62 protein-coding genes (1 of these 62 only partly in view) are annotated in these 53841 nt (G+C 69.2%); 38 read left to right on the forward strand and 24 right to left on the reverse strand.

Annotation, left to right across the window (positions count from 1 at the left end; all coding sequences use genetic code 11):
• Nucleotides 1–140: 140 nt before the first annotated feature.
• The 31 genes from rpsJ (at nt 141) to ACFSCV_RS18010 (ending at nt 19573) form a co-directional block, all read left to right on the forward strand.
• The gene (gene rpsJ, locus ACFSCV_RS17860; protein ID WP_020178162.1) at nt 141–449 is read left to right on the forward strand and encodes a 30S ribosomal protein S10; all 309 of its coding nucleotides are present in this window, start codon (nt 141–143) and stop codon (nt 447–449) included.
• 25 nt (nt 450–474) lie between these two features.
• The gene (gene rplC / locus ACFSCV_RS17865; RefSeq protein WP_378800938.1) at nt 475–1203 is read left to right on the forward strand and encodes a 50S ribosomal protein L3; all 729 of its coding nucleotides are present in this window, start codon (nt 475–477) and stop codon (nt 1201–1203) included.
• Nucleotides 1203–1826 (forward strand): 50S ribosomal protein L4, encoded by a 624-nt coding sequence (rplD, locus tag ACFSCV_RS17870; protein ID WP_378800939.1) that lies wholly within the window; start codon nt 1203–1205, stop codon nt 1824–1826. The genes rplC and rplD overlap by 1 nt, the downstream gene beginning before the upstream one ends.
• Nucleotides 1823–2116, forward strand: a complete 294-nt coding sequence (locus ACFSCV_RS17875; protein WP_271200982.1) for a 50S ribosomal protein L23 — start codon at nt 1823–1825, stop codon at nt 2114–2116. The genes rplD and ACFSCV_RS17875 overlap by 4 nt, the downstream gene beginning before the upstream one ends.
• A gap of 26 nt (nt 2117–2142) precedes the next feature.
• Nucleotides 2143–2979 (forward strand): 50S ribosomal protein L2, encoded by an 837-nt coding sequence (rplB, locus tag ACFSCV_RS17880; protein WP_378800940.1) that lies wholly within the window; start codon nt 2143–2145, stop codon nt 2977–2979.
• A gap of 14 nt (nt 2980–2993) precedes the next feature.
• Nucleotides 2994–3272 carry a 30S ribosomal protein S19 gene (gene rpsS / locus ACFSCV_RS17885; protein WP_271200984.1) on the forward strand — a complete coding sequence of 93 codons (279 nt, stop codon included), beginning with the start codon at nt 2994–2996 and terminating at the stop codon, nt 3270–3272.
• Nucleotides 3273–3274: 2 nt separating this feature from the next.
• Nucleotides 3275–3664, forward strand: coding sequence for a 50S ribosomal protein L22 (gene rplV, locus ACFSCV_RS17890; RefSeq protein WP_378800941.1), 390 nt, complete (start codon nt 3275–3277; stop codon nt 3662–3664).
• Between the two features lie 10 nt (nt 3665–3674).
• On the forward strand, nt 3675–4382 hold the full coding sequence (rpsC, locus tag ACFSCV_RS17895) for a 30S ribosomal protein S3 (protein ID WP_271200986.1): 708 nt from the start codon (nt 3675–3677) through the stop codon (nt 4380–4382).
• Between the two features lie 23 nt (nt 4383–4405).
• On the forward strand, nt 4406–4819 hold the full coding sequence (gene rplP, locus ACFSCV_RS17900; protein WP_378800942.1) for a 50S ribosomal protein L16: 414 nt from the start codon (nt 4406–4408) through the stop codon (nt 4817–4819).
• An 11-nt stretch (nt 4820–4830) separates the two neighbouring features.
• The gene (gene rpmC / locus ACFSCV_RS17905) at nt 4831–5040 is read left to right on the forward strand and encodes a 50S ribosomal protein L29 (RefSeq protein ID WP_271200988.1); all 210 of its coding nucleotides are present in this window, start codon (nt 4831–4833) and stop codon (nt 5038–5040) included.
• Between the two features lie 10 nt (nt 5041–5050).
• A complete protein-coding gene (rpsQ, locus tag ACFSCV_RS17910; protein ID WP_271200989.1) occupies nt 5051–5323 on the forward strand; it encodes a 30S ribosomal protein S17 in 273 nt (90 codons plus the stop codon).
• Between the two features lie 87 nt (nt 5324–5410).
• Nucleotides 5411–5779 (forward strand): 50S ribosomal protein L14, encoded by a 369-nt coding sequence (rplN, locus tag ACFSCV_RS17915; RefSeq protein WP_378800943.1) that lies wholly within the window; start codon nt 5411–5413, stop codon nt 5777–5779.
• Nucleotides 5779–6096 carry a 50S ribosomal protein L24 gene (gene rplX / locus ACFSCV_RS17920; protein ID WP_271200991.1) on the forward strand — a complete coding sequence of 106 codons (318 nt, stop codon included), beginning with the start codon at nt 5779–5781 and terminating at the stop codon, nt 6094–6096. Before rplN ends, rplX begins: the two co-directional genes overlap by 1 nt.
• On the forward strand, nt 6089–6646 hold the full coding sequence (gene rplE / locus ACFSCV_RS17925) for a 50S ribosomal protein L5 (protein WP_378800945.1): 558 nt from the start codon (nt 6089–6091) through the stop codon (nt 6644–6646). Before rplX ends, rplE begins: the two co-directional genes overlap by 8 nt.
• A 12-nt stretch (nt 6647–6658) precedes the next feature.
• The gene (rpsN, locus tag ACFSCV_RS17930; protein WP_271200993.1) at nt 6659–6964 is read left to right on the forward strand and encodes a 30S ribosomal protein S14; all 306 of its coding nucleotides are present in this window, start codon (nt 6659–6661) and stop codon (nt 6962–6964) included.
• A gap of 13 nt (nt 6965–6977) precedes the next feature.
• Nucleotides 6978–7376, forward strand: a complete 399-nt coding sequence (gene rpsH, locus ACFSCV_RS17935) for a 30S ribosomal protein S8 (protein WP_271200994.1) — start codon at nt 6978–6980, stop codon at nt 7374–7376.
• A gap of 42 nt (nt 7377–7418) precedes the next feature.
• On the forward strand, nt 7419–7952 hold the full coding sequence (gene rplF / locus ACFSCV_RS17940; RefSeq protein WP_378800946.1) for a 50S ribosomal protein L6: 534 nt from the start codon (nt 7419–7421) through the stop codon (nt 7950–7952).
• 12 nt (nt 7953–7964) lie between these two features.
• Entirely contained in the window at nt 7965–8327 is a 363-nt protein-coding gene (gene rplR / locus ACFSCV_RS17945; protein ID WP_378800947.1) for a 50S ribosomal protein L18, read from the forward strand.
• Nucleotides 8328–8354: 27 nt separating this feature from the next.
• Entirely contained in the window at nt 8355–8924 is a 570-nt protein-coding gene (gene rpsE, locus ACFSCV_RS17950; protein WP_378800948.1) for a 30S ribosomal protein S5, read from the forward strand.
• Nucleotides 8925–8949: 25 nt separating this feature from the next.
• A complete protein-coding gene (gene rpmD / locus ACFSCV_RS17955) occupies nt 8950–9183 on the forward strand; it encodes a 50S ribosomal protein L30 (RefSeq protein WP_271200998.1) in 234 nt (77 codons plus the stop codon).
• Between the two features lie 16 nt (nt 9184–9199).
• Nucleotides 9200–9682, forward strand: coding sequence for a 50S ribosomal protein L15 (rplO, locus tag ACFSCV_RS17960; protein WP_378800949.1), 483 nt, complete (start codon nt 9200–9202; stop codon nt 9680–9682).
• A 52-nt stretch (nt 9683–9734) separates the two neighbouring features.
• Nucleotides 9735–11072 (forward strand): preprotein translocase subunit SecY, encoded by a 1338-nt coding sequence (secY, locus tag ACFSCV_RS17965; RefSeq protein WP_378800950.1) that lies wholly within the window; start codon nt 9735–9737, stop codon nt 11070–11072.
• A complete protein-coding gene (locus ACFSCV_RS17970) occupies nt 11069–11668 on the forward strand; it encodes an adenylate kinase (protein WP_378800951.1) in 600 nt (199 codons plus the stop codon). The genes secY and ACFSCV_RS17970 overlap by 4 nt, the downstream gene beginning before the upstream one ends.
• Before the next feature lie 192 nt (nt 11669–11860).
• Complete coding sequence (gene rpsM / locus ACFSCV_RS17975) at nt 11861–12229, forward strand: 30S ribosomal protein S13 (protein ID WP_271201002.1); 369 nt, start codon at nt 11861–11863, stop codon at nt 12227–12229.
• 83 nt (nt 12230–12312) lie between these two features.
• Nucleotides 12313–12702, forward strand: coding sequence for a 30S ribosomal protein S11 (gene rpsK, locus ACFSCV_RS17980; protein WP_020178186.1), 390 nt, complete (start codon nt 12313–12315; stop codon nt 12700–12702).
• Nucleotides 12703–12804: 102 nt separating this feature from the next.
• Complete coding sequence (locus tag ACFSCV_RS17985) at nt 12805–13839, forward strand: DNA-directed RNA polymerase subunit alpha (protein WP_378801085.1); 1035 nt, start codon at nt 12805–12807, stop codon at nt 13837–13839.
• A 51-nt stretch (nt 13840–13890) separates the two neighbouring features.
• Nucleotides 13891–14313 carry a 50S ribosomal protein L17 gene (gene rplQ, locus ACFSCV_RS17990; protein WP_378800952.1) on the forward strand — a complete coding sequence of 141 codons (423 nt, stop codon included), beginning with the start codon at nt 13891–13893 and terminating at the stop codon, nt 14311–14313.
• 200 nt (nt 14314–14513) lie between these two features.
• Nucleotides 14514–15248 carry an acyltransferase gene (locus ACFSCV_RS17995; protein ID WP_378800953.1) on the forward strand — a complete coding sequence of 245 codons (735 nt, stop codon included), beginning with the start codon at nt 14514–14516 and terminating at the stop codon, nt 15246–15248.
• A gap of 118 nt (nt 15249–15366) precedes the next feature.
• A complete protein-coding gene (locus ACFSCV_RS18000) occupies nt 15367–16773 on the forward strand; it encodes a DegQ family serine endoprotease (RefSeq protein WP_378800954.1) in 1407 nt (468 codons plus the stop codon).
• A 3-nt stretch (nt 16774–16776) separates the two neighbouring features.
• The gene (locus tag ACFSCV_RS18005) at nt 16777–18081 is read left to right on the forward strand and encodes a replication-associated recombination protein A (protein ID WP_378800955.1); all 1305 of its coding nucleotides are present in this window, start codon (nt 16777–16779) and stop codon (nt 18079–18081) included.
• Nucleotides 18082–18292: 211 nt separating this feature from the next.
• Nucleotides 18293–19573, forward strand: a complete 1281-nt coding sequence (locus tag ACFSCV_RS18010; protein WP_378800956.1) for an RluA family pseudouridine synthase — start codon at nt 18293–18295, stop codon at nt 19571–19573.
• 77 nt (nt 19574–19650) lie between these two features.
• On the opposite strand, the gene glf is transcribed toward ACFSCV_RS18010, so the two are convergent.
• Nucleotides 19651–20838, reverse strand: a complete 1188-nt coding sequence (glf, locus tag ACFSCV_RS18015; RefSeq protein ID WP_378800957.1) for a UDP-galactopyranose mutase — start codon at nt 20836–20838, stop codon at nt 19651–19653.
• Nucleotides 20831–21799, reverse strand: a complete 969-nt coding sequence (locus ACFSCV_RS18020; protein WP_378800958.1) for a glycosyltransferase — start codon at nt 21797–21799, stop codon at nt 20831–20833. The genes glf and ACFSCV_RS18020 overlap by 8 nt, the downstream gene beginning before the upstream one ends.
• Nucleotides 21800–22363: 564 nt before the next feature.
• On the opposite strand from ACFSCV_RS18020, the gene ACFSCV_RS18025 reads away from it, so the two are divergent.
• Both ACFSCV_RS18025 and ACFSCV_RS18030 read left to right on the forward strand, forming a co-directional pair.
• On the forward strand, nt 22364–23539 hold the full coding sequence (locus ACFSCV_RS18025; protein WP_378800960.1) for a beta-glucosidase: 1176 nt from the start codon (nt 22364–22366) through the stop codon (nt 23537–23539).
• Nucleotides 23540–25363, forward strand: a complete 1824-nt coding sequence (locus tag ACFSCV_RS18030) for an ABC transporter ATP-binding protein (RefSeq protein ID WP_378800961.1) — start codon at nt 23540–23542, stop codon at nt 25361–25363.
• On the opposite strand, the gene ACFSCV_RS18035 is transcribed toward ACFSCV_RS18030, so the two are convergent.
• From ACFSCV_RS18035 to ACFSCV_RS18070, 8 genes are all read right to left on the reverse strand, one after another.
• A complete protein-coding gene (locus ACFSCV_RS18035) occupies nt 25351–26079 on the reverse strand; it encodes a Crp/Fnr family transcriptional regulator (RefSeq protein ID WP_378800962.1) in 729 nt (242 codons plus the stop codon). The two genes, ACFSCV_RS18030 and ACFSCV_RS18035, sit on opposite strands and share 13 nt — an antisense overlap.
• Nucleotides 26080–26139: 60 nt before the next feature.
• Nucleotides 26140–26589, reverse strand: coding sequence for an RrF2 family transcriptional regulator (locus ACFSCV_RS18040; protein ID WP_271201013.1), 450 nt, complete (start codon nt 26587–26589; stop codon nt 26140–26142).
• Nucleotides 26590–26684: 95 nt separating this feature from the next.
• Entirely contained in the window at nt 26685–27596 is a 912-nt protein-coding gene (locus tag ACFSCV_RS18045) for a TauD/TfdA dioxygenase family protein (RefSeq protein ID WP_378800963.1), read from the reverse strand.
• 101 nt (nt 27597–27697) lie between these two features.
• Nucleotides 27698–28123 carry a PaaI family thioesterase gene (locus ACFSCV_RS18050; protein WP_378800964.1) on the reverse strand — a complete coding sequence of 142 codons (426 nt, stop codon included), beginning with the start codon at nt 28121–28123 and terminating at the stop codon, nt 27698–27700.
• A 3-nt stretch (nt 28124–28126) separates the two neighbouring features.
• Complete coding sequence (locus tag ACFSCV_RS18055; RefSeq protein WP_378800965.1) at nt 28127–29647, reverse strand: fumarate hydratase; 1521 nt, start codon at nt 29645–29647, stop codon at nt 28127–28129.
• Nucleotides 29644–30795 carry a CaiB/BaiF CoA transferase family protein gene (locus ACFSCV_RS18060; RefSeq protein ID WP_378800966.1) on the reverse strand — a complete coding sequence of 384 codons (1152 nt, stop codon included), beginning with the start codon at nt 30793–30795 and terminating at the stop codon, nt 29644–29646. The genes ACFSCV_RS18055 and ACFSCV_RS18060 overlap by 4 nt, the downstream gene beginning before the upstream one ends.
• 85 nt (nt 30796–30880) lie before the next feature.
• The gene (locus ACFSCV_RS18065; protein ID WP_378800967.1) at nt 30881–32200 is read right to left on the reverse strand and encodes an aspartate aminotransferase family protein; all 1320 of its coding nucleotides are present in this window, start codon (nt 32198–32200) and stop codon (nt 30881–30883) included.
• A 28-nt stretch (nt 32201–32228) separates the two neighbouring features.
• Complete coding sequence (locus tag ACFSCV_RS18070; RefSeq protein WP_378800968.1) at nt 32229–33212, reverse strand: phosphotransferase enzyme family protein; 984 nt, start codon at nt 33210–33212, stop codon at nt 32229–32231.
• 45 nt (nt 33213–33257) lie between these two features.
• Here ACFSCV_RS18070 and ACFSCV_RS18075 point away from each other — a divergent pair, with 45 nt between their 5' ends.
• Nucleotides 33258–33932 carry an adenosylcobinamide amidohydrolase gene (locus tag ACFSCV_RS18075; RefSeq protein ID WP_378800969.1) on the forward strand — a complete coding sequence of 225 codons (675 nt, stop codon included), beginning with the start codon at nt 33258–33260 and terminating at the stop codon, nt 33930–33932.
• Nucleotides 33933–34159: 227 nt separating this feature from the next.
• Here the strand turns inward: ACFSCV_RS18075 and ggt are convergent, their stop codons facing one another.
• The 8 genes from ggt to ACFSCV_RS18115 form a co-directional block, all read right to left on the reverse strand.
• Entirely contained in the window at nt 34160–35749 is a 1590-nt protein-coding gene (gene ggt / locus ACFSCV_RS18080; RefSeq protein ID WP_378800970.1) for a gamma-glutamyltransferase, read from the reverse strand.
• Nucleotides 35750–35857: 108 nt separating this feature from the next.
• Nucleotides 35858–36856: an ABC transporter ATP-binding protein gene (locus tag ACFSCV_RS18085; RefSeq protein WP_378800971.1), complete on the reverse strand. Its 999-nt coding sequence runs from the start codon at nt 36854–36856 to the stop codon at nt 35858–35860.
• On the reverse strand, nt 36853–37860 hold the full coding sequence (locus ACFSCV_RS18090; protein ID WP_378800972.1) for an ABC transporter ATP-binding protein: 1008 nt from the start codon (nt 37858–37860) through the stop codon (nt 36853–36855). The genes ACFSCV_RS18085 and ACFSCV_RS18090 overlap by 4 nt, the downstream gene beginning before the upstream one ends.
• Nucleotides 37861–37863: 3 nt before the next feature.
• Nucleotides 37864–38754 carry an ABC transporter permease gene (locus ACFSCV_RS18095; protein ID WP_378800973.1) on the reverse strand — a complete coding sequence of 297 codons (891 nt, stop codon included), beginning with the start codon at nt 38752–38754 and terminating at the stop codon, nt 37864–37866.
• Nucleotides 38754–39701 (reverse strand): ABC transporter permease, encoded by a 948-nt coding sequence (locus ACFSCV_RS18100; protein WP_378800974.1) that lies wholly within the window; start codon nt 39699–39701, stop codon nt 38754–38756. Before ACFSCV_RS18100 ends, ACFSCV_RS18095 begins: the two co-directional genes overlap by 1 nt.
• On the reverse strand, nt 39701–41296 hold the full coding sequence (locus ACFSCV_RS18105; RefSeq protein ID WP_378800975.1) for an ABC transporter substrate-binding protein: 1596 nt from the start codon (nt 41294–41296) through the stop codon (nt 39701–39703). The genes ACFSCV_RS18100 and ACFSCV_RS18105 overlap by 1 nt, the downstream gene beginning before the upstream one ends.
• A gap of 363 nt (nt 41297–41659) precedes the next feature.
• Nucleotides 41660–42883 carry a M20/M25/M40 family metallo-hydrolase gene (locus tag ACFSCV_RS18110; protein ID WP_378800976.1) on the reverse strand — a complete coding sequence of 408 codons (1224 nt, stop codon included), beginning with the start codon at nt 42881–42883 and terminating at the stop codon, nt 41660–41662.
• A complete protein-coding gene (locus tag ACFSCV_RS18115) occupies nt 42870–44141 on the reverse strand; it encodes an allantoate amidohydrolase (protein WP_378800977.1) in 1272 nt (423 codons plus the stop codon). Before ACFSCV_RS18115 ends, ACFSCV_RS18110 begins: the two co-directional genes overlap by 14 nt.
• A 22-nt stretch (nt 44142–44163) precedes the next feature.
• Here ACFSCV_RS18115 and ACFSCV_RS18120 point away from each other — a divergent pair, with 22 nt between their 5' ends.
• The gene (locus tag ACFSCV_RS18120; RefSeq protein WP_378800978.1) at nt 44164–44823 is read left to right on the forward strand and encodes an aspartate/glutamate racemase family protein; all 660 of its coding nucleotides are present in this window, start codon (nt 44164–44166) and stop codon (nt 44821–44823) included.
• Nucleotides 44824–44834: 11 nt separating this feature from the next.
• On the opposite strand, the gene ACFSCV_RS18125 is transcribed toward ACFSCV_RS18120, so the two are convergent.
• From ACFSCV_RS18125 to ACFSCV_RS18145, 5 genes are all read right to left on the reverse strand, one after another.
• Nucleotides 44835–45839 carry an ABC transporter ATP-binding protein gene (locus tag ACFSCV_RS18125; protein WP_378800979.1) on the reverse strand — a complete coding sequence of 335 codons (1005 nt, stop codon included), beginning with the start codon at nt 45837–45839 and terminating at the stop codon, nt 44835–44837.
• Entirely contained in the window at nt 45836–46888 is a 1053-nt protein-coding gene (locus tag ACFSCV_RS18130; RefSeq protein ID WP_378800980.1) for an ABC transporter ATP-binding protein, read from the reverse strand. Before ACFSCV_RS18130 ends, ACFSCV_RS18125 begins: the two co-directional genes overlap by 4 nt.
• Complete coding sequence (locus ACFSCV_RS18135; protein WP_378800981.1) at nt 46885–47784, reverse strand: ABC transporter permease; 900 nt, start codon at nt 47782–47784, stop codon at nt 46885–46887. Before ACFSCV_RS18135 ends, ACFSCV_RS18130 begins: the two co-directional genes overlap by 4 nt.
• A gap of 2 nt (nt 47785–47786) precedes the next feature.
• A complete protein-coding gene (locus tag ACFSCV_RS18140; protein WP_103119931.1) occupies nt 47787–48740 on the reverse strand; it encodes an ABC transporter permease in 954 nt (317 codons plus the stop codon).
• An 87-nt stretch (nt 48741–48827) separates the two neighbouring features.
• Complete coding sequence (locus tag ACFSCV_RS18145; protein ID WP_378800982.1) at nt 48828–50438, reverse strand: ABC transporter substrate-binding protein; 1611 nt, start codon at nt 50436–50438, stop codon at nt 48828–48830.
• Between the two features lie 195 nt (nt 50439–50633).
• Here ACFSCV_RS18145 and ACFSCV_RS18150 point away from each other — a divergent pair, with 195 nt between their 5' ends.
• Nucleotides 50634–51140 (forward strand): ureidoglycolate lyase, encoded by a 507-nt coding sequence (locus tag ACFSCV_RS18150; protein ID WP_378800983.1) that lies wholly within the window; start codon nt 50634–50636, stop codon nt 51138–51140.
• Between the two features lie 4 nt (nt 51141–51144).
• Here the strand turns inward: ACFSCV_RS18150 and hydA are convergent, their stop codons facing one another.
• Nucleotides 51145–52560 carry a dihydropyrimidinase gene (gene hydA / locus ACFSCV_RS18155; RefSeq protein WP_378800984.1) on the reverse strand — a complete coding sequence of 472 codons (1416 nt, stop codon included), beginning with the start codon at nt 52558–52560 and terminating at the stop codon, nt 51145–51147.
• Between the two features lie 259 nt (nt 52561–52819).
• On the opposite strand from hydA, the gene ACFSCV_RS18160 reads away from it, so the two are divergent.
• Complete coding sequence (locus ACFSCV_RS18160; protein ID WP_378800985.1) at nt 52820–53254, forward strand: Ros/MucR family transcriptional regulator; 435 nt, start codon at nt 52820–52822, stop codon at nt 53252–53254.
• On the forward strand, nt 53251–53841 hold the 5' portion of the coding sequence (locus tag ACFSCV_RS18165; RefSeq protein WP_378800986.1) for a DUF808 domain-containing protein. It continues 399 nt past the right edge of the window; 591 of the gene's 990 nt are visible here — the first part of the coding sequence; the start codon lies at nt 53251–53253; the stop codon falls past the right edge of the window. Before ACFSCV_RS18160 ends, ACFSCV_RS18165 begins: the two co-directional genes overlap by 4 nt.

Below are 53841 nucleotides of genomic sequence, written 5' to 3' on the forward strand. Positions count from 1 at the left end.
ATCCGCGAAGGCGGCCGCACCGTCGGCGCTGGCGTCGTCGCGTCCATCATCGAGTGATCCGAACTCTTTTTGAAGCTGCCGGGGCGGGCGCGCCCTGAACTCAACAGGGCGCCGCCCTTCCTCCGTGGAGACCGAGTAAAATGAACGGTCAGAACATCCGGATCCGCCTCAAGGCGTTCGATCACCGCATTCTGGACACGTCGACCCGCGAAATCGTGTCGACGGCCAAGCGGACCGGCGCCCAGGTGCGTGGTCCGATCCCCCTGCCGACGCGCATCGAGAAGTTCACCGTGAACCGCTCGCCGCACGTCGACAAGAAGAGCCGCGAGCAGTTCGAGATTCGGACGCACAAGCGCCTTCTCGACATCGTCGACCCGACGCCGCAGACCGTGGACGCGCTGATGAAGCTCGACCTCGCCGCCGGCGTCGACGTCGAGATCAAGCTCTGATCGGCGAAAGGGAAGGACGACGCAGATGCGGTCCGGAGTAATCGCACAGAAGCTGGGCATGACCCGCATCTTCACGGATGCAGGTGAGCATGTGCCGGTCACCGTTCTCAAGCTCGAGCAGTGCCAGGTCGTCGCGCACCGCACGCTCGAGGGCAACGGCTACGTCGCGCTGCAGCTCGGCGCCGGCGCCCGTAAGGCCAAGAACGCCACCCGCGCCGAGCGCGGCCACTTCGCCAAGGCGGAAGTGGAGCCGAAGCGTAAGGTCGTCGAGTTCCGGGTGTCCCCGGACGCGGTGATCCCGGTCGGCGCCGAAATCACGGCGGACCACTTCGTCGCGGGACAGCGGGTCGACGTGACCGGCACCTCGACGGGCAAGGGCTTCGCCGGCGCCATGAAGCGCTGGAACTTCGGCGGTCTGCGCGCCACGCACGGCGTGTCGATCTCGCACCGTTCGCACGGCTCCACCGGCGGTCGCCAGGATCCGGGCAAGGTGTTCAAGAACAAGAAGATGGCCGGTCATCTCGGCGACGAGCGGGTCACGACGCAGAACCTCAAGGTGGTCTCCACCGACGTGGAGCGCGGCCTGATCCTGGTCGAGGGTTCGGTTCCGGGCGTCAAGGGCGGCTGGATCCTGGTCCGCGACGCGGTCAAGACCAAGCTGCCGGACGGCCTGCCGCTGCCGGGCTCGTTCCGCGAACGCGGCGCGGCCGAGGTGCCGGCCGATACCGCGGCCGTTGAGACGGAGAACGCGTGATGGTCGACATCGCAATCACCACCGCCGACGGCCAGGCCGGCGAGAAGATCTCGCTTTCGGACGAGATTTTCGGCCTGGAGCCGCGCGCGGACATCCTGCACCGCGTCGTGCGCTGGCAGCTCGCCAAGCGCCAGGCCGGCACGCACCAGACGCTCGGCCGCTCGGACATCGCCCGCACGGGCAAAAAGATGTACAAGCAGAAGGGCACGGGCCGCGCCCGTCACGCCCAGGCTTCCGCGCCGCAGTTCCGTGGCGGCGGCCGGGCCTTCGGGCCGGTCGTGCGCAGCCACGAGCATGACCTGACGAAGAAGTTCCGCGCCCTCGGCCTGAAGCACGCGCTTTCGGCCAAGGCCAAGGAGCAGCAGATCGTCGTGGTCGACACGTTCTCGCTCACCGAGGCGAAGACCAAGGCGCTCAAGGAGCAGATCGAGAAGCTCGGCTTCGCGAACGCCCTGATCGTCGACGGTGCCGAGGTCGAGAACAATGTGAGGCTCGCGGTCCGGAGCGTGCCTTACGTGGACGTGCTGCCGGTCCAGGGCATCAACGTCTATGACATCCTCCGTCGCGACACGCTCGTGCTGACGAAGGCCGCCATCGATGCGCTGGAGGCGCGCTTCAAATGACCGACGTGCGCCACTACGACGTCATCCGTTCGCCGGTGATCACCGAGAAGGCGACGTATGCGTCCGAGCAGAACAAGGTCGTCTTCCGCGTCGCGGACACGGCGACCAAGCCGCAGATCAAGGCGGCGGTCGAGAAGCTCTTCGACGTCAAAGTCGTGAGCGTCAACACGCTTGTCCGCAAGGGCAAGACCAAGCGTTTTCGCGGCCGCCTCGGCCAGCAGAGCGACGTCAAGCGCGCGATCGTGACCCTCGAAGAGGGCCATTCGATCGACGTGACGACGGGCCTCTGAGGCGCGCGGGATAGGGAGCCGAACAGATGGCGCTCAAGACATTCAACCCGATCACGCCGAGCCTTCGCCAGCTCGTGATCGTCGACCGCTCGGCCCTGTACAAGGGCAAGCCGGTGAAGCAGCTGACCGAAGGACTGACGTCCGCCGGCGGCCGCAACAACACCGGCCGCGTCACCGTTCGGTTCCGTGGCGGCGGCCACAAGCGGACGTACCGCCTGATCGACTTCAAGCGGCGCAAGCTCGACGTGCCGGCCAAGGTGGAGCGGATCGAATATGATCCGAACCGTTCGGCCTTCATCGCGCTGATCCGCTATGAGGATGGCGAGCTGAGCTACATCCTGGCGCCGCAGCGCCTGGGCGTGGGCGACACGGTCGTCGCCGGCGCGCAGGTCGACGTGAAGCCCGGCAACGCGATGCCGCTCGGCGCCGCGCCGGTCGGCACGATCGTCCACAATGTGGAGCTCAAGATCGGCCGCGGCGGCCAGATCGCGCGCTCGGCGGGCGCCTACGCGCAGATCGTCGGCCGCGACCAGGGCTACGTGACCCTGCGTCTGAATTCGGGCGAGCAGCGGCTCGTGCACGGCCAGTGCTTCGGCACGGTCGGCGCGGTGTCGAACCCGGACCACGCGAACATCAGCCTCGGCAAGGCCGGGCGTTCGCGCTGGCTGGGCCGCAAGCCCCACAATCGCGGCGTGACCATGAACCCGGTCGACCATCCGCACGGCGGCGGCGAAGGCCGCACCTCGGGCGGCCGTCATCCGGTGACCCCGTGGGGCAAGCCGACCAAGGGCAAGCGGACCCGTTCCAACAAGGCGACCGACAAGTTCATCCTGTCGAGCCGCCACGCCCGTAAGAAGAAGTAAGCGGAGAGCCGACAATGGCGCGTTCAGTTTGGAAGGGCCCGTTCGTCGACGGCTATCTGCTCAAGAAGGCGGACGCTGCTCGGTCGTCGACCCGGAATGAAATCATCAAGATCTGGAGCCGTCGCTCCACGATCCTGCCTCAGTTCGTGGGCCTCACCTTCGGGGTCTATAACGGGCAGAAGCATATCCCGGTCGCGGTCTCGGAAGAGATGATCGGCCACAAGTTCGGCGAGTTCGCTCCGACCCGCACCTTCTACGGGCACGCGGCGGACAAGAAGTCGAAGAGGAAGTAATCATGGGCAAGCAGGCAGCTCCCCGCGCGCTTCCCGAGAACGAGGCCAAGGCCGTGCTCCGCATGGTCCGGATCTCGCCGCAGAAGCTGAACCTCGTCGCGCAGATGATCCGCGGCAAGAAGGTCGAGACGGCGCTCGCCGACCTGACCTTCTCGCGCAAGCGGATCGCCGGCCAGGTGAAGAAGACGCTCGAGAGCGCGATCGCCAACGCCGAGAACAACCACGATCTCGACGTGGACGATCTCGTCGTGAGCCAGGCGTTCGTCGGCAAGTCGATCGTGATGAAGCGGTTTTCGCCCCGCGCTCGCGGTCGCGTCGGCCAGATCCAGAAGCCGTTCTCGCATCTGACGATCATCGTGCGTCAGGTCGAGCGCGACGCGGCCAAGGCCTGAGGAGAAGACGATGGGTCACAAGGTCAACCCGATCGGGCTTCGGCTCGGCATCAACCGCACGTGGGACTCGCGCTGGTTCGCCGGCAAGGGCGAGTACGGCAAGCTGCTGCACGAGGACATCAAGATCCGCGACGCCCTGCTGAAGGATCTGAAGCAGGCCGCGGTCTCGAAGATCGTCATCGAGCGCCCGCACAAGAAGTGCCGCGTGTCGATCTACTCCGCCCGCCCGGGCATCGTGATCGGCAAGAAGGGCGCGGACATCGACAAGCTGCGCAAGAAGGTCAGCTCGATGACGGCCTCGGAAGTGCACATCAACATCGTTGAGGTGCGCAAGCCGGAGATCGACTCGACGCTGGTCGCGGAGTCGATCGCCCAGCAGCTCGAGCGCCGCGTCGCGTTCCGTCGCGCCATGAAGCGCGCGGTCCAGTCGGCGATGCGCCTCGGCGCCGAGGGCATCCGCATCAACTGCGCCGGCCGTCTCGGCGGCGCGGAGATCGCCCGCACCGAATGGTACCGCGAGGGCCGCGTTCCGCTGCACACGCTGCGCGCCGACGTCGACTACGGCGTCGCCACAGCGAAGACGGCGATGGGCACCTGCGGCGTCAAGGTGTGGATTTTCAAGGGCGAGGTCATGGAGCACGACCCCATGGCCCAGGATCGTCGCCTCACCGAAGATTCGAGCGGCGGTGGCCGTCCGAACCGTCGCGACGCGGCGTGATCGGGAGCCTCGGAGTCTAAGTCATGCTGCAACCGAAGCGCACTAAGTTCCGCAAGCAGTTCAAGGGCCGCATCAGCGGCGCCGCGAAGGGCGGATTCGACCTGAACTTCGGCGCCTACGGCCTCAAGGCCCTGGAGCCGGAGCGTGTCACGGCCCGCCAGATCGAGGCGGCCCGCCGCGCGATGACGCGTCATATGAAGCGCGCCGGCCGCGTCTGGATCCGCGTGTTCCCTGACGTCCCCGTCTCGAAGAAGCCGACCGAAGTCCGCATGGGCAAGGGCAAGGGCGCGAACGAGTTCTGGGCCGCGAAGGTGAAGCCGGGCCGCATCATGTTCGAGCTCGACGGCGTGCCCGTCGAGCTCGCCCGGGAAGCTCTTGCGCTCGCGGCCGCCAAGCTGCCGATCCGCACGCGCTTCGTCCAGCGCATCGCCGAGTGAGGGAGGACGTCATGGCGAAGGCTCAAGACCTGCGGACGATGTCCGTGGACCAGCTCGACGAAGAGCTCGTGAAGCTGAAGAAGCAGCAGTTCAACATGCGCTTCCAGAAGGCCACGGGCCAGCTCGACAACACCGCGCAGGTGCGGCAGGTGCGTCGCGACATCGCGCGCATCCGCACCGTCGCGACCGCCAAGCGCGCGGAAGCGCCGACGAAGGCCTGAGGAGGACATCATGCCCAAACGCGTCCTTCTGGGGACTGTCATTTCCGACAAGAACGCCAAGACCGTCGTGGTCAAGGTGGAGCGTCGCTTCACGCACCCGCTGCTGAAGAAGACCGTGCGTCGGACCAAGCACTACCACGCCCATGACGAGCAGGGCGTGTTCAAGGTCGGCGACCTCGTGTGGATCGAGGAGAGCCGTCCGATCTCGAAGCTGAAGCGTTGGGTCGTTCGTCCCGACGCGTCGGTCGATCCGGACGCCTCGGCGCCCGCTCCGACCGAGTGACGATCATCTGAAATCCAAGGCCCGCCGGGCGAGGTCCGCTCCCGTTAGCGGATACCGGTCCGGGCGAACGAGAAAGGCTTCAAGGCCATGATTCAGATGCAGAGCAACCTCGACGTCGCCGACAACTCCGGCGCCAAGCGAGTGATGTGCATCAAGGTTCTCGGCGGCGCCGGCCGTCGTTACGCCTCCGTGGGCGACATCATCGTGGTGTCGGTCAAGGAAGCGATTCCGCGCGGCCGCGTGAAGAAGGGCGACGTCATGAAGGCGGTCGTCGTTCGCACGGCCAAGGACATCCGTCGTCTGGACGGCTCGGTGATCCGTTTCGACCGCAACGCGGCCGTGCTGATCAACAATCAGAAAGAGCCGGTCGGGACCCGCATCTTCGGCCCGGTTCCGCGCGAGCTGCGCGCCAAGAACCACATGAAGATCATCTCGCTCGCGCCGGAGGTGCTGTGATGGCCGCGAAGATCAAGAAGGGCGACAAGGTCGTCGTTCTCGCCGGCCGCGACAAGGGCAAGACCGGCGAAGTGCTGCAGGTGCTCCCCAAGGACGAGCGCGCCCTGGTGCGCGGCGTCAACGTGGTGAAGCGCCATACGCGCCAGACCCAGACGACGGAAGGCGGCATCATCTCGAAGGAAGCCGCCATCCACCTGTCCAACATCGCGCTCGCCGACCCGAAGGACGGCAAGGCGACGCGCGTCAGCTTCAAGGTCCTGGACGACGGCCGCAAGGTTCGCGTCGCGGCGCGTTCGGGAGAGCAGATCGATGGCTGAGACCGCTTACGAACCGCGCCTCAAGAAGCACTACGCCGACGTCGTTCGGCCGAAGCTGATCGAGGAGTTCGGGTACAAGAACCCGTTCGAGGTTCCGACGATCGAGAAGATCGTCATCAACATGGGTGTCGGCGAAGGCGTCGCGGACTCCAAGAAGGTGACGAACGCGGTCGGCGAGCTGACCAAGATCGCCGGCCAGAAGCCGGTCGTCACCAAGGCCCGCACCTCGATCGCGACCTTCAAGCTGCGCGAGGGCCAGTCGGTCGGCGCCAAGGTCACGCTCCGGCGCGCCCGCATGTACGAGTTCATCGACCGTCTGGTCACGATCGCGCTGCCGCGCGTCCGCGACTTCCGCGGCCTGAACCCGAAGAGCTTCGACGGCCGTGGCAACTTCGCCATGGGCATTAAGGAGCACATCGTGTTCCCCGAGATCGAGTACGACAAGATCGATCAGGTGTGGGGCATGGACGTCATCGTCTGCACGACGGCGAAGTCTGACGACGAGGCGCGCGCCCTGCTGCGCGCCTTCAACTTCCCCTTCAGGCAGTGACGGGAGGATCGCATGGCTAAGAAGAGCGCGATCGAGAAGAACAACCGCCGCCGGCAGCTCGTCGACCGCTTCGCCGCGAAGCGCGCCGAACTGAAGGCGATCGCCAACAACGAGAGCCTCGACCTCGAGGAGCGCTTCGCGGCGCGCCTCAAGCTCGCCCAGCTCCCGCGCAACGGCTCGAAGACCCGCATCCGTAACCGCTGCGAAGTCACGGGCCGCCCGCGTGCGTATTATCGCAAGCTTGGCATCTCCCGCATCGCGATCCGGGATCTTGGCTCGAAGGGCCTGGTTCCGGGTCTCCTGAAGTCGAGCTGGTGAGGAGGAGGGGTCCATGTCACTGATCGATCCCCTCGGCGATATGCTGACGCGCATCCGCAACGCGCACATGCGGAACAAGACCTCGTGCTCGACGCCTGGCTCGCGCCTGCGCCAGCACGTGCTGGACGTGCTGCAGGCGGAAGGCTACATCCGCGGCTACACGCAGACGGAGCTCGCCAACGGCCGCACCGAGTTCGAGATCGAGCTCAAGTACTACGACGGCGCGCCCGTCATCCGCGAGATCCAGCGGGTGTCGAAGCCGGGCCGGCGCGTGTACGCCTCGGTCAAGAACCTGCCGCGTGTGGCCAACGGCCTCGGCATCTCGATCCTCTCCACGCCGAAGGGCGTGATGGCGGATCACGACGCCCGCGACAACAATGTGGGCGGGGAGATCCTCTGCCGCGTCTTCTGACGCTGGGCAGGGGATTTCTCGGACGGATTTAGGAGAGCGATCATGTCGCGCATCGGCAAGAAGCCGGTCGACGTGCCGTCGGGCGTGACCGCGGCCGTCGACGGCCAGGACGTCAAGATGAAGGGACCGAAGGGCGAACTCGCCTTCCGCGTCCATGACGATGTCGTCGTCGAGTTCAAGGACGGGAAGGTCTCCGTCCAGCCGCGGAACGAGACCAAGGGCGCGCGGGCCAAGTGGGGCATGTCGCGCACGATGGTGTCGAACCTCGTCGAGGGCGTCACCAAGGGCTTCGAGAAGAAGCTCGAGATCAGCGGCGTCGGCTACCGCGCGGCGGTGCAGGGCAAGGAGCTCGTGCTCGCGCTCGGCTACAGCCACGACGTGAAGTACCCGATCCCGGACGGGATCGAGATCAAGTGCGCCAAGCCGACGGAGATCTCGGTCTCCGGCATCGACAAGCAGCGTGTCGGCCAGGTCGCGGCGGAGATTCGCGAGTTCCGCGGTCCCGAGCCCTACAAGGGCAAGGGCGTCAAGTACGCGGGCGAGTTCATCTTCCGCAAGGAAGGCAAGAAGAAGTAAGGGCCCGGAACCATGGCGAAGAATCTCGTTACCGAGGCGCGCCGCAAGGCGCGCGTCCGCCGGGCGCTCCGTTCGAACGCGAACGGCCGTCCGCGCCTGTCCGTCTTCCGCTCGTCGAAGCAGATCTACGCTCAGATCATCGACGACGCGAAGGGCGTGACGCTCGCGTCGGCCTCGACGCTCGACAAGGATTTCCGCGCGGCCAAGAAGACCGGCGCGGACATCGCGGCCGCCCAGGCCGTCGGCAAGCTGGTGGCGGAGCGCGCCGCCGCGGCCGGCGTCAAGGACGTGGTCTTCGACCGCGGCTCGTACATCTATCACGGCCGGGTCAAGGCCCTGGCCGAGGCCGCCCGCGAGGGCGGGCTCAATTTCTGACGCCCGCTCGGCTGGAGGATTTACATTATGGCTCGTGAGCCCAGAGAGAACCGCCGGAACGAGCGCGAAGAGCGCGACAGCGAGTTCGTCGACAAGCTCGTGCACATCAACCGCGTCGCCAAGGTGGTGAAGGGCGGCCGTCGCTTCGGCTTCGCCGCTCTCGTCGTCGTCGGCGACCAGAAGGGTCGCGTCGGCTACGGCCACGGCAAGGCCCGCGAGGTGCCGGAGGCGATCCGCAAGGCGACCGAGGCCGCCAAGCGCGGTCTGATCCGGGTGCCGCTGCGCGAAGGCCGCACGCTGCATCACGACGTCGACGGCCGCCACGGCGCCGGCAAGGTCGTGCTGCGCGCGGCACCGGCCGGCACCGGCATCATCGCCGGCGGCCCGATGCGCGCCGTGTTCGAGACGCTCGGCGTCCATGACGTCGTCGCGAAGTCGCTCGGCTCGTCCAACCCGTACAACATGGTGCGGGCGACGTTCGACGCCCTGAAGCACGAGGATAGCCCGCGCTCCGTCGCGGCCCGTCGCGGCCTCAAGGTTTCGACCCTGCAGTCCCGCCGCCGCGACGTCGACGCCGACGCCGTGGCCGAAGGCTGACGCCCGTTTCTGAAGGAGGCTGACCATGGCCGACGTTGAGAACAAGAAGGGCAAGGCCGCCCGCGCCGTGAAGGGCGAGAAGGTCACGGTCGTGCAGATCGGCTCTTCGACCCGCCGCCCGGCGGACCAGCATGCGACCCTCGTCGGCCTCGGCCTGGGCCGCATCGGCAAGCGCCGCGAACTCGCCGACACCCCGGCGGTGCGCGGCATGATCGACAAGGTGGCTCACCTTGTGCGCGTCGAAGACGACGCCCGCTGAGCGCTGGAGAGACGTGATGAAACTGACTGATCTCCGGGACAACCCCGGCGCCACCAAGGAGCGGATCCGCGTCGGACGCGGCATCGGCTCCGGCAAGGGCAAGACCGGCGGCCGCGGCGTCAAGGGTCAGAAGTCCCGCACGGGCGTCCGCATCAAGGCGTTCGAGGGCGGCCAGATGCCGCTCTATCGGCGTCTGCCGAAGCGCGGCTTCAACAACCTGTTCGCGACCGACCTGAATGAGGTCAACCTCGCCCGTCTCCAGCAGGCGGTCGACGCGGGCAAGCTCGACGCCGGCAAGCCGGTGACCGAGGCCGCCCTCATCGAGGCCGGCGTGCTGTCCAAGAAGAAGGACGGCGTGAAGGTGCTGGGTCGCGGCGAGCTCAAGACCAAGCTCGACCTCGAGGTCTACGCTGTCTCCAAGGCTGTCGCGGACGTGATCGAGAAGCTCGGCGGCAAGGTGACGCTGCTCGCCCCGAAGAAGGATGCGGACGCCGCCTGAACCCCTTATCTAGGGGCGCGGATTCCGAACTTCCTGCAATACGAGGCGATCGATGGCGTCGGCGGCTGAGCAGCTTGCTGCGAACCTCAACTTCTCCGCTTTCTCGAAAGCGGGCGAACTCAAGAAGCGCATCTGGTTCACGCTCGGCGCGCTGCTGATCTACCGCCTCGGGACCTACATCCCGCTGCCGGGCATCAACCCGGCGGCGCTGGCGGAGGTCTTCCGCCAGCAGTCCACGGGCATCATCGGCCTGTTCAACATGTTCTCGGGCGGGGCGGTCGGCCGTATGGCGATCTTCGCGCTCGCGATCATGCCGTACATCTCGGCCTCGATCATCGTCCAGCTGATGACGACGGTCTCGCCGCACCTGGAGGCCCTCAAGAAGGAGGGCGAGCAGGGCCGCAAGATCATCAACCAGTACACCCGCTACGGAACCGTGCTGCTCGCGGTCGTGCAGGCGTATGGCATCGCGGTCGGGCTCGAGGGCCAGGCCAACGTGGTGGTCGATCCTGGCCTGTTCTTCCGGATCGCGACGGTGATCACGCTCACCGGCGGAACCATGTTCCTGATGTGGCTCGGCGAGCAGATCACCGCGCGCGGCATCGGCAACGGCATCTCGCTGATCATCTTCGCGGGCATCGTGGCCGAGCTTCCGGCCGCGATCGCGGGCACGCTCGAACTCAGCCGCCAGGGCGCGCTGTCGACGACGATCATCCTCGCGATCGCCGTGATGGCGATCGCCGTGATCGCCTTCATCGTCTACATGGAGCGCGCCCAGCGCCGCCTGCTGATCCAGTATCCGAAGCGACAGGTGTCGCAGAACCGGATGACCGGCGGCGAGAGCTCGCATCTGCCGCTGAAGCTGAACACCGCCGGCGTGATTCCGCCGATCTTCGCGTCGTCGCTGCTTCTGCTGCCGACCACGATCGCGAATTTCTCGGCGCAGGGCGCCGGGGCCGGCTGGCTGTCGACGATCACGACCCATCTCGCGCACGGCCGCCCGCTGTACATGCTGCTGTACGTGGCGTTGATCGTGTTCTTCTGCTTTTTCTACACCGCGATCGTCTTCAACCCGAACGAGACGGCCGACAACCTCAAGAAGTACGGCGGCTTCATCCCGGGCATCCGGCCGGGCGAGCGCACGGCGGAGTACATCGACTACGTCCTCACGCGCATCACCGTGGTCGGCGCGGCCTACATGGCTCTGGTCTGCCTACTGCCCGAAATACTGATCTCCTACGCCGCCGTTCCGTTCTATTTTGGCGGCACCTCTCTGCTGATCGTCGTGTCGGTGACGATGGACACGGTCGCGCAGGTCCAGGGGCATCTGTATGCCGCGCAGTATGAGGGCCTCATCAAGAAGGCCCGTCTGAAGGGGAAGAGGCGATGAGATTGATCCTGCTCGGGCCGCCCGGCGCCGGCAAAGGCACGCAGTCGGAGCGCCTCGTGAAGGCGCACGGGATCGTGCAGCTCTCCACCGGCGACATGCTGCGCGCGGCGGTCGCGGCGGGCACGCCGGTCGGCCTTCAGGCCAAGGACCTGATGGCGCGCGGCGAGCTCGTGCCGGACGAGGTCGTGGTCAAGATCGTCGCTGACCGGGTCGAAGAGCCGGACGCCAGGAACGGCTTCATTCTGGACGGTTTCCCGCGCACGCTGCGGCAGGCCGAGGCGCTGGAGGCGATGCTGGCCGAGAAGGGCATCAAGCTCGATTCGGTCATCGAGCTGTCGGTCGACGAGGACGCCCTGCTTGAACGTGTCGAGCGGCGCGCGCGCGAGGCCGCGGCCGCCGGCAAGGCGGTTCGTTCGGACGACGCGCCCGAGGTCGTGAAGAAGCGGATCGCCGATTACAAGTCGGTCACCGCTCAGCTCAAGCCGTTCTATTCCGAGCGCGGCCTGTTTTCGGTCGTGGACGGCATGGCTCCGATCGAGAGCGTGACCTCGGCGATCGACGGCATTCTCGCCGACACCCGCGCGTCCGCGTCCTGACGCGGACGCGGAATCGTTAAAAAGGCTTGACGCGGGCGCTTCGAGGCGCTACGCGCAACCCCTCACCGAAAGCGCCGCGACGAGCGGGGCGTTCTCGCCTCGCGGTTTCGTTGTGGTTTTGTCAGCGCGCAAGGGCCGGCCTCCACCGGACGCGCGTCTATCCGGCTTCGAGCCGACATATGGAGACTGAACGTGGCACGTATCGCCGGCGTAAACATTCCGACGAACAAGCGCGTGATCATCGCGCTGCAGTATATTCACGGCATCGGGGCCCAGAAGGCGACGGAGATCTGCGAGAAGGTCTCGATCCCGGCCGAGCGCCGCGTCAACCAGTTGACGGACGCCGAAGTCATCCAGATCCGCGAGACGATCGACCGCGACTATCTGGTCGAGGGCGATCTGCGCCGCGAAGTGGCGATGAACATCAAGCGTCTGATGGACCTGGGCTGCTACCGCGGCCTGCGCCATCGTCGCGGTCTGCCGGTCCACGGCCAGCGCACGCACACCAACGCGCGCACCCGCAAGGGCAAGCCGAAGCCGATCGCCGGCAAGAAGAAGTAATCCGTTTTTCGAACGCGCCGCGTGAGCGGCGCTTCATCCCGAGCGCCTGGCGATACGGGCGCGCCTGAAGGATAGAGAGCCATATGGCCAAGGAAGCCCAGCGCATTCGCCGTCGCGAGCGCAAAAACATCGCCTCGGGCGTCGCGCATGTGAATGCGACGTTCAACAACACCATGATCACGATCACCGACGCGCAGGGCAACACCGTGTCGTGGTCGTCGGCCGGCGCCCAGGGCTTCAAGGGCTCGCGCAAGTCGACCCCGTACGCGGCCCAGGTCGCGGCCGAGGACGCGGCCAAGAAGGCGGCGGAGCACGGCATGCGCACCCTCGAGGTCGAGGTTCGCGGCCCAGGTTCCGGCCGTGAGTCGGCGCTGCGCGCTCTGCAGGCCGCGGGCTTCATGGTGACGTCGATCCGCGACGTGACCCCGATCCCGCACAACGGCTGCCGTCCGCGGAAGCGTCGTCGCGTCTGACGCGCGTTCGTCGCCTGCGCCCCGTCCGCGGGGCGCATGTTCGTTTCGAGGCTGGTCCATCGGGGCCGGCCGACGCGGAGAGAAGCGGACCTCCGCGTTTGACTGACGAAGGGTGCAGTCGTGATCCAGAAGAATTGGCAAGACCTGATCAAGCCGAACAAGCTTGAGGTCGCTCCGTCCGGCGACGGCAAGCGCACCGCCACGATGGTGGCCGAGCCGCTCGAGCGCGGCTTCGGTCTGACGCTCGGCAACGCGCTGCGTCGCATCCTGCTGTCGTCGCTTCAGGGCGCGGCCGTGACCTCGGTGCACATCGACGGCGTGCTCCACGAGTTCTCGTCGATCCCGGGCGTCCGCGAGGACGTGACGGACATCGTCCTGAACATCAAGGACGTCGCCATCAAGATGCAGGGCGAAGGCCCGAAGCGCATGGTGCTGCGCAAGCAGGGCCCCGGTCAGGTCGTGGCGGGCGACATCCAGGTCGTCGGCGACGTCCAGATCCTGAACCCGGACCTCGTGCTCTGCACCCTCGACGAGGGCGCCGAGATCCGCATGGAGTTCACCGTCGACACCGGCAAGGGCTACGTCCCGGCGGACCGCAACCGCCCCGAGGACGCGCCGATCGGGCTTATCCCGGTCGACAGCCTGTACTCGCCGGTGAAGAAGGTCTCCTACCGCGTTGAAAACACGCGCGAAGGCCAGATCCTCGACTACGACAAGCTGACGCTGACCGTCGAGACCAACGGCTCGATCACCCCGGACGACGCCGTGGCCTACGCCGCGCGCATCCTCCAGGACCAGCTCGAGGTGTTCGTCAACTTCGAGGAGCCGAAGAAGGAAAGCGTCCAGTCCGCGATCCCGGAGCTCGCCTTCAACCCGGCGCTGCTCAAGAAGGTGGACGAGCTGGAGCTGTCGGTACGTTCGGCGAACTGCCTGAAGAACGACAACATCGTCTACATTGGCGACCTGATCCAGAAGACGGAGGCCGAGATGCTGCGCACTCCGAACTTCGGCCGCAAGTCGCTGAACGAGATCAAGGAAGTGCTGGCGCAGATGGGTCTGCATCTCGGCATGGAAGTCGGCGGCTGGCCGCCGGACAACATCGACGAGCTCGCCAAGCGTTTCGAAGAACACTACTGAGGGTTCGGCCTCGTCAGCCTCTAGAGGCGCGGGCCTGAAGGAGAAGACACCATGTCCATGCACGGCAAGCGGGGCCGCCGCTTCAACCGTCTGCAAAGCCATCGCAAGGCGATGTTCGCGAACCTCGCGATCTCGCTGATCGAGCACGAGCAGATCGTCACCACCCTGCCGAAGGCGAAGGACCTGCGTCCGGTCGTCGAGAAGCTCGTGACGCTCGCCAAGCGCGGCGACCTGCACGCGCGCCGTCAGGCGATCGCCGAGCTGCGGCACGTGCCGACGGTCCAGAAGCTGTTCGGCGCCATCGGCCCGCGTTACGCTGAGCGCAACGGCGGCTACCTGCGCATCCTCAAGGCCGGCTTCCGGCACGGCGACAACGCGCCGGTCGCGGTCATCGAGTTCGTCGACCGTGACGTCAGCGCCAAGGGCGCCGGCGATCGGGCGCGCGCCGAGGCCGAGGAGAGCGCCGCCGCCTGAGGCGGAGCGGCGCGTTCCAACCTGATTGAAAGGCGGCCTCGGGCCGCCTTTTGTCGTTTCCCGTCCGGCTCCGTCCGGCGCCGGAGTCCGGACCGTCGCGCCGCCGCTGTTTTCGCGGTGCGCATCCGTAGAACTGCAGTGCAGCGACGGGGCGTCGTCGTGCTATCCTGCGCGCGGAACGAGGGAGCGCGCGGGGGAACGTGACGCCTCAGGCTGTCGAAGCGGCGCAGGACGCCGATGTGTCCGAGATCGTGACTGCGCTCGCGGGGGCGGCCGAAGCACCGGTTCGGCGCGGCCGGGGCGGTTACCGCCTGCCGTTTCGTCCGTCGGGATTGGCGCCGCCGTTGCCGTTCCTGCTGCGCCGCGGCTCGGTGTCGTTCCGGGCCGGAGACTGGCGCGGAGCGCTCGCCGCGAGCCGCGTCTTCGCCCACCGCAACGCCGCCGGCAACAGCGTCGCGATCGGGCGCAACTTTCGGTTCGACCGCCTCGAGGTCGTGTTCTGCGGCGTGGGCAACAGCCTTGTCATCGGCGACGACGTCAACTGGAGCGGCGCGATCCGCATTCGCGGCCATGGCGTGTCGGTTTCGATCGGCAGCAGGTGCGATTCGAAGGAGGGCCGCATTGTTGCGGCAGGCGCCTCGATCTCGCTCGGGACGGACTGCCTGATCGCCGAGGACGTCGAGCTGCGCTCGTCCGACATCCACCGCATCTATGATCGCGAGAGCGGCGAACTGCTCAACGCGCCCGCGCCGATCGTGATCGGCCGGCGGACCTGGCTCTGCGGCGGAGCGATGGTGCTGAAGGGCGTGGAGCTCGCGGAAGGCACGATCTTGGGGTCGCGCGCGGTGGTGGCGGCCTCGGTCGAGGAGCCGCGATGCGTGGTCGCCGGCAACCCGGCCAGGATCGTGCGGCGCGGCGTGATCTGGAAGCGATAGCGCGCTAGAACGCCTCGTCATTCGCTGCGAGGCGGACGGGCCCGCCGTGGGCTTCGCCCTGTCGCGCGGCGATCGATCGCCTATCTGTCACGGCGAAAGCCCCTTCGGACCGACGCCCATGCTCAATCCCCGCCAGCTCTTCGCCATCGCGGCGCTCGCCGTGTTCGCGGCCGCGCCGTCCGCCCATGCGCAGGAGCGCCGCCCGCCGGAAAGCGCCGCGCAGGTGAAGCTTTCGTTCGCGCCGGTGGTCAGCCATGTCCGGCCGGCGGTCGTGAACATCTACGCCACCCGTACCGAGCGTCGGCGCAGCGCCTTTCTGGATGATCCGTTCTTCCGCCAGTTCTTCGGCGACGGCCGCGGCCTGCCGCGCGAGCGCGTGCAGCGCTCCCTCGGCTCGGGCGCGATCGTCGGCGAGGACGGTCTGGTGGTGACGAACAACCACGTCATCGAGGGCATGACGGAAGTCCGGGTCGCGCTCTCGGACAAGCGCGAGTTCGAAGCCAAGATCCTGCTCAAAGACCCGCGCACCGACCTCGCGGTGCTCAGGATCGGGGACGGCTCCGAGCGGTTCCCGACCCTGCAGTTCGCGGATTCCGACGCCCTGCAGGTCGGCGATCTCGTGCTCGCGGTGGGCAATCCCTTCGGTGTCGGCCAGACGGTCACATCCGGCATCGTGTCCGCCGTGGCGCGCACCCAGGTCGGGGTCGGCGACTTCCAGTCGTTCATCCAGACGGACGCGGCGATCAACCCCGGCAATTCCGGCGGCGCGCTAGTGGATCTCGACGGCCGCCTGGTCGGCATCAACACGGCGATCTTCTCGCAGTCCGGCGGCTCGGTCGGGATCGGCTTCGCGATCCCCGCGAACATGGTCCAGGTCGTGCTCTCCTCGGCGCGGAGCGGCGCCAAGGCGGTGGCGCGGCCCTGGTTCGGCGCCTCGCTGCAGGCGGTGACGCCGGAGATCGCGGAGAGCCTGGGCCTCAAACATCCGTCCGGCGCGCTGGTGGCGAATGTCGCGCCGAACTCGCCGGCGGCGAAAGCGGGCGTCATCGCCGGCGACCTCGTCACAGCGGTGGACGGGCGCGAGGTCGACGACGTCGAAGGCTTCACCTACCGCTTCGCCACGCGCCCGCTCGGCGGCCACGCCGCCGTCACCCTTAGCCGCGACGGCAAGGCGCGAACCGTGCAGGTGGCGCTGTCGCCCGCTCCGGAGACGCCGGCGCGGGACGTCCGGGCCATTCGCGGCTACTCGCCCTTCTCGGGCGCGACGGTCGCCAATCTGTCGCCCGCGCTGGCGGAGGAGCTTTCGCTGGTGGGGCCGAGCGCGGGCGTGGTGGTGATGGAGACGGAGGACGGCTCGCCCGCGCAGCAGCTCGGCTTCCAGAAGGGCGACGTCGTGCGCGAGATCAACGGCTCGAAGGTCGCCTCGACCGCCGACCTCGCGCGCACGGCGGGCCAGAACCCGCGCTACTGGAAGGTGACGATCGAACGCGGCGGCCGCACCTTCACCAGCGTGTTCGGGGGCTGACGCGTGGCCAATCTGTTCGAGGCGGCGGGTCTTGAGCGCGAGGCGCCGCGACCGCTCGCAGACAGGCTGCGGCCCAAGTCGCTCGACGAGGTCATCGGGCAGGATCATCTGCTCGGACCCGACGGCGCGCTCGGCCGCCTCGTCGCGGCGGGCTCGCTCGGCAGCCTCATCTTCTGGGGGCCGCCTGGAACGGGCAAGACCACCGTCGGCCGCCTGCTCGCGGACGCCACCAGCCTCGCCTTCGAGCCGATCTCGGCGATCTTCACCGGCGTCGCGGATCTCAAGAAGGTGTTCGAGGCCGCGCGCGGACGGCGGGCGATGGGGCAGGGCACGCTGCTGTTCGTCGACGAGATCCATCGGTTCAACAAGGCGCAGCAGGACTCGTTCCTGCCGGTGATGGAGGACGGCACGGTCACGCTCGTCGGCGCGACCACCGAGAACCCGTCTTTCGAGCTCAACGCGGCCTTGCTGTCGCGCGCGCGGGTGCTGGTGTTCCGTTCGCTCGAACCGGAGGCCATCGAGCGGCTGCTTGCCCGCGCGGAGGCGATCGAAGGCCGTCCGCTGCCGCTCGACGCCGAGGCCCGCGCCGTGCTGATCCGGATGGCGGACGGCGACGGCCGCGCCTCTCTGACGCTGGCTGAGGAGCTGTGGCGCGCCGCCCGACCGGGCGAAATCTTCGATGCGAACCGCGTTCAGGACGTGGTTCAGCGCCGCGCGCCGATCTACGACAAGTCGGCGGACGGCCACTACAACCTCATCTCCGCGCTGCACAAGTCGGTGCGGGGCTCCGACCCGGACGCGGCGCTCTACTGGTTCGCGCGCATGCTCGACGCCGGCGAGGACCCGCTCTATCTGGCGCGTCGCCTGATCCGCATGGCGTCGGAGGACATCGGGCTCGCCGATCCGCAGGCGCTGGTCGTGGCGATCGCGGCGCGCGACGCCTTCGAACAGCTCGGGACGCCGGAGGGCGAGTTGGCGCTCGCCGAATGCGTCGTCCATCTCGCGACAGCGCCCAAATCCAACGCGGTCTATGTCGCCTACAAGCAGGCGCGGGCGGCGGCCCGCGAGCACGGCTCGCTGCTCCCGCCGCGCCACATCCTGAACGCTCCGACCAAGCTGATGAAGGCGGAAGGCTACGGCGCGGGCTACGCCTACGACCATGACGCGCCGGACGCGTTCTCGGGGCAGGACTACTTCCCCGAGACGATGGGGCGGCGGACGTTCTACGATCCGCCCGACCGCGGTTTCGAGCGCGAACTCAGGAAGCGGCTCGACTACTGGGCGAAGCTCAGGGCGGATCGCTCATGATCCCGGGCTTCCCTTCTTCCTCGACGCGGTGACCCTTCGGGAGCGGGGCGAGGGCGGCGCGGCCGTGGCTTACGTGCTCGCGTCGGCCGTGGTTTCGATCGGCGCCCTCGTCTGGGGTCTCGCGCTCGGGCGCGCGCTGGGTTAATCCAGGCGCAACGCTGGGTTAATCCGGGCGCGAAGTCCGGTTAATCCGCAGTCGAAAGCAACTTCCATGGCGCAACGCACCCCCCGCGGGCCGAAATCCACCACCGGCAGCCGGCGCCCCGCCACGCCGGGCAAGCGCCCCGACGGCAAGCCGACCCGCGCCGCCCAGCGCAGCGCCGCGAGCGCGGCCTTCCGCAAGCCGGGATCGGCGTCCGCCGCCAAACCGGGGCCGAAGGCCGCGGCGAAGCCGGCCGGGCATCGCACTCTGGTCGAAAAGAGCGTCGAGCTCGCCTCCCGGGTCCTGCCGGCGCTGCCGGGCAAGGCGGCGGGCGTTCAGGCGATCCCGGTGCGCGACGCCGAGGAGGGCCTCAGGCTCGATCGCTGGTTCAAGGAGCGCTTTCCAGCGCTCGCCTTCGGCCATCTGCAGAAGCTCTGCCGCACCGGTCAGATCCGCGTCGACGGCGCCCGCGCCAAGACCGCGACGCGGCTCTCCGCCGGCATGGTGGTCCGGGTGCCGCCGCTGAAGGATGAGAGCGACGGCGCGGTCGACGACGAGGGCGTCGCGGCGCCGGCCGTCCGCCGGCCGAGCGCCAGCGACAAGGACGCCGAGTTCCTGCGGTCGATCACGATCTACGAGGACAGGGACGTCCTCGTGCTGAACAAGCCGTTCGGCCTCGCGGTCCAGGGCGGCTCCGGCACTGTGCGGCATGTGGACGGCATGCTGGCGGCGCTGACCGACCGCTCCGGTCAGAAGCCGCGCCTCGTGCACCGCATCGACAAGGACACCGCCGGCGTGCTGGTGACGGCGAAGACCCGGCTCGCCGCCTCCGAGCTCGCGCGCACCTTCCGCTCCCGCGCCGCCCGCAAGGTCTACTGGGCGCTCGCGCCCGGCGTGCCGCGGGTGAAGCAGGGCCGCATCTCGACCTACCTCGCCAAGGGCGAGGGCGACGGGCCCGAGGGCGAGCGCATGCAGGTCGCCTCCCACGGCGATTCCGGCGCGAGCCACGCGCTGACCTACTACGCGGTGGTCGACCAGGCCGGACAGAAGATGGCGTGGCTGTCGCTCAAGCCGGTCACCGGCCGCACCCACCAGCTCCGCGCGCACTGCGCCCACATCGGCCACCCGATCGTTGGCGACCCGAAGTATTTCAACATCGAGAACTGGGAGCTCCCGGGCGGCATCCAGAACCGGCTGCACCTGCTCGCCCGCCGGCTCGTCATCCCGCTGCCGAGCGGCGACATGCTCGACATCTCCGCGCCGCTGCCGCCGCACATGCAGCAGTCGTGGAACCTGCTCGGGTTCGACGCCAGCGAGTACGACCCGATCATCGACGCGCCGGAAGACTGACCTGCCGCGGCGCCCGAACGGAAAACGGCCGCGTCAGCGCTGACGCGGCCGTTTCTTTTTCGAAATGCGCCGGGCTGTCAGCTCAGCATACGCCGATCCAGCCCGAGCGCGCTGGGGGCGGCCTGAGCGTGGTCGCGGCCCTTGCCGTTCGGCGGCGCGGTCCACACCGGCACGTTCTCCTGGATGCGCCGGAACTCGGCCAGCGCCTGACCGACCACCTGGTCCATGTTGTAGTAGCGATAGGTCGCGAGCCGGCCGACGAAGTGAACGTTCTCTTCGGCGTTCGCGAGCGCCTGGTAGCGGCGGTAAAGCTCCTGGTTCTCCGGCCGGGGAACCGGATAATAGGGGTCTCCGGTCGCTGACGGATACTCGTAGGTGATGGTCGTGTTCGGGCTCGTCTGCCCAGTCAGGTGCTTGTACTCGGTGATCCGCGTATAGGCCTCCGTCATCGGATAGTTGACGGTCGCGACCGGCTGGAACGTCTCCTGCGCCAGCGACTTGTGCTCGAAACGCAGCGAACGGTAGGGCAGCTTTCCGAACCGGAAGTCGAAATACTCGTCGATCGGCCCGGTGTAGATCAGACGGCGGAACTTGGTCGTCTCGCGCACTTCGCGGAAGTCGGCGTTCAGCATGATCTTGATGTTCGGATGCGCCAGCATGCGCTCGAACATCCGGGTGTAGCCGTGCTTCGGCATGATCTGGTGGGTGTCGGTGAAGTAGCGGTCGTCGGTGTTGGTGCGCGTCGGAACGCGCGCGGTCACCGACTTGTCGAGCTCCGACGGATCGAGGCCCCACTGCTTGCGGGTGTAGCCGCGGAAGAACTTCTCGTAGAGCTCCCGCCCGACCTTGCTGACCACCACGTCCTCGGACGTCCTGATCTCCTCGACCGGCTCGGCCCGGGACCGCAGAAACGCGTCGGCCTCTTCGTCCGTCTTAAGGTCCAGATCGTACAGCGCGTTGAGCGTCGTGCGGTTGATGGGGATCGGAACGAGCTTGTCGTCGATCCGCGCCAGCACGCGGTGCTCGTACGGCCGCCACTCCGTGAAGCGCGACAGGTAGTCGACGATCGCGTCGGAGTTGGTGTGGAAGATGTGCGGACCGTACTGGTGCATCAGCACGCCGGCGTCGTCGTAACGATCATAGGCGTTGCCCGCGATGTGCGGACGCCGGTCGACGATCAGGACGCGCTGGTCACGTTCGCGCGCGATGCGTTCGGCGAGGACGCTTCCGGCGAAGCCGGCGCCTACGATAAGCCAATCATACATGGGCGGACTCCTTCCCGAGCGGCGCGTCGCCGCGCGCGGCCCGCTTGCGATCCGCAGCCTCGGCCGTGAGTTCGTAGATGCGCGCGAAGGTCTGGTCCCACGAGTTCTCGGAGAGCTTGGCGTCGACGCGCGCAAGCCACGGCGCCCGGTCGGCGGCCATCAACCGTTCGAGCGCGGAGACCATTTCCTGCGCGTCGCCGGCGATCTCCACCAAGCCGGCCTCGCCATAGCTTCCGATAACGTCGACGATCGGCGTCGACGCCACCGGCACGCCGGCCGCCAGGAACTCGGGCGTTTTCGTCGGGCTGATGAAGCGGGTCGACTCGTTGAGCGCGAACGGCATGAAGCCCGCGTCCCAGCCTCCGACATAGGCGGGCAGCTCCGCGTAAGGCTTGCCGCCGAGCCAGTGCAGGTTCGGACGCTGCGGCAGCTCGGCCGGGTCGATCTTGACCACCGGACCCAGCATCACAAAGCTCCAGTCAGGCCTCAGGCGGGCGACCTCGCCGACCAGCGCCGTGTCCATCCGCTCGTCGATCACGCCGAAGAAGCCGATGCGCGGGCCGGGTATGCCCGCCTGGTCGGCAGGCTCTGCGCCGCCATTTCGGCCCTGCCCGAAATGGGCCACGTCGATGCTGCTGGGGAAGGCGTGGATGTTGTCGTGGCGATGCTTCTTCGCCTCATAGAGGCTGTGGCCTCCGGTGAAGACGACGTCCGCCTTGGCGAGCATCTCGTCCTCGAGCGCGATCAGCTCTGGCGGCGCCCCGCGAAAGGCCGACAGCTGGTCCATGTTGTCGAACACGGTGACGTCGGCGTCGAGGTGCCGGCTGAAGAGCAGCGCCATCGGCGTGTAGTACCAGAAGATGCGGCGGCTGGTGGTCAGATCGCCCAGCAGCCTCTCGACCAGCTGGCGCTGGGCGAGGATCTTGCCGCTCTCGGAGAGGCCATGCGGAAGCACGGGCACGCCGACCTGCCGCCTTCGGGACGCGGGCTGAGCCGAAGAACAGCCTCGTCCACATCCTCGAAGATCGGCTCCTCGATGAAAAAGACGCTATGGCGCCGCGCGGCGCGGCCAAGAAGGTGTTGTGGACGCTGATAGACGAAATCCCAGCGCAGGTGGGAAAAGCATATTATGGTCGCGTCTTCGATTTCGCGCTTCTCGGTCGAGGTGAGTTCAGTCGCACGGCTGGCCGACGTTCGCATGAGCTCTCCGTTTCTGATTTCATATTCTACGATATTTTCGATTCTGTACTTCGCGTCACAATCCGGCGAATATGAGGATACGTGCGAAATACCTCTTTATTCCGGACCGCGGCGCGCCATCATCCGAACCTGAAGCTAGGCGCATCCGTTCCTTGAGAAGTGGTTCGGTACGATTCCGTACCCAAGTCTCGACGCCCGGGCCGCTTGGTCCAAACCCGAAGCACGCCGGCTCACGAGGAGGCGAGCATGGGCGCTCCTCTCTATGGGCGCTCCCCTCTAAGGAACGACACGGCGCGCCAAAGCTGACATCGAAGGAGATATGCGTTTGGCCGACATCATGCTGCCGGACACCGCCGACCTCCGCAGTTTCTTCATCGGCGGATTCGAGTGCGCGGCGCATCGGCGCGCGGACGGCGTTCGCCTCGATCTGATCGCCTCGACCCGCCACGACGTCTTCGCCGCCGCGGACTACGCCCGTCTTCGCCGTCATGGCGTGCGCGTCGCGCGCGACGGGGCGCGCTGGCACCTGATCGAGCGCGCTCCGGGCTTTTACGACTGGTCGAGCCTGCTGCCGATGGCGCGATCCGCGCGCGAGGCCGGCGTCCAGGTCATCTGGGACCTGTGCCACTACGGCTTTCCGGACAGGCTGGACATCTGGTCGGCGCAGTTTCCGGAGCGGTTCGCGCGCTTCGCTAAGGCGGCGGCCCAGGTCATGCGCGATGAGAGCGACGAGGTTCCGTACTACTGCCCGATAAACGAGATGTCCTATTGGGCCTGGGCCGGCGGCGACATGCGCCTGTTCAACCCGATGGCGCGCGGCCGCGGAGCCGAACTCAAGCGGCAGCTCGTTCGCGCGACCATCGCCGCGATCGACGCCGTCCGTTCGGTCGACCCGCGCGCCCGGTTCATCGTCGCGGAGCCGGCCATCCACGTCGCGCCGAACGGCTGGAGCGACGAAGCGGCCGCCGACGCGGAAGAATACCGGCTGTCCCAGTTCGAGGCCCACGATCTGCTGACAGGACGGCGGGAGCCCGAACTCGGCGGCTCGCCTGACAAGCTCGACATCGTCGGCGTCAATTTCTATCCCGACAATCAGTGGGTGCTCGGCGGCGGAACGATCCCGCTCGGCCACCACGACTACCGCCCGTTCCGCCACATGCTGCGCGAGACGGCGGAACGCTACGGCCGTCCGGTCATCGTCTCGGAGGCCGGGGCCGAAAGCACGGCGCGGTCGATCTGGCTGCACTACGTCGCGGACGAAGTGGCGGCGGCGCGCGACGCCGGAGCGGCGGTGGAGGGCGTCTGCCTCTACCCGATCCTCGACTATCCCGGCTGGGACAACGAGCGTCTGTGCGAGGTCGGTCTGTTCGGACCCGCCAATGACGACGGCGACCGCACCACCTACCAGCCGCTCGCCGACGAGCTGCGGCGGCATCTGCTGAGATTCGACGAGGGCGCGTTGCCGGACGGGGTCGTCGCGCTCAGGCGCGGAGGGCGCTGAGTGAGCGAGGCGCCGATCTCGTTCCGCACGGACTCGCGCGAGGAGACCCGCGCGATCGCGGAGTCGCTGCGCAGTCCGTCGGCGTTCCTGATGCGCTATGTCCGGCGCTGGCCCGGGCATTTCGGCGGGCTCATGGCCGTCGTCGTCGTGGCGTCCTGCATGATGGTCGCCACGCAGTACGGCATGAAGCTGCTGGTCGACGCCATGGCGGCGCCGCCGCCGGCCAGCACGGCGGTGTGGTGGGCGCTGGCCTTCTTCGTCGGGACGACGGCGCTGGAAAGCGCGCTCTGGCGCGTCAGCGGCTGGCTCGGGTGCCGCACGACCGTCGGCGTGGGCGTCGACATCCGGCTCGACCTGCTCGACCACGTGGCCGGTCATCCGATGCGCTATTTCCAGGACCAGCGCGCCGGCGCGCTCGGCCACCGCATCACCTCGACCGCCGGCGATTTCGGCGTCCTGACCAACAACATGACGTGGAACGTCATGCCGCCGATCGTGAGCTTCATCGGCGCGGTGGTGATCTTCTTCACCATCAACGTCGGCATGGCGCTCGCGCTTTCGGTGTTCGCGGCGCTGATCACGATCGGCCTGGTCGTGTTCGGCCGGCGCGGCCGGCCGCTCCACCAGCGTTACGCCGAGCAGGCCGGTCAGGTCGGCGGCGAGCTGATCGACGTCATCACCAACATCTGGGCGGTGAAGGCTTTTGCCGCGAGCGCGCGCGAGCGCTTCCGCCTGCGCCAGATCTTCGACGGCGAGGCGAGGGCGCAGCGCCGCAGCTGGATGTTCACCGAGAAGGCGCGCGTGCTGCACGACGTCCTGCTCTGGGTGATGGCCGGCTCGATGATGATGTGGGCGGTGTCGCTGTGGTCGCGGGGATCGGTGACGACAGGCGACGTCGTCGTGGTGTCCACGCTGGTGTTCCGCATCCTGCACGGCTCGCGCGACCTCGCCATGGCGCTGGTCGATATGGAGCGCCACCTCAGCTACATCGCCGAGACGCTGAAGGTCATCGGCAAGGCGCACGAGGTCGTCGATCTCGACGACGCGCGGCCGTTCCAGAAGCGCGGCGGTTCGATCGTGTTCGAGGAGGTCACCTTCGGCTACGACGACCGTCGCGCCGTGCTCCGCGGCTTCAACTTCGCGGTGAAGGCGGGCGAGAAGGTGGGCATCGTCGGGCCGTCAGGGGCCGGCAAATCGACGCTCATCCATCTGGCCCAGCGGCTCCACGACGTCGAGAGCGGCCGCGTCCTGATCGACGGTCAGTCGGCGCGCGAGCTGACGCAGGAATCTCTGCGCTTCGCGATCGCGGTGGTGCCGCAGGAAATATCGCTGTTCCACCGCAGCGTCATGGAGAACATCCGCTTCGCGCGGCCCGAGGCGACCGACGAGGAGGTCCGGCAGGCGGCGCACGACGCCCAGTGCCACTTCATCGACGATCTCCCGGATGGCTTCGACACGCTGGTCGGCGAGCGCGGCGCGAAGCTTTCGGGCGGCCAGCGGCAGCGCATCGGCATCGCCCGCGCGATTCTCAAGAACGCGCCGATCGTCGTGCTCGACGAGGCCACCTCGGCGCTCGACACCGAATCCGAGCTCGCGGTCCAGAAGGCGCTGAACCGCCTGACGCGCGGCCGCACGGTGCTCGCGGTGGCGCATCGCCTGTCGACGCTGTCGGAGTTCGACCGCATCGTCGTCATGGTGGACGGCCAAGTGGTCGAGGACGGCTCCGTCCAGGAGCTGATGGAGGCCGACGGCGCGTTCGCGCGCATGTGGCGGCTGCAGTCGCGCGGGATATCGGTGGACGACGCGCTGGATCAGGCCGTGTGAGGGTCCCGTTCGCCGACCGAAAGGGACTCGCAGCCGCAGGAGCGCCGGGCGAGCCCGTCCATGTCGCGGATCTCGATCTGGCCGCGCCGGCAGCGGATCGTCTGTTCGCCCTCGAGCACGTGCAGACCCGAGGTGATGCTGGCCCGGCGCACCCCGAGCAGGTCGGAAAACTGCGCGTGCGTGACGTCGAGCGGGCCGTCGCCGCACAGCGCGGCGGCCTCGAGCAGCCAGCGCGCGATCCTCTGCTCGACGGTGTGGAGCGCCGCGCACACGCACAGCCGCGCGGTCTGGTCGTGGCGGTGGCCGGCGTAGGAGGAGAGGTCGCGGCGCACTTCCGGATAGAGCGCGACCACATGCTCGAGCGCCGTCACGTCGATGGCGAGGGTCCGCGTCGCCGACAGCGAGACGGCGTCGCGGCTCGCGATCCTCGACAGGCCGAGCGTCGCCGCGACGCCGATCAGGCCGCCCGGACCCACGAGCCCGGCCTCGGCCGAGGCTCCCGCCGCGTCGCGCCCGACGATCGCGATCAGCCCATGTTCGACGAAATGCACCGAGCGTATCGGCTGGCCGATCGCCGTCAGCAGCCCGCCACGGCGATGCTCGACCGCCCGCAGGTGGGCGACGACGCGCGAACGGCCGTCTGTGTCGAGCCGCGCGAGGAGAGGATGAAGGGGTTCCGCCTTCTGCCGTCCGGCCGAGCGCATTTCCGACAACATGGCGCAAGGCCCGGATAAGGCAAACCACTTATCCGGTCGCGGCCTCCGCCAAGCCTCGCCTCAAATCTGGTAGACGAACCCGGCCATGGCGTGATCGCCGAGATCGCGCATTTCGGCCAGCGACCGCTTGTCGAGAATGGCGGAGATCGCGTCGCGGACCTCGACCATCATCTGCCGCACCTGGCAGGCTTCGATGTCCTCGCAGTCGTCGCACGGCACGAAGGCCGAGCGGCTGGCGCAGGAGATCGGCGCAAGCGGCCCGTCCAGCGCGCGCACGATCGAACCGACCGTGATGTCTTCCGCGGGGCGGGCCAGCATGTAGCCGCCGGCCTTGCCCTTCTTGCTCGAAAGCATGCCGGCGTTGCGCAGTTCGCCCAGGATCGCGTCGAGAAACTTCTTCGGAATCGCGTTGCGTTCCGCGACCTCGGCCACGAAGGTCGACTTGCCCGGCTGCAGTCTCGCCAGATCGACCATGGCCTTGAGGCCGTACTTGGCTTTCTTCGTCAGCATCGTCCTGTCCCTGCGCGCGACGCACCGATACGCGACGCCCCGCACAGGGACAATATGTCGAGTCGCTTACTCGATTGCGAGAGCCGCCTGATTTTTCACGCCGCGACGGCCGCCGGACGGGCCTTGCGGCGGGTTTCGCTCCGGCGGCCGTCGACCGAGACGGGCGCTTCGCCGGCGACGGTCACGCGCCGGACGATCCGGGGCTGGTCGCCATAGTCGTCGATCGCGCGGTGCTGGGTCGCGCGGTTGTCCCAGATCGCGACGTCGCCCTCGCGCCAGCGCCAGCGCACCGTGTTCTCGGGACGGACGACATGATCCTGGAAGATCGCGAGCAGCCGCCGCGAATCCGTGGATCCGAGGCCGAGGATCTTCTGGGCGAAATGCCCGAGGATCAGCGAGCGCTCGCCGGTCTCGGCATGCACGTGAACAAGCGGATGCTCGGTCTCGTAGACGGTGGAGGTGAACACCTCGTCGTAGCGTTTGCGGCCCTCGGCGTGGACCGAGGATTTGTCGCCGACATAGTCGTAGACGTTCGAGTGCAGCACCCAGAGCTTGTCGGCGAGACCGCGCAGCGGCTCCGGCAACCCGGCGTAGGCGGCCGCGGTGTCGGCCCACAGCGTGTCGCCGCCGCTCTCGGGGATCGTCACGCCGCGCAGGATCGAGATCTTGGGGTAGGCCGCCTCGAAGGTCACGTCGGTGTGCCATGAGCTGGCGCGCTCGCCGCGGCTGCCGTCGATGTCGAGCGTGCCCGCGGTGCCGGCGTAGGACGGGACGGTCGGGTGGGCGACAAGTTCGCCGAACAGCCGCCCGAACGCCTCGTGGGCGGCCTCGTCGAGATGGCCCTGGTCGCGCAGGAACACGACCTTGTGGCGATGCAACGCGTCGAGAAGCGCAGAAACGGTCGCCTCATCGAGCGAGCCGGACAGCTTGAGCCCCCGGATTTCGGCGCCCACGCGGCCGGTCACAGGGACGATGTCGAGACCGGGGCGGATGGCCTGCACGGACATGAGTCGGTTCCTCCTGCTGATGCGGCCGCGGTGGACACGGTCGCCGGAGGCATAAAATCAACTCATTCGATCGTATTTGTAAAATTATAAATCGGCGGACGTCACCGCTCCAGGATCTTCCATATCCCGCTCGCCGCCGCCACGACCCGGTCGTCGACCTGAAGCGATCCCTTCATGAACACGAGCGAGCGGGTCAGCCGCACCACTTCGGGAGCGACCGACACGAAGTCGCCCATCTTCGCGCTCGACAGGAACTGCATGTCGAACTGGATCGTGACGGAGGGCTTGCCGCCGGCGGCGTCCCACGCGCTGACGCCGAGGGCGCGGTCGGCGAGCGTCATCAGCATGCCGCCGTGCACCACCCCGATGAGGTTGGCGTGCTTCCGCTCCGCGACGAAGCCGAACGACCGAAGCGGTCCGTCGGCGCGGCGCGTGAAGATGGGGCCGACCAGATCGATGAAGCCTTCGTCGGGGAACCGTTCCCAGCCCTGCGCGAGCGGATCGGGAAGAGGCGGCGCGTCGTTCAAGGTTCAAACCCTTCGCCAGAGATCGGGGCCGAGGAGGTGGATCGAGGCGCCGCCGGAATCGACGGCGACCGTGACCGGCATGTCCGAGACCTCGAATTCGTGGATCGCCTCCATACCGAGGTCGGCGAAGGCCAGCACGCGGGACGAGCGGATGGCCTTCGCCACGAGGATGGCGGCCCCGCCGACCGCGATGAGCGACGCCGCGCCATGGCGGCGGATCGCATCGATCGCGGCCGGTCCGCGCTCCGCCTTGCCGATCATCGCCAGCAGGCCGGTCTGGCCGAGCAGGGCGTCCGTGAACATGTCCATGCGGCTGGCCGTCGTCGGGCCCGCCGGCCCGACCGCCTCGTCGCCCACCGCCTTCACAGGTCCGACATAGTAGATGACGCGGCCGTCGAGCGGGACGGGCAGGGGCTCGCCGCGGGCCAGCATCTCGACCATCCGCTTGTGCGCGGCGTCGCGGCCGGTGAGGAGCTTGCCGGACAGCAGCAGCCGGTCGCCGGCGCGCCAATCTCGCACCTCGTCGCGCGTCAGCCGGTCGAGGTCGACCCGGCGCGCGCCGTCCGCGCTCCGCTCGACGACGATCTCCGGCCAGTCCGCGGCGTCCGGCGGGTCGAAGCGCGCCGGGCCCGAGCCGTCGAGCGTGAAGCGGACGTGGCGGTTGGCGGCGCATTGCGGCATGAGCGCGACCGGCTTCGAGGCCGCATGGGTGGGAAAGGTGCGGATCTTCACGTCGACGACGGTGGTCAGCCCGCCAAGCCCCTGAGCGCCGATCCCGAGCGCGTTGATGCGCTCGTAAAGCTCTATCCGCAGCTCCTCGAGCTTCGAAGACGGGCCGCGGCGGATCAGGTCGAGCATGTCGATCGGCTCGAACAGGGCTTCTTTCGCCAGCAGCATCGCCTTGTCGGCGCTGCCGCCGACCCCGAGCCCGATCAGCCCCGGAGGGCACCAGCCGGAGCCGAGCGTCGGCAGCGTCTCGACGACCCAGTCCGCGACCGACGAGCTCGGGTTAAGTTGCGTGAAACGCGCCTTGTTCTCCGAACCGCCCCCCTTCGCGGCGACGATCGCCTCGACCACGTTTCCGGGCGTCAGGTCCACATGGACCATGGCGGGCGCGTTGTCGCCGGTGTTCGTCCGGTCGAACAGCGGATCGGCCACCATGGTCGCGCGCAGCGGGTTGCCGGCGTCGAGATAGGCCCGGCGCACGCCCTCGTTGACGAGCTCCTCGATCCCGCGCGCGGTCGCGAAGCGCACGCCGACGCCGACCTTCAGGAACACGGCGGCGACGCCGGTGTCCTGGCACATCGGGCGCCGGCCCAGCAGCGCCATCCGCGAATTGACGAGGATCTGCGCGATGGCGTCGCGCGCCGACGGGCTTTCCTCGCGCTCGTAGGCCGCGCTCAGGTGCCGGATGTAGTCCGCCGGGTGGACGTGGCTGACGAACTGCAGCGCGTCGGCGACGCTCTGGATGAAGTCGTCCTCGCGGATGACCGTCTGCGGAGCGAGGGCGGGCAGGGCGGTCACGCCGCGCCGCTCCGGACCTCTCGGACGGCGCGGAACTCCGCCCGGAGCGCGTCGTCATGCTCGCCGAGGGCCGGCACGCGGCCGAGCGCGGGCCGGCGGCCGTCGACGATCGCGGGAGGAGCCAGAACCTCGGCGACGCCCGCCGGCGTCTCGACCGGAAGCGTGGTCGCGGCCGGATGCGCGATCAGGTCGCCGACGGTCGAGACCATGCCGTAGGCGATCCGGGCCCGGTCGAGCGCTTCCGCCGTCTCCGCGGAGGACCGCTCGATCAGGATGCGCTGGATGTGGGCGTCGCAGGCGGGCCGGTGACGAACGCGCTCCACATTGACGTGGAAGCGGGGATCGTCGGCGAACGCTTCGTCGCGCAGGATCTCGCGGCAGAAGATGCGCCACTCCCGTTCGCTCTGGATCGAGATCACCACCTCGCCGTCGGCGAGGCGGAACACGCCATAGGGCGCGATCGAGGGGTGCGCGAGGCCGATCCGCGGCGGCTCGACGCCGCCGTAGCGGCGGGTGAGGTAGGGAACGTTCATGAAATCCGCGAGCACGTCGAACAGCGACAGCTCGATATGCGCTCCCCGCCCGGTGCGGCCGCGGGCGATCAGCGCCTCGAGGATGGCGGCGTAGGCGGCCTGTCCGGTGGCGATGTCGCAGAGCGACACGCCGACCCGGCTCGGGCCGGACTCCGCCGTGCCGGTGATGGCGGAAAGCCCGGTCTCGGCCTGCACCAGCAGGTCGTAGGCCTTGCGCTCGTGATGGGGCGTGCCCGGCGCATAGCCGGAGATGTCGCAGCAGATCAGCTTCGGGTGGCGAAGCCTGAGCTCCGCCGCGCCGAAGCCGAGGCGCGCCATCGCGCCCGGCGCGAAATTCTGGATGAAGACGTCGGCGTCGGCGATCATGCGCTCGACCAGCGCGTGGTCTTGCGGGTTCTTCAGGTCGACCCGGCAGCTTTCCTTGCCGCGGTTGATCCACACGAAGTAGCTCGACTGCCCCAGAACGAAGGCGTCGTAGCCGCGCGCGAAGTCGCCTTCCGGCCGCTCCAGCTTGATGACGCGGGCGCCGGCGTCGGCGAGCCGGGTGGTGGCGATCGGCGCCGCGACCGCCTGCTCCATCGCAACCACGAGAACGCCGTCCAGCGCGCCGGCCATGATGCCTCCGAAACCCTTGTGCCTGGCGCATGTTAGGCCGCGCCGCGGGGCCGCAAGTCAAATCGACCTTCGGGGCAGGCGGCCGTTAGCCGGCGGCGAGCACGGCCTCCAGCGCGTCGACCAGCATGTCGGCGTGCTCGCGGGCGAGCGTCAGCGGTGGGCGGATCTTCAGCGCCTCGCCGCGCCCGCCTGCGGCCCCGATCAGGACGCCGCGGTCGCGCAGGCCGTTGATCGCGCGCGTCACCGCGGCCGGTTCGGGCGCGCCGTCGGCGTCGGCGAGCGTCACGCCGAGGTAGAGTCCCGAGCCGCGCACCTGGTGAATGACGGGGCGGTGCCCGCGCAAGGCTTCGAGGCGCGATTTCATGTGGCCGCCGACGTCGGCGGCGTTCGCGACGAGGCCGCGGTCGGCGATCTCGTCCAGCACGGCGAGACCGGCCGCCGCCGCCACCGGATTGCCGCCGAAGGTGTTGAAGTACCCCACGTCCGCCGCGAAGCGCGCCATCAGGTCGGCCCCGGCCACAACGCCCGCGACGGGGAAGCCGTTGCCCATCGGCTTGCCCATGGTGGCGATGTCCGGCGTCACGCCGTGGCGCTGGAACCCCCACATGGCGGCGCCGGTGCGGCCGAAGCCGGACTGCACCTCGTCCGCGATGAACAGCCCGCCGGCGGCGCGCACGGCGTCCACGGCGGGCGCGAGGAAGCCCGGCGGGTCGGCGAACACGCCGTCGCTGGAGAAGATCGTGTCGACTAGCAGCGCGGAGACGCCGAAGCCCTCGCGGGCGAGGCTCGCGATCGCCTCCTCGACCGCGGCGGCGAAGCGTCCGCCGACGTCGCCTTCGCCGGCGGGCGCCGGCACGGCGCGCACATGCGGCGCGAGCGCGGCGGAGGGCCGCGACGACGGCGACACCTCGGTCACGGCGGCGGTGTTGCCGTGATAGGCCGCCTCGGTGACGATCACGCCGCGCGCGCCCGTCGCGGCGGCGGCGATCCGGAGCGCGAGGTCGTTGCTCTCGCTCCCCGTGCAGGTGAAGACGATCCGGTCGAGCCCGGCGGGGAAGGTCGCGAGCAGCCGCTCGGCGTAGTCGTGCGTGATCTCGTAGAGATAGCGGGTGTGGGTGTTGAACTTCGCGGCCTGCGCGGCGATCGCGGCGGCGACGCGCGGGTTCGAATGCCCAACCGAGGGCACGTTGTTGTAGAGGTCGAGATAGCGCCGGCCGTCGGCGGTCTCGATCCAGACGTCCTCCGCCGCGACCACGTGCAGCGGCTCGTCGTAGAACAGCACCGAGGTCGGGCCGAACGTGCGGCGCCGGCGTTCGACCAGCGCCTGCGTCGCCGGCGGCAGGGCGCCGGGCGCCTCGGCGTCGAAGGCGTTGAGGGCGAGGATCTGGCGGCTCGAAGCGGTCATCGCGAACATCCTTCGCCTTGGCGCCGGATCAGGCGTGGCGGGTCAGATAGCGCTCGGCCAGCGCGAGCGTGCCGTGGGTGTAGGGAACGCCCATGCTCTGCGCGGTCGGCGTCTCGGCGTGGGAGGCGATCCACGCCGTCAGCAGCATGCGCCGCAGCATGAGGAAGGTCGGCATCATGGCGACGTCCTCCGCGCCGACCGGCGTCACGCGGGCGTAGGCCGAAAGCCAGGCCTCCTGCAGCTCCGGAATGAAAGGCTCGTGCTCCATGAAGGAGACGGAGGCCGCGAAGTCGTACATGAACCAGCTGAAGCCGCAGTCGTCGAAATCGATCAGGCCGAGCCGCTCGCCGTCCACCAGCAGGTTCGCGGGCCTGAGGTCGGCGTGGATCAGCCCGAAGCGCTCGGGGGCTGCGCCATAGGCTGCGACGCGGCGCTTCAGCGCCTCCGCCGTCCGCTCGAGCAGCGCCCGGCCGGGGCCGTCGAGGCCGAGCCCTGCGCGCCAGTCGCCCCAGAGCGGCCGGCTTCCGAGCATGGCGTCGAAGTCCCACGTCTTGCGCCGGAAGCCTTCCGGCCGCCCCCAGCCGCGGGCGTGGCCGTGAAGCCGCGCGGTGATCCGGCCGAGCGTCGCGTACCACGACGCGAGATCGTCTCCAGGTTCCGGCTCCCGACCGCTCATGAAGGCGAAGGCCGCGACATGACGGACGGCGCCGTCGTCCTCGAAGCCGCCGAGCAGGCCGCCGTCAACGGTCCGGATCGGCTCGGGCGTCGGCGCGACGCCGTCGGCGCGCAGCGCGTCGACCCAGGCGAGTTCGGAGCGAATCTCGTCGCTGGTGTGATAGTCCGGCCGGTGAACCCGCAGCACGACGGCGTCGCCCGAGGGGGCTTCGGCGAGGAAGGTGGCGTTTTCGGAGATGGTCAGCAGCCGCAGCGGCGCGTCAGCGGCGAGCCCCCAGAGCGGCAGCGCGCTCCGCAGCCCCGTTTCGAGGCGGTTCAGGAAGGCGTCGTCGTACATCGGGGCCTCGCCGGGGACGCGCGGAAGGGTTTCACGGGGGCGGCCATGACGCAACGGACCGACGACGCCTTGTTCGCGGTGACGATCGCGCGGCCGTGGCTCGTGGCGGCGTTCGGGCGGCCGCAGGCCATGCTGAGCTGGGCGATGGAGAAGCCGGGCTTCCGCGAGGCGCGGCGAGTAGCATGGCTCGAGGTGCGCAACGCCGACCTGCCGCAGGAGGTGGACGCCTTCGCGCTGCTGAAGGGAAGGCTCGCGGACGAGGGGCTCGGCGACGCGGTCGCGATGATGACCTCGCGCGACGTGCGCCGCGCCCATGTGGGCGAAGCGGCCTTCGGGGATGTCGTCGCCCGCTCGCTCGCGACCGTCGGCCTGTCGAACGCGGCGCGGGTCGGCGAGGCGCCGGGGCCCGGCCATATCGGCACCATCAACCTGCTGACGGCCGTGTCGACGCCGCTGTCGCAGGCGGCGCTGGTCGAGGCGCTGTCGATCGCGATCGAGGCCCGGACCGCGGCGGTGATGGATCTGGGCTGGCACGTGGCCGGCGGCGTCGCGACCGGAACCGGAACCGACTGCGTGGTGATCGCGGCGCCGGCGGAGGAGGGCGAAGGCGCCCGTTTCGCAGGCCTCCACACCGACATCGGCGCGGCGATCGGCGCCGCGACATACCGCGCCATATCGGCCGGCGGCCGCGAATGGCTCGCGGAACGCGAGGCCGGATAGTTTTGGACGCCTGACGGCCCCGGATCGCTCACGCCGTCCTGCTCACGCGCCCCAACGAGGCCGTACGGCTCATGGTGGCGCCCCGTTGCGATCGACAAGGCGCAGCCCAATCCGTTCGTCGCCCTCCGGCTTGACCGGAGGACCCATCGTCGACGTAGCGCCCGACGTCCGGCATGGATGGTCCGGTCAAGCCGGACCATGACGCCGTGTTTCGACGAGATCCGACGCTAGAACCCAAGCGCCAGGCCGTCCTTGCGGGGGTCGGAGCCGGCGTGGAGGACGCCGGCCTCGCGGTCGATCCAGATCGCCTGCGCGCCGCCGATCGGGCCCGCCGCCGGCTCGACCACATGGCCGAGCGCCTCCAGCTCGCCGACGGTCTCGCGGTCGATGGTCGGCTCGACCTCGAGCACGCCGTCGAAGGAGAACGAGCGCGGCGCGTCGATCGCGGCCTGCACGTCGAGGCCGCGGTCGATGATCCCCGACAGCAGAGCCGCCTGGCCGGCCGCCTGGTAGTGGCCGCCCATGACGCCGAACGGCGCGACGGTCTGGCCGTCCTTCCGGAGCATGCCCGGAATGATGGTGTGCATCGGCCGCTTGTTGGGCCCGATCGCGTTGGGATGGCCCTCGATCAGGCGGAAGGACGAGCCGCGGTTGTGCAGCAGCACGCCCGTCTTCGGATCGTGCCGCGCCGAGCCGAACGACTTGAAGATCGAGTTGATGAAGGACACGGCGTTGCCGTCTCCGTCCACGACGCAGAGATAGACCGTGTCCTGATGCTCGGGCTCGGTCCAGAGCGTCGCCTCCTGCGCGGCTTCGCGCGACAGGCGACGGCGCAGGCTGGCGGTGGTGTCGTCGGCGAGCAGCGTCGCGGCCGGATGCGGCATGTGGTCGGCGTCGGCGAGCAGGTGGTCGCGATGGTGGTAGGCGAGCTTTGTCGCCTCGGCGTGCAGATGCACGCGCTCCGCCGTCGAGACGTCCGGGCCGAGGTCGAAGCCGCCGAGGATGTTGAGGATCATCAGCGCGACGACGCCCTGGCCGTTGGGCGGGCACTCGTAGACGTCGTAGCCGCGGTAGCTGGCGTGGATCGGCGTCACGTAGTCCGCGACCGTCTGGCCGGCGGCGAAGTCGTCGAGCGTGTGCAGGCCGCCGAGCGCCTTCAGCCGGGCGACGAGGCTTTCGGCCACGGCGCCGGTGTAGAAGGCGCTGGCGCCGTCCTTCGCGATCGCCTTCAGCGTCGCGGCGAGCGCGGGGTTCGCCACCTTCGCGCCGGCGCGCGGCGCGGCGCCCGCGAACAGATAGGCCGCGGCGGAGCCCTCGTCCTGGCTCAGCACGTCGACGCTCTTCACCCAGTCGTAGGCGACGCGCTGGGTGACGGGGTATCCGGTCTCGGCGTAGGCGATGGCGTCGCGGAACAGGCGGTCGAGCGGCAGCGAGCCGTGGTCGGCGTGCAGCTTCGTCCAGGCCGAGATCGCCCCCGGCACGGTGACGGCGTGCGGGCTCATCTGGGGAATCTCGTCGGTCAGGCCGGCGCTCTTCAGCGCCTCGACGGTGGCGGCCTTCGGCGCGCGGCCGCTGCCGTTCAGCGCGATCACCTCCCCGCCGGCGGGGGCGTAGAGCACGAAGCAGTCGCCGCCGATGCCGGTCATCGCCGGCTCGACCACGCATTGGGTCGCGACCGCGGCGAGGGCGGCGTCGATGGCGTTGCCGCCCTCGCGCAGCACGGCGAGGCCGGCCGCGGTCGAAAGCGGATGCGAGGTCGCGATGGCGGCGTTCGGGGCCAGCATCGGGCTGCGGCCGGGGCGGAACAGGTCTCTCATCGCATTGTCCTTGGGCGTCGATTCCGGAGGTTAAGCTCCGGCGGCAGGTAAAGGGTATCGGTCCGGACGCCAAGGAAGGCGCCGGACGCGCTCGACCGCAAGCGCCGATCAGCCGAGGGCGCGGGGCCGGTCGAGCGGATGCAGGCAAGCGAAGGCGCGCGCGCCGTCGGGCTGGAGCGCCGGATCGGTCAGGCGGCAGTCGTCCCGCGCCTCGACGCAGCGGCCGGCGAACCGGCAGCCCTTCGGCAGGTCGATCGGGCTCGGGATCTCGCCCGGCAGAGGCTCGGCGATCGGCGCGAAGAACTTCGGCGAGGCGTTCAGCAGGGCGCGGGTGTAGGGGTGCGCCGGCGCGGTCAGCACCTCGCGGGTCGCGCCGGTCTCGACGATGCGGCCGAGATACATCACCGCGATGCGCTCGCAGAGATAGGCGGCGACGCCGAGATCGTGGGTGATGAAGACGAGGCTCACCCCCATGTCGCGCTGCAGGTCGCGCAGCAGCTTCAGAAGCTGCGCCTGGGTCGAGACGTCGAGGCCGGACACCGCCTCGTCCGCCACCAGCACCGAGGGGTTCGACGCCAGCGCGCGGGCGATCGCGACGCGCCGCACCTGCCCGCCCGAGAGCGCCGAGGTGTAGCGGCCCATCATCTCCGCCGGCAGCCCGACGCGCTGGAGCAGCGCCGCGACGCGGTCGCGCCGCTCGGCCCGGGGGCAGAGCCCGTGATGGTCGAGCGGCTCGGCCACGAGGTCGAGCACGGTCATGCGCGGGTTCAGCGAGCCGCGCGCGTCCTGGTAGATCAGCGCCACGTCGCGGGCGAAGCGGTCGCGGTCCTCGCCCTTGAGCTCGGCGATCTCCTTCTCGCGGAACAGCGCCCGGCCGTCGGTGGGCGCGGTGAGGCCGAGCAGCACGCGCAGCAGCGTGGTCTTGCCGGAGCCGCTTTCGCCGACGAGCGCGAGGCTTTCGCCGGGCTTGACCGTCAGGCGGACGCCGTCGAGCGCGGAGAGCTTGCGGCGCTTGGCCTTGCCGAACAGCGAGGCCGAGGCGCGGCCGACGTCGTAGGTCTTCTCGACGTCGAGCAGGCGGAAGATGTCGGTCGAGGTCGCGCTCATGCCACGGGGTTCCAGCAGGCGAGCCGGCGCCCGCGCGTCTCTATGAGCGGCGGCTTCTCGGCGGCGCATTTCTCGATCGCCGAGGCGCAGCGCGGCGCGAAGCGGCAGCCCGGCCGCTTGGACGCGAAGGACGGCGAGCCGCTCGGCAGCGGCTCGAGCTCCTCGGTGTCGATCTCGAGCACGCAGGCCTTGAGCCCGACGGTGTAGGGATGCAGCGGCTCGCGCAGCACGGTCTCGGCGGGGCCGGCCTCCATCACCTGCCCGCCGTAGAGCACCACGATCTCGTCGCAGGCCTGGCTCGCCAGCGCGAGGTCGTGCAGCACGAAGATGCAGGACGCGCCGCGCTTGCGCGTCTCGTCGAGGATCAGGCGCACGATCTGCGCCTGGATGGTGACGTCGAGCGCGCTGGTCGGCTCGTCGGCGAGCAGCAGCTCCGGGTTGGTCGACAGCGCGATCGCGATCATGACGCGCTGCTGCATGCCGCCGGAAAGCTGGTGCGGATAGGCGTCGAGGCGGCTTTCGGCGTCGCTGAGGCCGACGCCTTCGAGCAGCTCGACCGCGCGCTTGCGGGCCTGCGCCTTCGACAGGCCAAGCAGGCGGCGGAGCGGCGTCATCAGCTGCGCGCCGACCGTGAAGCAGGGGTTCAGCGCGGAGGAGGCGTCCTGGAAGATCATGGAGATCCTCCGCCCGCGCAAGCGAAGCCAGTCACGTTCGCCGGTCTTGGCGAGGTCGGCGCCGTCGAACAGCATCCGGCCGTCGATCCCGACCTTGGGGCCGGCGAGCAGCCCGATCAGGGCGAGCGCGATGGTCGACTTGCCGGCGCCGGATTCGCCGACGAGCGCGAGCGTCGCGCCCTGCTTCAGCGCGAAGGAGACGTCGTCGAGGATCAGCTTCTCGCCGCGGGTGAGCGACAGGTGCTCGACCCGCAGCAGCGCGTCGGCGGGCGCCGCGGCGGGCGGCGCTCCGACAGGCTCGGGCAGGGGAAGGGCGAGGGCGGCGGCCATGGGTCACGCCTCCTTCTTGAGCTTGGGGTCGAACTGCTCGCGCACGCCGTCGCCGACGACGCTGAGCGCGATCAGAAGGATGGCCAGCGCCGCGCCGGGCACGCCGGCGATCCAGGGCGCGAAGCTGACGAAGCTGCGGCCTTCCGCGATCATCAGGCCCCAGTCCGGCGTCGGCGGGGTCACGCCGATGCCGAGGAAGGACAGGCCCGACGACACGAGGATGGCGTAGGACACGCGGATGGTGGCCTGCACCGCGAGCGGGAAGATGACGTTCGGCAGCACGTGCCGCCACACCACCATGAGGCGCTTCACGCCCATGAGGCCGGCGGCCTCCACGAAGGCCTGCGCCTTCACCTGCAGCACGTCGCCGCGCACGGTGCGGGAGAACGGACCGATCAGCGCCACGCCGACCGCGAGGATCACCTTGTCGACGCCCTGGCCGAGAATCGAGATGAAGGCGATCGCCATGATCAGCGAGGGCAGGGCGAGCAGCGCGTCGACGAAGCGCATCAGCGCCCATTCGACGGCGCCGCCGGAGAGTCCCGCCGCCATGCCGACGACGAGCCCGCCGAACGCGCCGATCGCAACCGCGCCGAGACCGATCGCCAGCGCGTAGCGCGCGCCGTAGATGGTGCGCGACAGCAGGTCCTGCCCGAAGCTGTCGGTGCCGAGCAGATGCGGTCCCCAGGCCGGCGGCGACATGAAGTTCACCATGTCCTGATCCGTCGGCGCATGCGGCGCGACCCAGGGCGCGAAGGCCGCCGCGAGCACGTAGGCGAGCGCCACCGCGCAGGCGATCAGGAACCACACGTGCGAGCGGGCGTAGGCCCAGACCGCGGCGAGGGTCGCCGGCCGGCGGCGGACGCCGGCGGCGGGAAGCGTGACGTCGGCCATCAGCGGGGCCTCAGGCGGGGATCGAGATAGGGATAGGCGAGATCGACCGCGAGGTTGGTCAGCACGAACAGGCAGGCGGTCATCATCACGCCGGCCTGCACCACGCCGTATTCGCGGTTGAGCACCGCGCTCGTCATCATCTGGCCGACGCCGGGCAGCGAGAACACCGTCTCGGTCAGCACCGCGCCCTGCAGCAGCGCGCCGAGCTGCAGCCCGAGAATGGTGACGAGCGGAAGCATGACGTTGCGCAGGCCATGGACCCACACCACGCGCCAGCGCGGCTCGCCGCGGGCGCGGGCCGCCGCGACATAGGGCTGCTCCAGCGCCTCGATCAGGTTCGCGCGGGTGAGCCGCACGATCATGGCGAGGAAGTAGGTGGAGAGCGTGATCGCCGGCAGCGTCATGTGCACGATCCCGCCCCAGAGGTCGTTCCACGGCGCGACGAAGCCGAGCGTCGGGAACAGCGCGAGCTTCACGCCGAAGATCCAGATCAGCAGGATGCCGAGGTAGAAGCTCGGGAACGAGGTGCCGGTCAGCGTCAGCGTCGCGACCGCGGCGTCCCAGCCGGTGTCCTTGCGGGTCGCGGACAGCACGCCGAGCGGCACGCCGATCAGAACCGCGAGCGCGAGAGCGGAGGCCGCGAGCGTCAGCGTGACGGGCAGCGCCTCCATGAAGGCGTATTGGAAGATCGGCGCCTTGCTGATGAAGGACGTGCCCCAGTCGCCGACGACGAAGCCGCTGAGCCAGCGCAGATATTGCTCCGCGACCGGACGGTCGAGGCCGAGCTGCGCCATCAGCGAAGCGTGCGCCTCGGGCGAGTACTCCGAACCGAGCATGAGCTGCACGGGGTCGCCCGGCGCGAGCTTCAGCAGGCTGAAGCTCGCGACCGAAACGATCAGCAGCACCATGAGGGTCTGGAGGACCTTCCTGGCTGCGAACCAGGCCATCAGGCCAGGCTCACCGTGTGCAGGTTGAGGCTGTCGACCGGGATGTACCGGAAGTCCGTCACCTTCTTGGCGAAAATCTTGAACACCGGCATGTGCGAGGTGATCGCGATCGGCGCCTCGTCCATGATGATGTCGCAGGCCTCGTTGTAGAGCGCCTTGCGCTTCTCCACGTCGAGGACGATCTGGGCCTCGTCGACGCAGGCGTCGAAGCGCGCGTTCGACCAGCCGGGATAGTTCCAGGCCTGGCCGGTGCGGAACTCGGGGAACAGCGTCTCGTCCGGATCGAGATCGGCCCACCAGTTGAAGTCGAACATGTCGAAGTCGCCGGAGTTGCGGCGGCTGACCCAGTTCGCCCGCTCGACGAGCTGCAGCTTCGGCTTGATGTCGATCTGCGCCAGCATCGGCAGCACGGTCTGGGCGAGCCGGGTGCCGTAGGTGCCTTCCTCGGTGACGACGAAGATCGGTTCGATCACGCCCTTGGTCTCGGACTTGGCGCGGAACTCCTTCGCCTTGGCGAGGTCGAAGCGCTGGCCGCGGCCGGATTCCGCGATGTTCTTGTCGTAGAAGTCGGTCATGGGCGGGGAGATCGGCGTGTAGGCGGGAATGCCCTGGCCGAAGAACGCCTGCTTGATGATCTGCTCGCGGTTGAGCGCGAAGGCGACCGCGCGGCGCAAGTTGATGTCCGCGAACGGGCCCTTCTTGCAGTTCATGGCGATGTAGACGTAGTTGCCCTCGATCTCGCCCAGCACCTGCAGGTTAGGGTTCGCCTTGAGCTGCGGGATGAACTGCACCGGGCTGTCGCTCATGCCGTCGACCTGGCCGGACATGACGGCGGCGATCGCGGCGGAGGCCTCCTTCATGATCAGGATGGTGACCTTGTCGAGCTTCGGCAGGCCGGCCTCGAAGTAGTCGGGGTTCTTCTCCAGCACGACCGAGTCGTTCTCGCGCCAGCTCACAAACTTGAACGGGCCGGTGCCGACGGGGTTGCGGCCGAAATTCGCGCCGTACTTCTGCACCGCCGTCGGCGACACGATCGTGCCCGCGCGGCCGGTGGAGCCGGTGAGGGCGACCGGAAGGAAGGCGTAGGGCCGGCTGAAGATGAGCCGGACGGTGAGGGGATCGACCACCTCGACCTTCTCGAGCGCCTTGAATTTCCAGGCGTGCGGCGACTTCGGCTCGCCCTTCCACACCCGCTCGACGCTCCACTTCACCGCCTCGGCGTCGCACGGCGTGCCGTCGTGGAACTTCACGTTCGGCTTGAGCTTGAAGACGTGGACCTTCTCGTCGAGCACGTCCCAGGTCTCGGCGAGGTCCGGCACGAACGAGACGCGCTCGCCGTCGTACTCGACCTTCAGCAGGCCGTTGTAGATGTTGTTGTGGACCTTCACCGCGCCGAGGAAGCCGGTGAAGTGCGGGTCGAGCGTGTCGATATGGTCGACCCAGGCGAGGCGGATTTCGCCGCCGGCCGCTTTCGCGCGCGTCGAGAGGCCGGCTCCGGCCGCGATGATCGCGCCGGCGCCGAGACCCTTCATCAGGTCGCGCCGATTGAGCCCTCCGAGCACGCGCTCGGTCAGGATCGCCTTGTGGTCAACCATCGTTCCGCCGTCTCCGATTCAAAAATCCAGCGGCCCCGCCGGAGCCGTCGCGTTGCATGTCAGCAAATGGCATGCCATGCGACGTATGCTGCGTTTCTTCGGAGGAAAATCCGTCGCGTCCCAATGTGTGGGCGCCGGGCGTAAAATCTAAGCACAAGGACGTACGACGGAGGTCGGATGCGCGCGGCGGCCGAAGGCGGCCTCTGGGCCGGCCTCGGAGGACGCCGGAGGGCTGGTCTCGCGCGCCGTCACGCCCGGCGGCTCCGGGCGCCCATGACTTTCCTCGGCGAAGTCGCGAACGTTCAGCTCGCCCACGCCCGAGACAAGCTCCGGCGTGACGGCGACGTCGAATGGCCAGGGCTCTCAGGCCAGCAGGTCGGCGATCGCCAGCGCGACGACCTTGGTCGCCTTGTTGAGGTCGTCCAGCACCAGCTTCTCGTCGGCGCGGTGGCCGTTCGCCTCGAGCAGCGAGCGCGGGCCCGCGCCGTAGAGCACCGTGGGCACGCCGACGCCGGTGTAGAGCCGGGCGTCGGTGTAGATCGGAACGCCGTTCGCCGGAATGTCCTCCCCGATGATCTCCCGCGCGTGTTTGCGGATCGTGTCGACGAGGCGCTCGTGGCCGGGAAGCGGCTGGAGCGGACGCGCGAGCAGGATGCGCCGGACGGTCACCTCCACGCCCGGAAGCTCGGCGCCGGCCTGCTCGATGAAGGCGGTCAGGTCGCGCTCGGCGGCCTCGGGGCTCTCGTCCGGGATCATGCGGCGGTCGATGCGGAAACGGACGAGGTCCGGCACGACGTTGGTGTTGATGCCGCCTTCGATCAGGCCGACGACCAGCGTCGGGCTCTCGATGCCGTCCACCGCCGAAACCGTGGCCTTGTAGGTCTCGCGCAGCGCGTAGAGCTTCGAGAGCAGGCCGGTCGCGGCCTCCAGCGCGTCGACGCCGGTGTCGGGGCGGGCGGCGTGGGCCGAGCGTCCCTTCACCTCGACCTCGAGATGGAGGCAGCCGTTGTGGGCGACCACGACGTTGTAGGAGAACCCGGCGCTGATCGCGAGGTCCGGCTTGCTCAGGCCCTGTTCGAGAATCCAGCCCGGCCCGACGAGGCCGCCGGTCTCCTCGTCATAGGTGAGGTGCAGCTCGACCGTCCCGTTGAGCGGCGCCTCCGTTTCGATCAGCGCCTTCAGCGCGAAGGCGTAGGTCGCGAAGTCCGACTTCGAGACCGCGACGCCGCGGCCATACATCACGCCGTCGCGGATCTCGGCGCCGTAGGGGTCGGCGGTCCAGCCTTCGCCGGGCGGCACGACGTCGCCATGGGCGTTGAGCGCCAGCGTCGGGCCGGGGCCGAAGCGGCGTCGCACGATCAGGTTCGTGGCCGAGATCATGCCGGCCGCCTGCACCGTCTCCGCCGGCACGGGATGGCGCTCGACCTCGAAGCCCAGCGCCTCCAGCGCCTTCGCCGCGACCTCGGCGTGGGCTGCGCAGTCGCCGGGCGGGTTGTCGGAGGGCGTTTTCACGAGCTCCGCCAGGAAGGCGGTCTGCGCGTCGCGCAGGGCGTCGATCCGGGCGATCACGGTTTCAGTCGAGGACATCAGGACGGGTCTCGAAACTCTTCAGGACGCGGAAAAGGGTGACGGCCCCGGCCTCGACGTCCGCCGGCTCGGCGTGTTCGGCGGGGTTGTGGCTGATCCCGTCGCGGCAGCGCACGAAGATCATTCCCATGGGCGCGATGCGGGCCATGACCATGGCGTCGTGGCCGGCGCCGCTCGCGAGCCGGAGCGGCTCGAGGCCGAACTCGGCGATGGCGGCGTCGATGCGGTTCTGCAGGTCGCGCGAGCAGGCCGCCGCGGGCTCGTCGTGGATGCGCGCGATCGACACGCCGAGGCCGCGCGTCGAGGCGATCGCCATGATGGATTCCTCGATCCGCCGCAGCGTCTGCAGCCGCTGGCCGTCGGTCGGCGCGCGGACGTCGACGGTGAAGGCGGCGAGCCCCGGCACGACGTTCGCGCCGCCGGGCTCGATCGCGAGCTTGCCGACGGTCGCCACCAGCCCGCGGCTCGCGGTCGCCGCCTGCTCGACGGCGAGCACACTCGCGGCGGCCCCCGCCAGCGCGTCGGCGCGGTGGTTCATGGGCGTGGTGCCGGCGTGGCTCGCCGTGCCGGTGAGCGTCACCGCAAGCCGCGTCGCGCCGCAGATCGATCCGACGCAGCCGACGGGTAAGCGGTAGGCCTGCAGCGTCGGGCCCTGTTCGATGTGCAGCTCGAGATAGGCGACGAAGTCTTCGGCCGAACGCTTGGCCTCGCCGATCCTGTCGGGGTCGAAACCCCGCGCCCGCATGGCGTCCGCCATGCTGATCCCGTCGTTGTCGCGCAGCCGCAGCAGCTCGGGCGCGAAGTCGCCGACGAGCGCGTGGCTTCCGAGCATGGTCGCGCCGAAGCGCGTGCCCTCCTCGTCGGAGAAGCCGACCACCTCGACGGCGTAAGGCAGGCGTACGCCCTCCGCCGCAAGCGCCGCGACGCATTCGATGGCGGTGACGACGCCAAGGATGCCGTCCCACCGGCCGGCGTTGCGCACGGTGTCGAGATGCGACCCCACGAGGATCGCCTTCGCGCCCGGCGTCGCGCCCTCGTAGCGGCCGATGACGTTGCCGATGGCGTCCACACGGGTCGTCATGCCGGCGTCCGCCATCCAGCCGAGCGTTAGCTCGGTGGCGCGCGTCTGCTCCGGGCTCATGAACACGCGCGTGATCGCGCCGACGTCGGCCGAGATCGCCGCGAGCGCGTCCACGCGTTCGCAGATGCGTCGCGCCATGCCGGCGGGCGCGGGAGTCGTGCTAGGTGCTGTGGGCATGAAGCGATCGGGAAGGGGCGTCGTGTCGGGCCAAGCTCGCATCCTACTCGTCAATCCCAACACCGCGGAAGCGGTGACCGCGCTGCTGGCCGCGGAAGCCCGCCGCCGCGCGGGCGAAAAGGCCGCGATCGTGGCCGTCACCGCCGCCTTCGGCGCCCCGGGAATCCAGACGCCTGAGGAGGCGCAGGTCGCCGCGCGCGCCGTGGCGGAGGCGGTGGACGCCCACCGGACCTGCGACGCCGTGATCGTCGCGGCCTTCCTCGATCCGGGCTTCGAGGAGGCCGAAGCGCTGCGAATCATGCCGGTGGTCGGGTTCGGGCGCGCGGGCCTGCGGGCTGCGGCCGCGGGAGGCCGGAGGTTCGGCCTCGTCACCGCCGGCCCCGCCATGGCGGACGCCGTGCGGGCGCGGATCGGCGAACTCGGGCTCGCGCCGCAGCTTGGCGGAATGCGGCTCGTCCGCGCCGGCGTGCGCGATCTGATCGCCGACCGCGCGCGCCACCGCGACGAGGTGCTGGCGGCCGTCCGCGCCTGCGCCGTGGAAGACGGCGCCGAGGCGGTGCTGCTCGGCGGCGCGCCGTTCGCAGGCTTCGCGGCCGAGATCGCGAACGCGGCGGACGTCGCCGTGCTCGACGGCGTCGCGGCCGCCGTCGACGCGGCCATCGCGGCGGCGCGCGGCGGCTGAGCGGCGGGCCATCACGCGGTCACGGATTCGAACGCCTCCGCCGCGCGGCGCGTGCGGATGCAGCGCGCGAAATGGGCGGGGCCGACGTCGGCGGCCGGCGGCGCGGTTTCCGCGCAGTCGTCGATCGCATGCCCGCAGCGCGGCCGGAACGCGCAGCCCGGCGGCAGGTCGCTGAGGTCCGGCGGCGCGCCGGGGATCGCGGCGAGGCGCGCGCCCGGCGTCGGGGCGTGGCTCGCGCGCGACAGCAGCAGCCCCTGCGTGTAGGGGTGGCGCGGATCGCGGATGACGTCCCGGCACGGGCCCATCTCGACGATGCGGCCGGCGTACATCACGGCGATGCGGTCGGCGACCTCGACCGCCACGCCGATGTCGTGCGTCACGAACACCACCGCGAGGCCGAGCTCCCGCTGCAGCTCGCGCAGCAGCAGCAGCACCTGGATCTGCACCGTGGCGTCGAGCGCGGTCGTGGGCTCGTCCGCGAGCAGCACCTTGGGGCGGCAGACCAGCGCGAGCGCGATCATGGCGCGCTGGCGCATGCCGCCGGACATCTCGTGCGGGTAGTTGTCGAGCCGCTTGTCGGGCGAGGGGATGCGCACCCGCTCGAACAGCTCGAGCGCGCGCTTGCGCGCCTCCGCCTTCGACAGCTTCTCGTGCCGCCGCACCGCTTCGACGATCTGGTCGCCGATCCGGTAGACCGGGTCGAACGCCAGCCCCGGGTCCTGGAAGATCATCGAGACCACGGGGCCGCGTAAGGACGCGAGCTCGCGCGATCCCATCTTCAGCACGTCGCGGCCGTCGACCTCGACCTTGCCGCCGATCTTCGCGGAGGAGGGGTGGAGCCGCATCAGCGAGCGCAGCGTCACGCTCTTGCCGGAGCCGGATTCGCCCAGCAGCGCCACGGTCTCGCCGCGCCGGAGATCGAGATCGACGCCGTCGACGGCGCGGATCGGCCCCTTCGGCCCCTTGAAGTCCACGGTCAGGCCCTGGACGTCGACCATCTTCGCCATGGCGCTCATGCCGCGATCCTCGGATGGCCGGAGGCGGGGTCGACGAGCCAGCAGGCGGCCCGGTGGTCCACGCCGGCGTCGAGCAGGGTCGGCTCCTTGTGCCCGCACAGCGCCGCGCTTTTTGCGCAGCGCGGGTTGAACCGGCAGCCCGGCGGCGGGTTGATCGGGTTGGGCGGATCGCCGGTCAGCGGCGCGGTCTCGGTGCGCGCGTCGGGGTCCATGGAGGGCATCGAGGCCAGCAGCGCGCCGGTGTAGGGGTGCTTCGGCGTCTCGAACAGCGCCTCGGACGGCCCGAACTCGGCGACCTTGCCGAGATACATCACCATCACCCGGTTCGACATGAACCGCACCACGTTGAGGTCGTGGCTGATGAACATGTAGGTGAGGCCGAACTCGTCCTTGAGGTCGAGCAGCAGGTTCAGCACCTGCGCCTCGACCGACTTGTCGAGCGCCGAGACGGCCTCGTCGAGGATCAGCAGCCGGGGATCGAGCGCGAGCGCGCGGGCGATGTTGACGCGCTGGCGCTGGCCGCCCGACAGCTCGTGCGGGTAGCGGCCCGCGAAGCGGGCGGGCTCGAGGCCTACGCGGTGCAGCAGGTCGTGGGCGCGGGTCGTGGCCGCGCGCCGGCTCGCGCCGTGCACCTTCGGGCCGAAGGCGATTGTGTCCTCGACGGTCAGGCGCGGGTTCAGGGACGCGTAGCTGTCCTGGAACACCATCTGCACCTGCTTGCGGAAGCCGTTCAGGCTGAGCGCCTGGGAGCCCACGCGCTCGCCGTCGAACAGGATGTCGCCGGCGTCGGGCGCGATGATCTGCATGACGAGCCGCGCGGTGGTCGACTTGCCGCAGCCCGACTCGCCGACGATGCCGAGCGTCTCGCCCTTGGCGACGTCGAAGTCGACGCCGTCGACCGCGCGCACGATCGGGCCCGCCTTGGTCAGGAAGCCCTTCTTGACGCCGAAGTGCTTGACGAGGCCCTTCACCGACAGCAGCGGCTGGCCGGGGCCGCCCCGGTCGCGGGGGAAGCCGCCGGGCGGCGGGGTGGGGGCGCCGATGATCACTGGCGGACCTCCATGGCCGAACGCAGGCCGTCCGAGAACAGGTTGAACGAGATCGAGGTGAGGAAGATCATCACCCCCGGCAGCGCGGCGACCAGCGGCTGGTTGTAGATCGCGGTCCTCAGCGTGTTCAGCATCAGGCCCCATTCCGGCTCCGGCGGGCGCACGCCGAGACCGAGGAACGAGAGGCCCGACGCGAGGATCATCGACACGCTGATCAGGCTGGTGGCGTAGACGAAGATCGGCCCGAGCACGTTGCCGAGCACGTGCACCCGGACGATCGTGAAGCCGCTCGCGCCCGAGATGCGCGCGGCCTCCACATAGTCGCGGGTGCGGATCTGGGTCGTCACGCTTTCCGCGACGCGGGCGATCTGCGGCACGAACACCACCGTGAGCGACACGATCGAGTTCAGGATGCCGGCGCCGAGCGCGCCCGACAGCGCGATCGCGAGCAGCACCGACGGGAACGCGAAGAACACGTCGATGGTGCGCATCGTCACCGTGTTGATCCAGCCGCCGAGATAGCCGGCCACGATACCGATGGTGGACCCGATGCCGAAAGCGAGGATGACCGGCATGACGCCGAGGAACAGCGACAGCCTGCCGCCGTAGAGCAGGCGGCTCAGCATGTCGCGGCCGAGCTCGTCGGAGCCGAGCGGATAGCCCGGCGTCCCGATCGGCCGGAGGCGGCGGATCATCGAGCCCTTGAACGGGTCGGCGGGCGCGATCCACGGCGCGAAAATCGCCGCGAGCACGATCAGAAGGATCACGGCGAGCGCGACCATCGCGACCGGATCGCGCCTGAGGCGCAGGAGCACGCTGCTCCAGTAGCCGCGGCTGGCGCGGATCTCGACCGGGGCGGGCGAGGGGGCGGAGAGGCTGTCGGCGACGGCGGCCATCGTCATGCCCTCTGGATGCGCGGATCGAGCGCCGTCTGGGCGACGTCCACGATCAGGTTGAGGCTCACGAAGAACATCGCCAGCACGAGGATCGTGCCCTGCAGCAGCGGCAGGTCGCGCTGGAAGATCGCGGCGTTGAGCAGGAAGCCCGCGCCCGGCCAGGCGAACACGGTCTCGATCAGGATCGAGCCGCCGAGCAGGTAGCCGAGCTGCAGGCCCATGACGGCGAGCGCGGTCGGCGCGGCGTTGGTGACGACGTGCTTGAACACGCCCCATTCGCCGAGGCCCTTGGCGCGCAGCGCCTGCACGAACTCCTGGGACAGGATGTCGGCGACCAGCGCCCGCACGGTGCGGGCGATGATGCCCATCGGGATCACCGACATCGTGATGGCGGGCAGGATGATGTAGCGCAGATGCTCGAAGTCCGGCCGCCAGTCGGCGGAGCCGCCGGGCCCCGCGCCGGTCGGCGGCAGCCAATTGAGCTGGGCCGAGAAGATGATCACCATCACCATGCCGAGCCAGTAATGCGGCACCGAGACGCCGAGCACCGAGACCGCCGAGGCGAGGCGGTCCATCACGCTGTTGCGGAAGTAGCCGGCGACGAAGCCGAAGAACGAGCCGAGCGCGAAACCGATCAGGGTCGCGACGGCGGCGAGGATCAGCGAGTTCTTGACCGCCCGCGCCACCTCGCCGAGCACCGGCCGCCCGGTCGCGATCGAGACGCCGAGGTCGCCGGTCAGCACCTTGCCGAGCCAGATTCCGAACTGCACCGGCAGCGGCCGGTCGAAGCCGTAGATCGTCCGCATCTCCGCCTGCTGCTCGGCGGTGGCGTCCACCGGCATGATCGCGGTGAGCGGGTCGCCCGGCGCGAGGTGGACCAGCATGAAGCAGACGAGGCTGACGCCGAGCGCGACCGGCGCGACGTAGACGATCCGCTTCAGGATGTAGAGCAGCATGAGGTCAGTTCTCCGACGCGGACGAGCGGCTCGGCTTTCCCCCCGGCCGAGGCGGCCGGGGGGTGCGGCCCTGCGTGTCGTCGGCCGTTACGGCTCGACCGTGATGGTCCCGAAGTTCTGGAACCAGTTCTGCGCCTGCACGAAGCCCTTCACCTTGGCGCTCATGGCGCGCGGGGCGACGTCGTGGGTGACGAACAGGAACAGCGCGTCGTTGACGAACTTCTCGTGCACCTTCTTCAGGATCGCGGTCTGGGCGGCCGGATCGAAGGTGTTGCGCACCTCGTCGAACAGCTTGTCGGTCTCGGGATCGCAGTAGTAGCCCCAGTTCACGCCGGCGGGCGCCGACAGGCTGCACTGGGTCTGCCGGATGAAGCCGCTGAACGGGTCCTGGATGAAGTAGGAGTAGTTGATCGCCGTGGTGCCGCGGGCGGAGGGGTCCTTCGCGCCGGCGCGCCAGATGTTGATCATCTGGTTCCACTCGACCACCTCGTAGTCGACCATGATGCCGACCTCGGCGAGGCTCTGCTGAATGAACTCGTTCATCGGCAGCGGCAGCATCTGGCCGGAGCCCGAGGGCGAGATCAGGATCTTGGTCCGGATCGGCTTGTCCGGCCCGTAGCCGGCCTCGGCCAGCAGCTTCTTGGCCTGCTCGACGTCATAGGTGACCTTGAAGGTCGGCTCGCCGAACCACTGGTGCCCGGGCGGCAGCCAGCCCTGCGCCGGGATCATCATGCCCGACAGCAGCTCCTTCATGCCCTCGCGGTCGATGGCGAGGTTCGCGGCCTTGCGCACGCGGATGTCGTTCCACGGCGAACCCTCGACGCGCGACAGGTGCCAGGTCCAGTTGTGCGGGTAGGCGTTGGTGACGATCTGGAAGCCGGCGCCCTTCAGCGACTCCACGGCGTCCGGCGCCGGGGCCTCGATCCAGTCGACCTGGCCGGCGCGCAGCGCCGCGACGCGGGCGTTCGGCTCCGGCAGCGGCATCAGGATCAGCTTGTCGAGCTTCGGGACGCGGGTCTTGTCCCAGTACTCCTTGTTCGGAACCATCTCGGCGCGCTCGCGCGGCGCGAAGCCGGTCAGCTTCCACGGACCGGTGCCGGACGGCGTCTTGGCGAAGGCCTCCCAGCTCTTGCCGAGCTTCTCCCACTGGGCGGGGGAGGACATCATGATCCAGGCGAGCTGGTAGGGCAGGGTGGCGTCGGGCGCCTTGGTGACGATCTCGACCGTCATCGGATCGACGACGCGGTAGGAGGCGACCGCCGGAATGCGCGACTTGCCCTGCGCCGACTGGCGCTGGTCGTACTGCGGCGCGTCCGTCTTCATCAGCTTGTCGAGGTTCCAGACCACCGACTCGGCCGTGAAGTCCGAGCCGTCGTGGAATTTCACGCCGGGACGGATCTTGAAGATCCACTTCGTCTTGCTCTCGTCGCCGGGCGCGATGCCCCATTCGGTGGCGAGGCCGGGCGTGATGTCGGAGGGCTTGTCGGCGCTGGTCAGATCCCAGTTGATGAGCCCGTCATAGACCGTGTAGCCCATGAACCGCATGCCTTCGCCGCCGTTGTCGGTCTGTCCGGTCGTCAGCGGGATGTCGGACGCGGTCATGCCGATCCTGAGGGTGCCCTGGGCGTGGGCCGCTAGGCAGCTCCCCATTACGGCTAGGCCGGCGAGCGCGGCGCGCGACAAAGTCTTCCGGATCATTTCGTACGTTTCTCCTGCGGTCCGCCCCGGCTCGCCGGGGGCTTGGTGCGACGCAGCAAGGCGCGTGCCAGCAGGTGGGCTCCGGGGAGGAGGTGTTCGACCAATGGCCAAGACAAAACAGCGCTGCATAAAAAACAGGCGCTTTGGTCAGTTCCAAAGCGCGGCGCCGGATCTCGCGCCGGAGCGCAGGCCGTCGTGACGCCCACGCTCCGTCCCCGATCGCTGACGGCGGCCGCCTTCGCCCCGTTCGGCGCCCCCATCGCGATCGGCTCCGGCCCGTCGCGGCCCGTGAACGGCGGCCGCGCGACCCGTCACGACGACATCGTCGCGCTCGACCGCGCCGAGGACGCGCCCGAGGCGCGCCTCGCGCTCTACCGGATCGCGCCGTCCCCGCGCCCGTTCGCGATCGACGTGCTGGAGCGCCACCCCCGCTCGAGCCAGAGCTTCACGCCGATCGTCGCGCGCGACTACCTCGTCGTGGTCGCGCCGTCCGGGCCCGACGGGGCGCCGCTGGTCGCCAAGGCGCAGGCCTTCGTCGCGCCGGCGACGACCGGCGTGCACTACGCCCGCGGGGTGTGGCACCTGCCGCTGGTCGCCTTCGACGCCGAGGCGCTGTTCGCGATGTGGATGTGGGAGGCCGGCGACGGCCGCGACACCGAGGAGGTCCGGCTCGGCGAGCCCCTGTTCGTCGAGGGCTTCTGAGCCGTCAGGGTCTTGTCTTGGGCCGGGCGTAGGCGGACCGCTCGCGCACGACGTAGCCGCCCTGGCCCTTCGCGCCGACCAGCGCGCCGTCGCGCACGATCGGCTTGCCGCGCACGATCGTCGTGACCGGCCAGCCCTTCACCGGGATGCCCTCGTAAGGCGTGTAGTCCGGTCCGTGGTGCAGCAGGCTCTGGCTGATGACGACCTCGCGCTCCGGGTCCCAGATCGCGATGTCGGCGTCCATGCCGATGGCGATCGAGCCTTTTCGCGTCAGGCCGTACATGCGGGCGTGGTTGCTCGCCGAGAGCGCCACGAACTGCTGCAGCGTGATGCGTCCCTTGGACACCCCCTCCGAGAACAGGATCGGCAGCCGGGTCTCCACGCCCGGGATGCCGTTCGGCACCCAGCGGAAGCTGGTGCGGGCCTTCGGGTTGAGCTTGCCCTTGGGGTCGTCGTAGCGGAACGGGCAGTGGTCGGAGGAGAACAGGTCGAAGATCCCCTGTTCGAGCCCCTCCCAGCAGGCCTGCTGGTGCGCCTCGTCGCGGGGCGGCGGGCTGCACACGTACTTGGCGCCCTCCATGTTCAGCCCGTCCATGTCCTTCTCGGTCAGGACGAGATATTGCGGGCAGGTCTCGCCGTAGACCTTCAGGCCCCGCCGCCGCGCCCGCGCGATCTCCTCCATCGCCTCGCGGTTCGAGACATGGACGATGACGACCGGCACGTCGACGATCTCGGCCAGGCTGATGGCGCGGTGGGTCGCCTCCCGCTCCACCGGGATCGGGCGCGAGGGGCCGTGGAAGAACGGCGCGGTCTTGCCCGCGCGCTCCAGCCGGTCGGCGAGGAAGCGGATCGCGTCGTAGTTCTCGGCGTGCACCATCACCAGCGCGCCGGTCTCGCGCGCGGTCGACATCACCTCGAGCATCTCCATGTCGTCGAGCGCGAGGCCCTCGTAGGTCATGAAGACCTTGAACGAGGTGTAGCCGTCCTCAATCAGGGCCGGCAGGTCCTGGCCGAGCGTTTGGGCGTTCGGCTCGGAGATGACGAGGTGGAAGCTGACGTCCACGAAGCACTCGCCGTCGGCCTTGGCGTGGTAGTCGGCGAGCGTCGCGCGCAGCGGCGTGCCGCGCTCCTGCATGCAGAACGGCATCACGGTGGTGTTGCCGCCGAAGGCGGCGGAGCGCGTCGCGCTCTCGAAGTCGTCCGCCATCACGATTCCGTCGCCGCTCGGCTGCGCGATGTGGACGTGGCTGTCGATGCCGCCGGGAAGGACGAGCTTGCCGGAGGCGTCGATCACCTCGTCCGCGGCCCCGAGATCGAGGCCGAGCGCCGCGATGACGCCGTCGCGCACGCCGATGTCGGCGCGGAACACGTCGGAGGCCGTGGCGACGACGCCGCCTTTGATCAAGAGGTCGAAGGACATGAACGCTCCAGGCACGGAAATGCGGCGCTCGGCGGCCTCTGTCGGCGAAAGCGCCGAAGGCCGCCGATGGGATCGGACGCCGATTGAGAAGGCTTTCGGGCGCAAGTTAAGCCGAGCGCGCGCCCGCGTCACCCGGCCATGCGCTCAAAGCGAAAAGAGCGGGTTCAGCTTTCCGAAATACGAAGCGCGTCCATTACCGCCTTGCTTTTCGCGTTCGACGCGCTGCAATGAAGAGACTTGGCAACGGAGCGCGTAGCAAATGAGCGCAGATTCGGGTTTCGTTACGCTCGCGGCTGACATCGTCGGCGCTTATGTCAGCAACAATTCGGTGCCGGCGGCGGAATTGCCCGCGCTCATCAGGACGGTGCACGACGCGCTGGCGGCGGTTGCGGCCGGAACGACCGAAGCGCCGGTCGTCGAGCTGAAGCCCGCCGTGCCGATCCGCAGGTCAGTCACGCCCGACTACGTGGTCTGTCTGGAGGACGGCAAGCCGTTCAAGTCGCTGAAGCGGCACCTGCGCACGCGGTACGACATGAGCCCCGAGGACTACCGCGCCAAATGGGGCCTGCCGGCCGACTATCCCATGGTCGCGCCGAACTACGCCGCCGCGCGGTCCGAGCTCGCCAAGAAGGCGGGGCTCGGCCGCGTCCGCTCCGACGCCGCTCCGAAGCGCGGCCGCAAGGCTGCTGCGTGAGCGTCGGGCTTCTCGCGCTCCTCGACGACGTCGCGGCGATCGCGAAGGTCGCCGCCGCGTCGATCGACGACGTGGCGGGACAGGCGGCCAAGGCCGGCGCCAAGGCCGCCGGCGTGGTGATCGACGACGCCGCGGTCACGCCGCGCTACGTGGTTGGCTTCAAGCCCGAGCGCGAGCTGCCGATCATCGCCCGGATCGCCTGGGGCTCGCTCAAGAACAAGCTGCTGTTCCTGACGCCCGCGGCGCTGGCGCTGAGCTTCTTCGCGCCGTGGCTGATCACCCCGCTGCTGATGCTGGGCGGCGCCTATCTCTGCTACGAGGGCGCCGAGAAGGTGTTCGAGGCCGTGTTTCCGCACGCCGCGCACGCGCATGAGGCTGAGGCCGCCGGGACCGCCGACGCCGCCGCGCTTGAGGAGCAAAGGGTCGCGGGCGCGATCAAGACCGATTTCATACTCTCGGCCGAGATCATGGCGATCACGCTCGCCACGCTGCCGGACAGCGGCCTGGTGAGCCAGGCGGTGGTGCTGGCGGTTGTTGGCATCGCCGTCACGGTCGGCGTCTACGGCGTCGTGGCCCTGATCGTGAAG

The organism is Methylopila henanensis (genome assembly GCF_042681025.1).
GTDB lineage: Bacteria > Pseudomonadota > Alphaproteobacteria > Rhizobiales > Methylopilaceae > Methylopila > Methylopila henanensis.

Coding starts and splice junctions, on each gene's coding strand:
- rpsJ (WP_020178162.1), top strand. CDS start 141: ATGAACGGTCAGAACATCCGGATCCGCCTCAAGGCGTTCGATCACCGC.
- rplC (WP_378800938.1), top strand. CDS start 475: ATGCGGTCCGGAGTAATCGCACAGAAGCTGGGCATGACCCGCATCTTC.
- rplD (WP_378800939.1), top strand. CDS start 1,203: ATGGTCGACATCGCAATCACCACCGCCGACGGCCAGGCCGGCGAGAAG.
- ACFSCV_RS17875 (WP_271200982.1), top strand. CDS start 1,823: ATGACCGACGTGCGCCACTACGACGTCATCCGTTCGCCGGTGATCACC.
- rplB (WP_378800940.1), top strand. CDS start 2,143: ATGGCGCTCAAGACATTCAACCCGATCACGCCGAGCCTTCGCCAGCTC.
- rpsS (WP_271200984.1), top strand. CDS start 2,994: ATGGCGCGTTCAGTTTGGAAGGGCCCGTTCGTCGACGGCTATCTGCTC.
- rplV (WP_378800941.1), top strand. CDS start 3,275: ATGGGCAAGCAGGCAGCTCCCCGCGCGCTTCCCGAGAACGAGGCCAAG.
- rpsC (WP_271200986.1), top strand. CDS start 3,675: ATGGGTCACAAGGTCAACCCGATCGGGCTTCGGCTCGGCATCAACCGC.
- rplP (WP_378800942.1), top strand. CDS start 4,406: ATGCTGCAACCGAAGCGCACTAAGTTCCGCAAGCAGTTCAAGGGCCGC.
- rpmC (WP_271200988.1), top strand. CDS start 4,831: ATGGCGAAGGCTCAAGACCTGCGGACGATGTCCGTGGACCAGCTCGAC.
- rpsQ (WP_271200989.1), top strand. CDS start 5,051: ATGCCCAAACGCGTCCTTCTGGGGACTGTCATTTCCGACAAGAACGCC.
- rplN (WP_378800943.1), top strand. CDS start 5,411: ATGATTCAGATGCAGAGCAACCTCGACGTCGCCGACAACTCCGGCGCC.
- rplX (WP_271200991.1), top strand. CDS start 5,779: ATGGCCGCGAAGATCAAGAAGGGCGACAAGGTCGTCGTTCTCGCCGGC.
- rplE (WP_378800945.1), top strand. CDS start 6,089: ATGGCTGAGACCGCTTACGAACCGCGCCTCAAGAAGCACTACGCCGAC.
- rpsN (WP_271200993.1), top strand. CDS start 6,659: ATGGCTAAGAAGAGCGCGATCGAGAAGAACAACCGCCGCCGGCAGCTC.
- rpsH (WP_271200994.1), top strand. CDS start 6,978: ATGTCACTGATCGATCCCCTCGGCGATATGCTGACGCGCATCCGCAAC.
- rplF (WP_378800946.1), top strand. CDS start 7,419: ATGTCGCGCATCGGCAAGAAGCCGGTCGACGTGCCGTCGGGCGTGACC.
- rplR (WP_378800947.1), top strand. CDS start 7,965: ATGGCGAAGAATCTCGTTACCGAGGCGCGCCGCAAGGCGCGCGTCCGC.
- rpsE (WP_378800948.1), top strand. CDS start 8,355: ATGGCTCGTGAGCCCAGAGAGAACCGCCGGAACGAGCGCGAAGAGCGC.
- rpmD (WP_271200998.1), top strand. CDS start 8,950: ATGGCCGACGTTGAGAACAAGAAGGGCAAGGCCGCCCGCGCCGTGAAG.
- rplO (WP_378800949.1), top strand. CDS start 9,200: ATGAAACTGACTGATCTCCGGGACAACCCCGGCGCCACCAAGGAGCGG.
- secY (WP_378800950.1), top strand. CDS start 9,735: ATGGCGTCGGCGGCTGAGCAGCTTGCTGCGAACCTCAACTTCTCCGCT.
- ACFSCV_RS17970 (WP_378800951.1), top strand. CDS start 11,069: ATGAGATTGATCCTGCTCGGGCCGCCCGGCGCCGGCAAAGGCACGCAG.
- rpsK (WP_020178186.1), top strand. CDS start 12,313: ATGGCCAAGGAAGCCCAGCGCATTCGCCGTCGCGAGCGCAAAAACATC.
- rplQ (WP_378800952.1), top strand. CDS start 13,891: ATGTCCATGCACGGCAAGCGGGGCCGCCGCTTCAACCGTCTGCAAAGC.
- ACFSCV_RS18000 (WP_378800954.1), top strand. CDS start 15,367: ATGCTCAATCCCCGCCAGCTCTTCGCCATCGCGGCGCTCGCCGTGTTC.
- ACFSCV_RS18010 (WP_378800956.1), top strand. CDS start 18,293: ATGGCGCAACGCACCCCCCGCGGGCCGAAATCCACCACCGGCAGCCGG.
- glf (WP_378800957.1), bottom strand. CDS start 20,838: ATGTATGATTGGCTTATCGTAGGCGCCGGCTTCGCCGGAAGCGTCCTC.
- ACFSCV_RS18035 (WP_378800962.1), bottom strand. CDS start 26,079: ATGTTGTCGGAAATGCGCTCGGCCGGACGGCAGAAGGCGGAACCCCTT.
- ACFSCV_RS18040 (WP_271201013.1), bottom strand. CDS start 26,589: ATGCTGACGAAGAAAGCCAAGTACGGCCTCAAGGCCATGGTCGATCTG.
- ACFSCV_RS18045 (WP_378800963.1), bottom strand. CDS start 27,596: ATGTCCGTGCAGGCCATCCGCCCCGGTCTCGACATCGTCCCTGTGACC.
- ACFSCV_RS18060 (WP_378800966.1), bottom strand. CDS start 30,795: ATGGCCGGCGCGCTGGACGGCGTTCTCGTGGTTGCGATGGAGCAGGCG.
- ACFSCV_RS18065 (WP_378800967.1), bottom strand. CDS start 32,200: ATGACCGCTTCGAGCCGCCAGATCCTCGCCCTCAACGCCTTCGACGCC.
- ACFSCV_RS18070 (WP_378800968.1), bottom strand. CDS start 33,212: ATGTACGACGACGCCTTCCTGAACCGCCTCGAAACGGGGCTGCGGAGC.
- ACFSCV_RS18075 (WP_378800969.1), top strand. CDS start 33,258: ATGACGCAACGGACCGACGACGCCTTGTTCGCGGTGACGATCGCGCGG.
- ggt (WP_378800970.1), bottom strand. CDS start 35,749: ATGAGAGACCTGTTCCGCCCCGGCCGCAGCCCGATGCTGGCCCCGAAC.
- ACFSCV_RS18085 (WP_378800971.1), bottom strand. CDS start 36,856: ATGAGCGCGACCTCGACCGACATCTTCCGCCTGCTCGACGTCGAGAAG.
- ACFSCV_RS18090 (WP_378800972.1), bottom strand. CDS start 37,860: ATGGCCGCCGCCCTCGCCCTTCCCCTGCCCGAGCCTGTCGGAGCGCCG.
- ACFSCV_RS18095 (WP_378800973.1), bottom strand. CDS start 38,754: ATGGCCGACGTCACGCTTCCCGCCGCCGGCGTCCGCCGCCGGCCGGCG.
- ACFSCV_RS18100 (WP_378800974.1), bottom strand. CDS start 39,701: ATGGCCTGGTTCGCAGCCAGGAAGGTCCTCCAGACCCTCATGGTGCTG.
- ACFSCV_RS18105 (WP_378800975.1), bottom strand. CDS start 41,296: ATGGTTGACCACAAGGCGATCCTGACCGAGCGCGTGCTCGGAGGGCTC.
- ACFSCV_RS18110 (WP_378800976.1), bottom strand. CDS start 42,883: ATGTCCTCGACTGAAACCGTGATCGCCCGGATCGACGCCCTGCGCGAC.
- ACFSCV_RS18115 (WP_378800977.1), bottom strand. CDS start 44,141: ATGCCCACAGCACCTAGCACGACTCCCGCGCCCGCCGGCATGGCGCGA.
- ACFSCV_RS18125 (WP_378800979.1), bottom strand. CDS start 45,839: ATGAGCGCCATGGCGAAGATGGTCGACGTCCAGGGCCTGACCGTGGAC.
- ACFSCV_RS18135 (WP_378800981.1), bottom strand. CDS start 47,784: ATGGCCGCCGTCGCCGACAGCCTCTCCGCCCCCTCGCCCGCCCCGGTC.
- ACFSCV_RS18140 (WP_103119931.1), bottom strand. CDS start 48,740: ATGCTGCTCTACATCCTGAAGCGGATCGTCTACGTCGCGCCGGTCGCG.
- ACFSCV_RS18145 (WP_378800982.1), bottom strand. CDS start 50,438: ATGATCCGGAAGACTTTGTCGCGCGCCGCGCTCGCCGGCCTAGCCGTA.
- hydA (WP_378800984.1), bottom strand. CDS start 52,560: ATGTCCTTCGACCTCTTGATCAAAGGCGGCGTCGTCGCCACGGCCTCC.
- ACFSCV_RS18160 (WP_378800985.1), top strand. CDS start 52,820: ATGAGCGCAGATTCGGGTTTCGTTACGCTCGCGGCTGACATCGTCGGC.